This window comes from Sphingomonas sp. MJ1 (PH-R8) (genome assembly GCF_048058635.1).
Lineage (GTDB): Bacteria > Pseudomonadota > Alphaproteobacteria > Sphingomonadales > Sphingomonadaceae > Sphingomonas.
Genome location: NZ_JBBEFX010000006.1, coordinates 54,897 through 108,245, shown reverse-complemented (window position 1 = coordinate 108,245; position 53,349 = coordinate 54,897). Strand labels below are relative to the sequence as shown.

Sequence of the window (53,349 nt, the reverse complement as noted above, 5' to 3'; positions counted from 1 at the left end):
CACGGCCACCGTCGATGGAGGCCCCGGCTCGGCCACGGCGGGCGTTACCGATGCGGGTGCCTGGCCGCGCGGACGGTAGGGCGATGCGAAGGGGTCGATCTCGATGCCGTCGATCGGCCCCGGACGTTCCCAACGATAGACGGCGCGCTCCACCACATTGCGCAGCTCGCGCACGTTGCCGGGCCAGGGATGGCTGGTGAGCGCATCAAGCGCGGCGGGGCCGAAACCCGGCCATACCTCGCGCCCGATCTCCGCCGCCATGCGGCGCCCGAAGAACTCGGCGAGCACCGGGATGTCGCCGGCGCGCGCGCGCAGCGGCGGCAGCGTCACCACCTCGAACGACAGCCGGTCGAGCAGATCAGCGCGGAAGGTTCCCGCCGCCACCCGATCGGGCAGATGTTCGTTGGTCGCCGCCACGATGCGGACGTCGACATGAACCGGCCGCGACGACCCGATCCGCGTCACCTCGCCATACTCCACGGCGCGCAGCAGCCGGTCCTGCGCCGCCATCGACAGCGTGCCGAGCTCGTCCAGGAACAAGGTACCGCGATCGGCTTCCTCGAAGCGGCCCGCCCGCGCCTTGGTGGCGCCGGTGAAGGCGCCCGCCTCGTGCCCGAACAGCTCGGCCTCGATCAGCGTTTCCGGGAGGGCGGCGCAGTTCATCACCACCAGCGGCTGGTCCCAGCGGGGCGACAGGCGGTGCAGGCGCTCGGCCACCAGCTCCTTGCCGGTCCCGCGCTCGCCGATCACCAGCACCGGGCGATCCAGCGCCGCCGCGCGGCTGGCCCGTTCCAGCGTGTCGAGAAAGGCCGTCGACTGGCCGATGACTTGGGTCGTGCGCTCCATGCCGGAAGCTTGGCGCAGTTTCCCAACTGTTAGCAACGGCTTTGTTGCGGGACGACGACGACACTCCCGAGAACGGCGGATTTCTGCCATTTCTGAAAACTGGCACGGCTCCTGCAATGCAAGGGACAAGCCCAGCAATCGGGCAGCACAACAGGTTCAGGGAGCACCACGATGACGACCTACAACGCAACGAGCCTCAGCCGGACCCTCGCCAGCCTGATCGGCGCCTTGGTCCTCAGCACGGTGACGCTGGCGGCAACGACCAGCACCGGCCCGACCCCGGCCTTCGCAGTATCCGCCGGCCACGCGATCGCGTGACCGACGGCGGGCCGGGGCGGGATGTTGCCCCCTCGCCCCGGCCCAACCGGAACACACACAGGAGTTTGAATCGATGGGTATCTTTTCCCGCACCCGAGACATCATCGCCGCCAACGTCACCGATCTGCTCGACAAGGCGGAAGATCCCTCCAAGATGATCCGCATGATCATCCTTGAGATGGAGGAGACGCTGGTCGAGGTTCGGGCTTCCGCGGCGCGCACCATCGCCGATCAGAAGGAGATGCGTCGCCACATCACCAAGCTGCAGGGTCTGCAGGAAAGCTGGACCGAAAAGGCCGAGCTCGCCCTGTCCAAGAACCGCGAGGATTTGGCCAAGGCTGCGCTGGTCGAGCGCAAGAAGGCGGCCGACATGGTCGAGCAGCTCTCCGGCGAGATCCGCGTCCTCGACGACTCGCTGCGCAGCTCGGAAGAAGACATCGCCAAGCTGCAGAACAAGCTGCGCGAGGCGCGTACCCGCCAGAACGCGATCATGACCCGGCTGGAAAGCGCCAACAACCGCAGCCGCCTGCGCGAGATGTATGCCGGCTCCAAGACCAACGAGGCATTCAGCCGCTTCGAGGTGCTGGAACGCCGCGCCGATCTGGCCGAGGGTCGCGCCGACGCGCTGGGCATGGGCCAGGTGAAGACGCTCGAGGAAGAGATCGCCGAGCTCCAGTCGGCCGAAAAGATCGACGCCGAGCTCGCCGCCCTCAAGGCGCGCATGAACAAGGAGGGCTGAGATGGACGACTTCATCTCCATCGCGGTGCCGATCGTCACGCTGTTCATCGGACTACCGTGGCTGATCCTGCACTACATCACGCGGTGGAAGCAGGCGCCGACCCTGACCGGCGAGGACGAGAAGCTGCTCGACGAGATGCACTTCACGGCCCGCCGGCTGGAGGAACGCCTTCAGACGATCGAACGCATCGTCGCTGCCGACAACCCGGATTTCCGCCCTTCCGCGCCGGACGCTGCGGACCGTGAAATCGACTTTTCCCGGAGGAACTGAGATGACCGCGCAACGCACCAAATTCTATCTCGACAAGCAGAATGCGAAGTGGTCGGGCGTGTGCTCCGGCATCGCGGATTATACCGGCGTCGAGACGATGTGGATCCGCATCGGCGCCGTCCTGCTGACGCTGGCCGGCGGCTTCCCCTGGACCCTTATCGCCTATGCGATGATCGCCTGGATGGCGCCCAAGAAGCCGGTCGGCCTCTACGACAGCGAGGAGGATGCGAAGTTCTGGCAGGGCGTGCGCTCCAACCCGAAGCGCTCGACCGCGGAGATCCGCTCCACGTTCCGCGACATCGACCGGCGGCTGGCCGACATCGAGATGTTCTACACCAGCCGCAACACGCGCCTGGCCGACGAGATCGACAGCCTGCGCTGAGCCGATCCCCGGGGGGCAAACAGGGAGGAAGTATCATGAGCTGGAGTGGACCGGGTTTCGTCATCGCCCTGATCGCGATTTCGACCTTCGGATTGGTGCTCAACAACTGGATCCGTGCCCGCCACGGCTATCCGGTGGAGAACGAGTGGTCGGGCGTCAGCCGCAAGGAGGACCCCGAAGCCGAGCGCAAGATCGCGCTGCTCTCCAGCGAGAACGAGCGCCTGACCGGCAAGATCGGCCGGCTGGAAGAGCGGATCGCCGTGCTCGAGCGCATCGCCACCGATCCCGCCGCCCGCACGGCGCGCGAAATCGACGCGCTGCGCTGAGCCCGACGAGAGGAGATCTGAGATGAGCCCAGAAAAATACGCGCTGCTCCAAGGCCTCTTCCCCCTGATCGTGACCATCGTCGCGGTCGCGGTCACCGGATGGGTCATCACCACCTGGATGCGGATCAAGCATGGCTATCCGCTCGATGGCGCCTGGGGGCAGGCCGTCTATCCGCAGAAGAACGAGGAAACGATCGAGCGGGTTCGCCTGCTGAGCCAGGAAAACGCCCAGCTCCGTGCCGAACTCGGATCGGTCAAGGACCGGCTCGCGACGGTGGAGCGCATCGTCACCGACAGCGGCGCCCTGCTCTCCCGCGAAATCGACCAGCTGCGCGACCGCGCGAACTGAAGGACCGACCATGAGCCCTATTCTGATCCCGATCCTTGCGCTGATGATCCCGATCGTCGCGATCATCGGCAAGACCTTCGTGAAGCCCTGGCTCGATCATCGTGAGCGGGCGCTGGAGCTCGAAGCCAACAAGCTCGCGGAAAAAGCGGCGCAATATGCGGCGCAGACGGAGCGGCTGGAGCAGCGGGTGCGCGTGCTGGAACGCATCGTCACCGACCGCGGCCTGGATCTTTCCGACGAGATCGAGCGGCTGCGCGACCAGCCGCCGCTCAACTGACCACCCACGTCCACGCCCCATCGGAGCAGCGACATGACGGACCCGAATCTCACCCTCGTCCTCGCCACCAGCGGCCTCGCCGCCGTGGCTATGGTCACCGCCGCAATGCTTGCGGGCTGGCGCGGCTGGCTGGCGCTCAAGCGGCAGGAACTCGCCCGGGTCGAAAGCGGCGAAGCGCCCGGCTTCGGCCACGCCGGCACCCGCATCGAACTCGCCGACCTCAAGGAGCGCATCCGCAAGCTGGAAGCCATTGCCGCCGGGGTCGACCTCTGATGCCGGCGCGGCGGCCTTTTGCCGGCCGCCGCCAGCTGCTACCGGGCTGCGCATGCAGTCCCTCGACGACATCCTCGATGAATATGGCTTCCTCGATCCGGACGACCGCTATCGCCTGCTGATCGATCTGGGCCGCGCGCTGGAGCCCATGCCCGACGCGCTGAAGACCGATGCTACGCTGGTGCGGGGCTGCTCTGCTTCGGTGTGGGTCTACCCCACCCGGCGCGAGGACGGGACGCTCCACTTCCTGGCCGACAGCAACGCCGCCATCACCAAGGGGATCATCGCGCTGGTCCTGTCGGCGGTGCAGGACCAGAGCCCGGCGGCAATCCTCGCGACCGACGTTCCCGCGGCCCTCGCCCCCTTCGACTTGTCGAAGCAGCTGAGCTCCAACCGGACCCAGGGCATCCCCAACATGATCGCCCTGATCCGCCACGAGGCCGAACGCTACGCCGCCGGCTGAGGCGGCCGCCTCAGCCGGCTCTCTTTCCCTCCGGCTTCACCGGCAGCGCCGACCACGGCAGCACCGCCCAGTCGGGGCCGTCGCAGGCGCGCATCACGCGGGCAAAGCTCGCGCCAAGCCACAGCCCCTCCGGCGTCAGCCGCCAGGCCGGGAAGTTCCACACGTCCGGATCCGTATAGTCGCATTCCTCCCCATCCGGGTCGACGGGCTGCATCTCCTGTGGATGGTAGCGCTGGAGAAGCTTCACCACCGCGGGGGCAAAGGTCTGCGCGCGATAGCCATACCAGCGGTCGCTATCCTCGGGCGGGATCGGCGCCGAACCGAACCGCAGCACCTCGTCCAACTTCAGCTCCCGGCCGGTGCGCGCGTCGAAGCTGTGCCCGGCAGTGCCAAAGTCCGGATGGGCGGCACCCGCGCACGACCAGCTCGTCTGCCACCCGTAGCTGACATAGTCGCGTCCCAGCCACGGCTTGCCCTCAACGCCGCCGTCTACCCCCGGCTCACCTCCGATGTCGGTGCAGCTCAGCCAGCGGCTGACCTCGCGCCACTGGTCTTGCGCCAACAGCGCGTTCATCGCCGCCATCGGCTGCGCCGCATAGCCGCTCTGCAGGCGGAAAAGGCGGACGCCGCTCTTGGGCTCGCGGAACCATCGAATGGACTTGCCATCCACCTGCTCGACGGCCTCAGGCTGCAGCGTCAGTCCGGACAGTTGCAGTCGCTCGTGCAGCGACAGCCCGGGCGGCAGATCGGCAGGAAGGTCCCGCGCAGTGGTGACGCGCGCCAGCCGCACCGGAAAGCGGCGCTTGGCCGCGGTGGTCAGCGTACCAACGAGGCCTCCCCCCTCCTTGCGCAGCTCCAAACGATCCTGCGTCGCCCGCGCCTCCAGCGTCAGCACGTTGCCGCGGCGCTCTCCCTGCAGGGTCAAGTCCAGCCGGCTCGACAGGTAGAAATAGCTGCCCCAGGCGTCCTCCCCCTTGCCGTCCTCCTCCAGGGTGAGAACGACCCTGCTGCGCCCCACCGTCCCCTCGAAACTCCGCGCAGGTTCGCTTTGCGCCCCAGCCGGAGAGACGGCCACGACCAGTGCCGTGAGGGTCAGAAAGATACGCAAGGGCAGATCCGCAAGAGAGGGCACGACCAAGCCGCCGATACTGCCCAGGCGGATTGCACCGTCAAGCGAGCAAGCGGCCGCTAATCGCCGTCCGCGATATGGGTCTTCTGCTCCGACAGCCCCAGTTCCTGCGCAAGCCCGTCGAGGTCGGCGCCCGGGCTCACCAGCAACCACTCGCCCGGCCTCGCCCCATCGACCACCGTCACGGCACGCTTGGGACAGACGCCCAGGCAACGCGTCTCGACGATACCTGCCCGCGCCTTCGGCCCCTTCTTCAGCCCGAGGCGCTTGCGCAGGGCCTTGGTCAGCGGCTGGTCGCCGTCCGGCCCGAATCCGCCCTCGAGCTTGCGCGAGCATTTGCCGCACACCAGCACCGCCCGCGACCAGCGCGCGCGGACCGCGGGCTTCATGCGGGCTTCCACTGCCGCCGCTCCTCGGCGACCCGCAGCACCTCATAGGCCGCCTGGATTGCCTGGAAGCGAACCGCGGCTTCCTTGTCGCCGGGGCGCACGTCGGGGTGGCTGGACTTGGCGAGGCGGCGCCAGGCACTTCGCACGGCTTCGAAGTCGGCATCGACCTCCAGCCCGAGCACTTCCAGCGCGCGCATCTCGTCGCGGGAACGGGTGCCGTCCCCGGAGCCACCCCAGGCGTAGTGCGAGGCATTGGCATAGCCGTTGGCGGTGCGCTGCTCGCTCGCCTCCCGCCGCTTCGCCTCTTCCTCGTCCAGCCCTTCGAAGTAGTTCCAGTTGCGGTTGTACTCGGCCGCGTGCGTCTCGCAGAAGTACCAACGGTCGGGATTGTTGGGCGACTTGGGCGCAGGCCGGTCGCCGGGGGCCTCACAGCCGTGCCGGTCGCAAAGGCGCACGCGCGTGGCCTGGCGCTCGGCTTCGTAACCGCGCCAGCGGGGAAATCCCCAATCGTTGGATCGACTTGAGCGGACCATCGCCTTCCAGATAGCCCCCCTGCCGCGCGGCACAACCCAGCGCCATGGGAAACAAAACGTAATTATTTCCCGCTGCCTCCCCGGCCCGGTGGTGTTTTATATGCTGTGCCGCATGCGTCCCAGACGCTTTTACCCGATCAAGAGAAGGTACCGCGGTGTCCTTGGCCTCTAAATTTGCGACAAGCTGGCGGCAGGACGTGCCGGCCTCGATCGTGGTGGCGCTCGTCGCGCTGCCCCTCTGCCTGGGGGTCGCATTGGCGTCCGGCGCGCCCCTGTTCTCGGGCCTGATCTCGGGCATCGTGGGCGGCATCGTCATCGGCATGCTCAGCAAGTCGCCCCTGTCGGTCAGCGGTCCGGCAGCCGGCCTGACGGTGATCGTGCTCGACGCGATCCAGCGCCTGCCGAGCTACGAGGCGTTCCTGCTGGCGGTGGTGCTGGCAGGCTGCATCCAGCTGCTCTTCTCGGTCTCACGCGGCGGCATTCTCAGCGAGTTCGTCCCCTCGTCCGTCATCACCGGAATGCTCGCCGCGATCGGCCTGATCCTGATCCTCAAGCAGTTCCCGCACGCGATCGGCTATGACGCCGATCCGGAAGGCAGCTTCTCGTTCTGGCAAGGCGATGGCGAGAACACCTTCTCCGCGATCGGCCGCGTGCTGCGCGAGCAGATCGTGTGGGGCGCTGCGATCATCGCCGCGATCTCGCTGGCGTTCCTGTTCTGGTGGGATCATGCCAAGCCCAAGGAAGGCCCGCTGCGCTTCCTTCCCGGTCCGCTGGTCGTCGTCGTCGGCGCGGTGCTGATCAACGCCCTGTTCGGGATGGTCGCACCCAACCTCCAGGTCCAGGCGTCGCACCTGGTGAGCGTCCCCGTGGCCGCAGGCCTCGGCGAGTTCATCGGCCTGTTCACGACCCCGGACTTCGGCCAGATCAGCAACGCGGCCGTGTGGAGCACCGCCGTCACGCTCGCGATCGTGGCCAGCCTCGAATCGCTGCTGTCGGTGAAGGCGATCGACGAGATCGACCCCAAGCGCCGCACCACCGACAAGAACCGCGAGCTGTTCGCGCAGGGCAGCGGCAACATCGTGGCCGGCCTGATCGGCGGCCTGCCGGTCACCTCGGTGATCGTCCGCAGCTCGGCCAACGTCGACGCCAACGCCAACAGCCAGCTCTCCACCATCCTGCACGGCTGCTGGCTGCTGCTGAGCGTGCTGCTGATCCCGGCGATCCTGAACCTGATCCCGCTATCGGCACTCGCCGCCGTGCTGATCGCCACCGGCTACAAGCTCACCAAGCCGTCGCTGTTCACCAAGCGCTTCAAGCAGGGCTGGACCCAGTTCGTGCCGTTCGTCGTGACGGTCGGCGCGATCCTGTTCACCGATCTGCTGGAAGGCATCGTGATCGGCCTGGTCGTGGGCTTCATATTCGTGATCGGCCGCAACTTCCGTCCGGCGATCATCTTCGTCCAGGACGGCGACAGCTGCATGATCCGCGCCCGCCGCAACCTCTACTTCATCCACAAGTACGAGCTGCAGAAGGAGCTCGCGAAGGTTCCGGACAACACCCACGTCCTGATCGACCTGTCGGCCACCAGCTACGTCGATATCGACAACATCGACATCATCAACGCGTTCGTCCGCAACGCGCAGTTCCGCAACATCGGCGTGATCGTCCGTGGCGACGTCGGCGAGCAGACGGCGTCCAAGATCCAGGCGCCGCGCAAGGAGGTCGTCTTCGCATGAGAGAGTACAAGCACCTGCTCCTCGCCAACAAGGCATGGGCAGCCGAGCGGCTGGAAGAACGCCCCGACTATTTCGAGCGCCAGATCGCCGGCCAGCAGCCCGAGTTCCTGTGGATCGGCTGTTCCGACAGTCGCGTTGCGGCCGGGCAGCTGACCAACACGCCGCCGGGCGGCATGTTCATCCACCGCAACGTCGCCAATCTGGTGAACGAGGACGACATCAACCTGATGTCCGTGCTCGAATATGCGGTCACCGTGCTCAAGGTGCGGCACATCATCATCTGCGGCCATCACGGCTGCGGCGGCATCAACGCAGCATTGGAAGGCGGCGCCACCGGCTTCCTCGGCAAGTGGCTGCGTAACGCCGAACAGGTCTATCGCGACCATCAGGACGAAATCGATTCGCTGCCGGAAGGCCAGCGGTCGAACCGCCTTGTGGAGCTCAACGTCCGCGACCAGCTCGTGCGGCTCGCGCGCACCTCGATCGTGCAGGACGCGTTCGCCGCGGGGCAGACGCTCTACCTCCACGGCTGGGTCTATGACCTGCGCGACGGCCTCATCAAGCCGATGATGGAGATCGATTCGACGACGCCGCTCGGCGAAGTGCCGCGGCCCGAGCCGGTCCTCGTCTGACCCACTCCAACCCCCTCCCGGGTGCAACCCCTCCTGCACCCGGCGCGTCGGTCCGTCCTGCCTATCGTCCCTAGGTATCGTGGCGGACCGGCGCAACCCATCTCCACCGATCAGGTGCCGCCTTCGCGCACCGTCACGGCAAGGATCCAGCGCTGGGCGGGAACGCGTCAGAGGGTCTGTAAGCCGGGTTCTGTCCACCCGCGCGAGGCGGGATAGGCGACCATTCCTCTAGGACGACGCTCGCGCGCCGCCTCCAGCAACCAACCCGGACGACGGGCCGGAACGAGGCCCATGTGCCGTCCCTATTCGGTCTTGCTCCCGGTGGGGTTTGCCATGCCGTTCCTGTTACCAGGCCCGCGGTGCGCTTTTACCGCACCCTTTCACCGTGACGTGGCCGAAGCCGTCGCCGTCTGCTCTCTGTGGCACTTTCCCTGGGGTCGCCCCCGCCGGGCGTTACCCGGCACCGTCGTTTCCGTGGAGCCCGGACTTTCCTCGCCCCCGTTCTTGCAAACGGGGCCGCGGCCGCCCGACCCTCTGACCGGGCCCGCCTAGCGCAGCTTGGCCGCCGGGGAAAGCCGCTCAGTCGTTGCCCTGGGGCTTGGGCAGCAAGAGGGCCAGCAGCAGCGAGCGGCACTCGCCGTCGATGATCCCGTCCACCATCTCCGGCCGGAAGCGGCGCTGGAAAGCGGTCACCGCCGCGACCGGATCCTCGACGTCGTAGCCGAACCGTTCGAGCGCGAGCAGGAAGCCGGCGTCGCTCCAGTGCGGGTCCATCAGGTTCTGGGTGGGCCGTGGCAGGGCCAGCCGCAGCCGTGCGAGCTTGCCCCATGGAAAGAGCTCGCCGGGGTCCTGCTTGCGCGCCGGTGCGATGTCCGAATGGCCGACCACGTTCCCGCGGGTGATGGCGTAGCGCTGCTTGATGTCGGCGACCAACCGGATCACCGCGTCGATCTGCTCGTCGGGAAACGGGACATAGCCCCATTCATGGCCCGGATTGACGATCTCGATGCCGACGGAGGCGGAATTGATGTCGGTCAGCCCCCGCCAGTGCGAGCGGCCGGCGTGCCAGGCGCGCCTTGCCTCGTCGACCATGCGGACTACGGTACCGTCCTCCGCGACGAGATAGTGGCACGACACCTTCGCCTCGGGATCGGCCAGCCGGGCGATGGCGGAGGCAGCGTCCTGCATGCCGGTATAGTGCAGCACCACCATGGTGACCGGCAGTGAACGATCGTCGAAGTTCGGCGAAGGCCTGTCGATAAACTGCATGCACCCGTTCCCAAGCTACGCCGAAGCGATGCGTCGCCCGCCGGGCAAAGGCAAGCCGGAGGTCCGGCGGCGCTGCGCGCGGCCGCCGGAGCGTGGCGACCGGGCGATCAGGCGAGTCCGATGATCTGGAACTTGCTCTCCAGGGTCTCGCGGTCGAACGGCTTCATCACATATTCGTCGGCGCCTGCCTCGATCGCGGCGCGGATGTGCGCCATGTCGCCCTCGGTGGTGCAGAACACCACCTTGGGCCGCTGCGGCAGCCCGGCGTCCTTCAACGCGCGCAGGAAATCCATGCCGCTCATCACCGGCATGTTCCAATCGAGCAGGATGGCATCGGGAGGCGTCGCGATGCAGCTGGCGAGTGCCTCACGCCCATCGCCCGCTTCGCGGACTTCGAACCGGAGCGCTTCCAGGATGTGGCGTGCGACCTTGCGGATGACCTTCGAATCGTCAACGACCAGACAGCTTTTCATCATTTCCCCCTGAACCCTGATCGCATGCCCGGCTCGATCTTGCGAGGGTTCACGCAGGCTGAACAATTGAGTCCAGAAGTGCGTCGGGATCGAGCACCAGGATGCGCTCCCCGGCGCGCATGGCGGCTGCCCGCACCACCCGGCGCCAGGCCGCCGGCAGGTCTCCGCCCCCGTCGAGCATTTCGGGCCGGAGCGCGACCGCATCGTGCAGAGCATCGACCAGCAAGGCATAATCATGCCCCTCGACCGTCGCCATCACCGCCTGGTTCGAGGCCATGCTGCTGCGGGCGAGGCCGATCGCACGCGGCGTGTCGATTACCGTCACCACCCAGCTGCGCAGCGCCGCCAGGCCCAGCACCGCGCGGGGCGCCCGTGGGACCGGGGTAATCTCCTTGAGCTCGACGGCGTTGCCGGGCCGGTCGGAGGCGATGGCGACCGCCTGGTCGGCGATCCGCGCAACCAGGTAGAGCCCCTTCATTGCAGCGCGCCCGCAGTTCGGGTGCAGCTTGCGACCGCCGCGAGCAGCGCGTCCGAATCATAGCGGTAGATGCTGGTATCGCCGGGTCCTGCCGGATCGGGCAGGTTGCGCAGGCGGATGACCGGGGGGCCGCCCGGGCGCTCGGAAACCAGGGTCGCGCGCGCAGCCGCTTCGGTCATCAGCACGACGGCGGGCGGCTCCCACGATGCGCGACCGAGTGCGACGCGATAGCCGTGCTGTTCCAGCAGCGGCCCGATGAAAGCCACCAGCGGACCATAGGCCGGTGCGGCGAGCAGGCAGAGCGGCCCGCCGGCCAGCCCGGATGGCGTGGCGGGTTCCAGCTGCGCAAGCAACCAGTCGACGTCGATCAGCTCGATGCGCTGCTTGTCGAGCACCACCGTGCCCGCAATCCGCCCTGCCGTGCCTGCGGCTTCCACCACCTCGGGCAGGTACACGAGATCCGTGGCGTGCCGCGCGGCATAGGCGAGTTCCTGACGGCCGTTGCTGAGGCGCAGCACGGTCATCTCGGCACCATCGTCGACCGGGGCCACTGCCTCGGCCGCCAGCCACTTTCCGTCCAGCAAGAGCCGCAGGCGCCCGTCCGCGACGTGGGCGGCTTCGGATCGGGCCAGCTGGATCCGGTCCACCGCCGCGAGCGGCACCACCCGGCGAGCGCCGTCGAGATCGACGAACACCAGCCCTGGCGGACCATCCCCGTTCGCTGCCGCTTCCTCGGGAGGCTTGTCTTCCAGGCCTTGGCTCGGCGGCGGGGGAAACCGGACGCCGGCTGCGCTGGCGATCCCCGCGCAATCGAGCAACAGCATCGGCTTGCCGCTGTCCGGCAACGTCGTTCCGGCGTAGATGCCCGTGGCCATCACCGGCGGGGACGCCGGCTTCACGACCAGTTCCTGGTGATCGAGCACCGCGTCGACGGCAAGGGCAAAGCAGCCATTCGGCGCGTTGACCACGATCAGCGTCTGCGGCTCCGGACGCGGGGCGGCCAGCTCCAGCAGCGTGGCCAGGTCCACCACCGGTATCCGGCGCGTTCGCACCTCCACAAGCTCGGTCCCGTCCTCCTCCCGGATACGCGCGCGCGGACCGGCAACGATCTCCTCCACGACTTGGCGCGGAAGGGCGAAGCGCTGCTCGCCGACCGCCACCAGGACGGCGGGAATGATCGACAGCATCAACGGCGCCTGGATCTGGATCCGCAGCCCCTCGCCCGGCCGGTTCTCAAGTTCGATCCGGCCGCCGATCTGCTCGACTGCCGACCGTACCACGTCCATGCCGACGCCCCGCCCGGAGATCGGCGTCGCCGCGTCGCGCACCGACAGGCCGGGCTCGAAGATCAGTTCGGCACCTGCGGCCGGATCGAGCGCCCGCAGCTCCGCTTCGCGGCGGCTGCCGGAGGCGACGAGCTTTTCTACCAGGCGGTCGACGTCGATCCCGCGTCCGTCGTCGATGACCTCCAGCACGATCTGGTTGCCGGCTTGGCGTGCGGCGATGGTCAACTGCCCCGCCTCGGGCTTGCCGGCGGCCTGCCGCTCTGCTGCGCTTTCGATGCCGTGGTCGATCGCGTTGCGGACCATGTGCACCAGCGGATCGCGCATGACCTCGACCATGTCGCGATCGATCTCGATGTCGCTTCCCTCCAGCTTCAGCGACACCGTCTTGCCGAGCTCTGCCGCGGTATCGCGGACCAGGCGGGGAACCGCCGCGAACAGCGTCTCGATCTTCTGCATGCGGGTGCGCGTCACCGCATCCCGCATCTCGGCGATGGAAAGCGACAGCCGCGCCAGCGCCGCCTCGACGCCAGGATCGACGCTTCCCCGCCGCAGCAGGCGTGCCAGTTCGTTGCGGGCGAGCACCATGTCGGACATGCCGGCCATCATCCGGTCGAGCAGGCCCACGCCCAGCCGCACGCTGCGGCCGCCGGTGCGCGGCACGGCCGCAGGAAGCGGCACGACGTCGGGGGCACCTGGCCCCAGCGCGGCGATCAGCCCCGCTTCGTCGTCTTCCGGCACAGCAGCGCCCCCATCGAGCGCCTCGACGAGCGCCCCGATGCGGTCGACCACCGCCAGCACGGCGTTGACCAGTGCACGATCCGGCGTGCGCGTACCCGCCCGCACGTCCGCCAGCACGTCCTCGGCAGCGTGGCTCAGCCGCAGAAGCCGCGGCAGCCCCAGGAAGCCGCAGCTCCCCTTGACGGTGTGGACGAAGCGAAAAATGGCATCGAGCCGTGCGCGGTCGCCCGGCGATGCCTCCCAAGCCACGATTTCGCCGGACAACGCCTCCAGCGTCTCGCGCGTCTCTGCGATGAACTCCCGGAGAAGATCGTCCATAAGGTCCCTGTTTCCCCGGATAGACATGCCTGCCCCCGGGTTAAGAGGGGGTTAGCTCCGCGGGAAGGAGGCGCCGAACAGCAGCACGTCCGCCTCCGGAGGCGAGACCTGAAGTGTGCCGCCGCTCTGCTTCACCAGCGCGTGGGCCAGGAAAGCCGCCGCCGCGCGCGGCGCCAACAGGTCCCCCTCCCCCGACAGCGCGTCGCGCAGTTCGGGGTCCAGCACGATCCGCGGCCCGTCCGCACGCACGACGATCTCGACGCCACCCGCGTTCGTCTCGGCGCCGATGTCGAGCTGGCCGCCGCGGACCAGCGCGTCGCCGCCGATCAGCGCCAGGTTCAGCAGCGCCTTGATCGCGGGCTTGGGAAGGGTCGGCTCGGCGACCATCCACCCGAGCTTCACCCGGTGGTTCTCCGAAAACAGCCCCTCGATCGCGGCGCGCGCCTCACGCGTGTCGACCACGTCGCCGAAGCCGCCGGCAGCGCCAAAGGCCAGGCGGAAGAACTTCAGCTTGTTGGCGGAAGCGCGCGCACTCTCTGCCAGCAGTTCCAGGCAGCGCGCCCGCATCGCCGGGTCCTGCTCGTCGGCCAGCAGCTCCAACCCGTTGTTGAGCGCGCCGACCGGGCTGAGAAGATCGTGGCACAGCCGGGAGCACAAGAGGCTCGCAAAGTCGGTGGCGCTGATCTGCATGGCGGAAATCCGATCGAAATGGGTGTTCGGCGCACCTTCTGACGCTGCCGGACGGTCTCCGCAACCTCAGCCGACAAAGCGTAGCGAGACCGGGACGAACCGCCCGGCGACGGGTCCTTCCGCCACCGCGCGCCAGCAGCCGAGCGTCTCGGCATTGGCGATGATCCACAAGGCGCCGTCGGCGTGCGACGCGGCCGCATCGGCGCTGGAAGGACGCACCGGCCCCCTTGGATGCGAGTGATAGTGGCCCAGCACCGCAGGCCCGCCTCCGCGCGCGGCGCGGTGGGCCGTGAGCAGCGCGGACGGATCGATCTCGAAGGTGGTCGTCGGGTCCGCAGCGACATTGGCGGTGGGCATCAGGGCCGTGACCCGGCCGGGTTCGCCCAGGAGCAGTCCGCACACCTCCCGGTCGGGCGAAGCCGCCGCGGCATCGCGGATCGCCTGCGCGATCCCGGTTGCAATCTCCAGCGTCATTCCCATCTAGCTAGAACATGATCCGGGGGGATTCCATCATTGCGGCGCAGGTCGCCGAGGCAGCCGACGGGTGGCGTCTGGACCGTGCACTCGCGCACGCGCTGCCGGACCTGTCGCGTGAGCGGCTGAAGGCGCTGATGACGTCGGGCAAGGTGCTGGCGAGCGACGGCACCGCCGCTTCCGATCCCTCCCGCAAGGCGCGCGCCGGCGACCGGTTCGACATCCACGTCCCCGCCCCCGAGCCCGCGGACAACGAGGCGCAGGACATCGCGCTCACCGTCGTGTTCGAGGACGAGCATCTGATCGTGGTCGACAAGCCTGCGGGCCTGGTCGTCCATCCGGCGGCCGGCAATCCCGACGGGACGCTGGTCAACGCGCTGCTCCACCATTGCGCCGGGCAGCTGTCCGGCATCGGCGGCGTCGCGCGGCCCGGCATCGTCCACCGCATCGACAAGGATACCTCTGGGCTGCTCGTCGCGGCCAAGCACGACCAGGCGCACGAGGGGCTCGCACGCCAGTTCAAGGCGCACTCGATCGATCGTCGCTACCAGGCGATCGTGTCCGGGCGCCCGAAGACCGGCAGCGGCACCATCGACGCGCCGCTCGCGCGCTCGTCCACCAATCGCAAGAAGATCGCCATCGTCCAGGGCGGCAAGCGTGCGGTGACGCATTGGTCGCTGGTGCGTCCCCTGCGCGAGGCGGCGCTGGTGGAGTGCCGGCTGGAGACGGGGCGCACCCACCAGGTGCGCGTCCACATGGCCTCCATCGGCCACCCCCTGGTCGGCGATCCGGTGTACGGCCGGGCGCGTCCGCAGCACCGCGAAGCCCTGGAAACCCTGGGTTTCCGGCGTCAGGCACTGCACGCGGCACATCTAGGGTTCATCCACCCTGTACTAAGGCACGCTTTAGCGTTCCAAAGCGAAGTTCCGGCAGACATGCAGGAACTGTTGCACCATCTTCACGTATAAGCTGGCGCGCGCTTTTCGAGGAAAGCCTGCGCAAATAAGGGAGAAGCGATCATGGCTAGCGGCAGCAACGTCCCCGCGACGATTCCCGCATTGGGCGGCGAAGCGAGCCTCAACCGCTACCTGTCGGAGATCCGGAAGTTTCCGATCCTGGCGCCCGAGCAGGAATATATGCTTGCCAAGCGGTTCCAGGAGCATGGCGACACCGAGGCTGCGGCGCAGCTGGTGACCAGCCACCTGCGGCTCGTGGCCAAGATCGCGATGGGCTATCGCGGCTATGGCCTGCCCGTGTCCGAGCTGATCTCGGAGGGCAACATCGGCCTGATGCAGGGCGTGAAGAAGTTCGAGCCGGACCGGGGCTTCCGCCTCGCGACCTATGCGATGTGGTGGATTCGCGCCTCGATCCAGGAGTTCATCCTGCGCTCGTGGAGCCTTGTGAAGATGGGCACCACCGCGGCGCAGAAGAAGCTGTTCTTCAACCTGCGGCGCATGAAGTCCAAGCTCGACGCGTTCGAGGATGGCGACCTCAGCCCCGAGCATCTCGCCAAAATCGCGACCGATCTGGGCGTGACGGAGGAAGAGGTCACCTCCATGAACCGCCGCATGGCGATGGGCGGCGACACGTCGCTCAACGTCCCCATGCGCGAGGACGGCGAGAGCCAGTGGCAGGATTGGCTGGCCGATGAAGGCCCGCTGCAGGACGAGCGCGTCGCCGATGCGCAGGAAGCCGATGTCCGCCACGGCATGCTGGTCGAGGCGATGGACGACCTCAACGACCGCGAGAAGCACATCCTGACCGAGCGGCGCCTGACGGACGACCCCAAGACGCTGGAGGAACTCTCCCAGGTCTATGGCGTCAGCCGCGAGCGCGTCCGCCAGATCGAGGTGCGCGCGTTCGAGAAGCTGCAAAAGGCGATGATGCGCCTGGCCGGCGACAAGCGCCTGCTCGCCACCGCCTGAACTTTCGGGACGCGCCATCGGGTGCGTCCCGACCCGCCCCTAGGGTCGTACGGGCGGTTCCAATCCGTCACGCTTCGCTATAGCGGTCGGCCATGGTCGCCGCAGTCCGAACCCGATCGCCCGTCCGCCGCCTGCTCGGGTGGCTCGTCAAGCTCGCGCTGGGCTTCGTTGCCCTCTCCGTGGCCATGACGGTGGTCTACCGCTTCGTGCCCGTCCCCATCACCTGGACGATGCTGGGCGATGTCTTCACCGGGCATGGCGTCACCAAGTCCTGGCGCTCGCTTTCCCGCATCGATCCGGACATGCCGCGCGCGGTCATCGCCGGCGAGGATTCCGGCTTCTGCTCGCACAGCGGCTTCGACTTCGACGCCATTGCCGACGCGGCCAAGCGCAACGCGCGCGGCGGGCGCATCCGCGGCGGCTCCACGATCAGCCAGCAGACGGCGAAGAACGTCTTCCTGTGGCAGGGCGGCGGTTATGTCCGCAAGGCGATGGAAGCGTGGTTCACGCTGCTGATCGAGAACATCTGGGGCAAGCGGCGGATCATGGAGGTGTACCTCAACGTCGCCGAAACCGGCATCGGCACCTATGGTGTCGAGGCGGGTGCGCGCCGCTACTTCAAGCACGGCGCCGACACGCTTTCGCCGTCGGAGGCGGCACGGATCGCGGCGGTGCTGCCGCTGCCCAAGAAGCGGGCGGCGATTGCGCCGCACGGCTTCACGCGTCGGCACGGCAACACCATCGCCGCGCGCGTAGGCGTGGTGCGCCGCCAGGAACTGGACGCCTGCCTTCGCTGAGGTCAGGCGCCCGTCCGAACTTACTTGGCCTCGCCGTCCGCGGCGTCGCTCACCGCGCTGCCGGCCTTGTCGGCCGCATCGCCGACGCTCTTGGCCGCGCCCGCGACCGCCTCGGTCTGGATCGTGTCGTTGTTGCTGGCGCGCAACAGGAAATATCCGCCGATCAGCACCGCGATCAGCAGCACGATGGCGAGAAGCGCAGTGCCGCCGCCGCCGCTGCGGCGTTCCACGACCGTGGTGTGGGGCGCAGCGCCCGTGGTGGTCGTCGTCGTATCGATGCGATCGTCAGACATGGCATTCACTCCCTTCCGTTTCGAATGCGGATTAACTCCGCCTTCGAAACGAAAGTTCCCAAGCCGTCCCGCGGCGACCTGCCCGATCAGAACGGCAGCTTGAAGCCCGGGGGCAGCGGCATGCCGCTCGTGAGCTTGGCCATCTCGCCCTGGCTGGCGGCGTCCGCCTTGGCGCGTGCGTCGTTCAGGGCAGCGGCGATCAGGTCTTCCAGCATCTGCTTTTCACTGGGTTGCAGCAGCGAATCGTCGAGGTCCACGCCGATGATCCGGCCCTTTGCCGAGGCGCGGATCTTCACCAGCCCGCCGCCGGACTGGCCCTCGACCTCGATCGTGTCGAGGCTGGCCTGCGCCTTTTCCAGCTCGGCCTGCACATTCTGCGCCATGGCCATGATGTCGTTGAGGTCCTTCATCGAGCGATGCTCCCGTCCTTGCGTTTCCAGTGATCGAGTTCGGCGCCCGGAAAGGCTGCCATGGCCGCCACCACCAGGGGCGACGCCAGTATCTCCGCGCGCTCCGCCTCGGCCTTTGCCGCCAGCGTTTCGCGCAGCGTCGGGTTCCCCGCCCCCTCGCCGATCAGGATGCTCCACGTCTGGCCGGTGATCTCGCGAAGCGCCAGGCCCAGGTCGCGGGTAAAGTCCGTCGGCAACGGCCGTGCGCCGGACATTTCGAGCTCCGGCGGCTCCAGGCGGATCGGGCGGACATGGTTGCGGACCTGCACCTGCAGGGTGTGGCGGCCGTGCTTCTCCAGCAGATCGGCGATCGCCTCCACGCTGTCGGGCAGCGCCGGCGGTGCCGGCTCCGGCTCGGCGACTGCGACCGGGGCAGGCGCGGGTGCGCTGGTGCCTTGGAGCGGAACCCCGGCGGGGAGCGCTGGTCCGCGCCCTTCCGCGAGCGCACGGGCAAGCTCGCCCGGGTCGGGCAGGCTCGACGCATGGATCACGCGCAGCAGCGCCATCTCGCAGGCCTCGATCGGCAGCGCCGCGCGCGCGACCTCGTCATGCCCTTTCAGCAGCAGCTGCCACAGCCGATGGAGCATGGGGAAGGACAGCGACTCGGCCCAGTGGGCAAGCGCCTCGCGCTCCTCGGTCGATTGCCCGGCCGGCGGCGCCGCCCCGACCTTGGCCAGCGTCACGCCGTGTACCGTCTCCAGCAACGTGCGCAGCACCGCCTGCGGATCGACGCCCAGGTCGTACTGGCCCCGCAGCGCCGCGAGCGCGGGCGCCGCCCCCCCCGCCAGCAACAGCCGGAAGAGTTCGCGAATCGCCCCCCGATCGGACAGGCCCAGCATCGCCCGGACGGCATCGGCGCGCACGCCCTCGCCTTCCATGCCGGCATGGGCGATCGCCTGGTCGAGGATCGATAGGCCGTCGCGGGCCGATCCTTCGGCCGCACGCGCGATCAGCGCCAGCGCCTCGGGCTCGGCCTCGAAGCCTTCGGCCGCCACCACATGCGCGAAATGCTCGGCGAGCAGTTCTGCCGGGATGCGGCGCAGGTCGAACCGCTGGCAGCGCGACAGCACCGTCACCGGCACCTTGTTCACCTCGGTCGTGGCGAACAGGAACTTCACATGGCCCGGCGGCTCCTCCAGCGTCTTGAGCAGCCCGTTGAAGGCCGCCTTAGACAGCATGTGGACTTCATCGATGATGTAGATCTTGTAGCGCGCCGACACCGCCGCGTAGCGCGACGCCTCGATGATCTCGCGGATGTCGTCGATGCCGGTGTGGCTGGCGGCGTCCATCTCGATCACGTCGATGTGGCGCCCCTCGGCGATCGCCCGGCACGGCTCGCACACCCCACACGGGTCGATGGTGGGGCCGCCCTGCCCGTCCGGGCCGATGCAGTTGAGCGCCTTGGCGATCAGGCGCGCGGTGGAGGTCTTGCCGACGCCGCGCACCCCGGTGAGCAGAAAGGCATGCGCCAGCCGGTCGCGCTTGATCGCGTTCCCCAGCGTGGTGACCATCGCATCCTGGCCGATCAGCTGCGAAAAGGTCTGGGGCCGGTATTTGCGTGCCAGCACGCGATAGGCGTCCGCCTTGGCGGCGGGCTGCGGCGTCTCGCCCAGGTCTAGGAAGGAATCGGACATGTCGGCCGATCCTTAGCGGCTCGCGCAGCGGCTGTCGAAGCCGCGGGCTGCAAAGAGGCGGCTCGCAAGGCTTGCGAGCGAGGAACCAGCGATGGGTTGAGGTGGGAGCCGGAACGACCCGGTACGGAATCGTTGCGGCTGCTTCCTTCCGGACCTGACCGGGTTGGCGACGGCACCGTCCGCCCGACTCCCGCGCGCCATATGGACAAGGGGCGACCGCATGGCAAGCCCGGCGTCACTCCTGCGGGTGGCGGTGCTCAGACGCCCCGCGGCGGGTCCGTTCCGGCCACCGGCGCGGGAGGCGGCGGAAGCGACACCTCCTGCGCCATCGCAGCGACATCGGCGATGTGGCGCTGCAGCCGCTCCACCATCCGGACGGCCGCGGGGTGGTATTCCTCCCAGCGTTCCACGGCATCTTCCGCAATCCAATGCCGCTGGAATGCGCGGAAGCTCTCGGTCAGCTCGATGCAATCGATCTTCATCGCCCGGGCAAGCGCCGCGTCCCGGGCATTGCCGCACGCGATGACCGGATCGAAGATCTCGCGGTGGACGAACTGATGATAGGAGGTCAACAGCCGCCCCATCGCGTTCCGGCGCGTCGCCAGGAAGGCCGCGGACGGACGCAACTCCGGATCGTGGAGAGGCGGCTCGCCCTCTTTGAGCAGCGCCAGCATCCAGCCGTGATGATCCTGCAACCGCTGCAGCATGCTCGCTCCCCTCGTGCACAATGGCGACGAAGCTCCGAGGAACCCGTGCATTTTGTCTCACTTCCCGCTGATCTGCGCAACCAGCCTGGCTAAGGGCAGCGCGGCGCGTCAGGCGTGCCCGCTGGCTCGGCTGGCAATGTGGGGTTGCCGACGAAGCCAAAGCGGGCAAAGGCTCCCCGCCAAAGCAGGGGGACACCATGGCGATTCTTTCCGACCGCTGGATCCGGGAGCAGGCGGTCGAGCACCGCATGATCGAGCCGTTCGTCGAGGCCCAGCGCCGCGAGGGCTGCATCAGCTACGGCCTGTCCTCCTATGGCTATGACGCGCGTGTGGCGGACGAGTTCAAGATCTTCACCAACGTCGATTCGGCGACGGTGGACCCCAAGGATTTCGCGTCCAACAGCTTCGTCGACCGGCAGACCGACGTGTGCATCATCCCGCCCAACAGCTTCGCGCTGGCCCGCACCGTCGAATATTTCCGCGTGCCCCGCGACGTGCTGGTGATCTGCCTGGGCAAGTCCACCTATGCGCGCTGCGGCATCATCGTGAACGTGACCCCGCTCGAACCCGAGTGGGAGGGTCATGTCACGCTGGAATTCTCCAACACGACCCCCCTCCCGGCCAAGATCTACGCCAACGAGGGTGCCTGCCAGTTCCTGTTCCTGAAGGGCGACGAGCCCTGCGAGACCAGCTACGCCGATCGTGCGGGCAAATATATGGGTCAGCGCGGGGTCACGCTGCCCCGGCTGTAAGAACGCAGTCCCTCACGCTTCCCGCTTAGGCCGGTTAGCCGGCCCTGTTCCGGCACCGGACCGGCTTCGAGCGGAAGTTCCCGCTCCATGGACGGCCGACCGGCAGTGAAGCGCAGGACGGCCGAGCCAGCGAACCCCTCGCACCCCGTTGGATGCCCATGCTGTGCCGGACTGCGGCGTCATGGAAGTCACTTCTCTGCCCATCCCCGCGACCGCGTAGCCTGCTGACTGATGCTGGTCCCTGGTGGCCACCTCGACGCGCATGGGCGACGGCTCGGAGCTTGGCCGGGTCAGGTCCGGATCGTGAAAGAACGCTCGGTAGAGGGCCCCCCGTCGTGCCGGCGCCTCGCTGGCGGTCAGGCCACGCTCAGGACCGGCTGGCGCAGCAGAGAGGCCGTGGCCCGTCCCCAGGAAGGCCCGAGTTCCGTAGGGCGCCGCTGCGTCCTTCAGGCGCGGTTCCGCGCCCCGCGATCAACGCCGCCCGCCCCCTTTCCGAAACGGAACCGGCTCCGCCTTTCCAGCAGCGCCCAGACAGCAAAACGCCCGCGCGGAGGTCCGCGCGGGCGCTTTTCGATCGCTTGCTGGTCCGGCGAACCGGATCAGAAGTCGTTGCGATACTGCTCGTTGCCGACGAACCCAAGTTTGGTCACGTTCGACCGCTTGATGATCGACAAGATGCCGTCCACGACCTCGTAGCGGGCGTTCGCGTCGGGCTGGAAGTGGAGTTCCGGCTCCGGCGACATCGCCGCGGTCTGGTCGAGATACTGACGCAGCGTCACCTCGTCGACCGTCGCACCGTTCCAGGTGACGATACCGTCCGCCGAGATCGCGATCTTGTTCTTTTCCGAATCCACCACGTTCTGGTTGTTCGGATCCGGCTGGGGCAGATCCACCTTCACCGCATGCGTCTGGATCGGGATGGTGATGATGAACATGATGAGGAGCACGAGCAGGACGTCGATCAACGGCGTCGTGTTCATTTCCATCATCGGCTCGCCGTCATCGCGGCCGCCACTCATTGCCATGTGAGACTACTCCTCGAAAACGCCGGCATCAGAGACGGGGCGTGCCGCCCGGCTCGGGCTCCGAGATGAAGCCGACCTTGGCGAAGCCAGCCGACTGCATCGTGTAGATGGTGCCGCCGATGCAGCGGTACGGGGTGTTCACGTCGCCGCGGATGTGGACCTCGGGAAGCTCGACGCCCGGAGCGTTCGGGCCGCCCTGACGTGCGACCTCGTCCTCGAGCTTCTTGACCGCGCGCTCGCGAAGTTCGCCGCTGCTGACCGGCGTGAGGTTCCAATACACCTCACAGCTGTTGCCGGAGCCGCGTACGGAGAGCGACACGTTTTCAGGCTTGGTCGTCGTCGGCTCGAACTCCACCTTCGGAAGCTGCAGTTCCACCGACTGGACCACCACCGGCACTGCGATCAGGAAGATGATCAGAAGCACCAGCATCACGTCCACGAGCGGCGTGGTATTGATGTCCGAAAGCGGCTTTTCTTCGGAGCCGTCGCCGCCAACACTCATCGCCATAAGGCTATCCTATTCTCGTTTTCGTCACGTCGTCCGCCGGGCCGTGAAGCCCGGCGGCGAGGTAGGTATCCGCTTACGGACGGGTCGGCACGCCACCGGTCTGGCCGGCGGTCGTGGTGCCGGTCACCGGCTTCGCAGCGGTCGCGGCCGGCTTGGCAGCAACGGTCGACTTCGAAGCGAGCGTCGGGCGAACCGCGCCGTTCGAGGCCAGGAAGCCCAGCACGTCGTTCGAGAAGGCCGACAGGTCTTCCGCGATCGACTTGTTGCGGCGCTGCAGCCAGTTATAGGCGAGCACGGCGGGAACCGCGACGACCAGACCGATGGCGGTCATGATCAGCGCTTCACCGACCGGGCCGGCGACGTCGCCGATGGCGGCCTGGCCAGCGGCACCGATCTTCACCAGCGCGCGGTAGATGCCGACCACGGTACCGAACAGACCGACGAACGGCGAGGTCGCGCCGACGGTCGCGAGGAACGCGAGGCCCGCACCGAGCTTCGAGTTGATCGCGGCTTCCGAACGCGCCAGCGAGCCGTGCAGCCAGTCATGCGCTTCGACCGGATCGGTCAGCTTGGCGTGCTGCTCCTGAGCGGCGAGACCGTCGTCGACGATCTGGCGATAGGCCGAGTTCTTGTCGAGCTTGGCAGCGCCTTCGCGCAGCGAGTTCGACTGCCAGAAGGTCGCGCGGACGCGCTTCGCCTGGTTGATGATCTTCTGCTGCTCGAACAGCTTGGTGAACAGGATGTAGAACGAGCCGACCGACATGATCACCAGGATGGCGAGCACGGTCCAGGCGATCGCACCGCCCTGCTGCAGAGCTTCCCAGAAGCCGAAGTTCGGAGCGCCGGCGGGAGCCCCGGCAGCAAAGATGTTGGTGAGCATTGTGAGATGTATCCCTTACAGAAGCATGCGCGAATGGTTCTAAGGTGCCCGGCGCCGCGGCGCCGGGCCTTGTACGATTATTGGTCTTCGAGCTTCCAGGTCACGCTGAGCGGATAGGTCGAGGCGACCGGATTGCCCGCTGCGTCCTGTGCCGGCGTGAACCGCACGCGGCTCTTGGAGATCCGGCACGTCGTCTGGTCCAGCGCGGAGTTGCCGCTCGAGGACGTGACGACGCAATCGGTCACCCGACCATCGGTGCCCACGGTCAGCTTTGCGCTGACGCGACCTTCGGCCCCCTCGCGAACCGCCGACGGCGGATACGCATCACGGCCGAAGAACTGGCCCGGATTGCCCTTCAGACCCGCCTTCTTGCTGATCGCAGGCGGGGCCGGCGGAGCGGGCGGCGCAGGGGGTGCCGGCGGCGCGGCGACCGGAACCGGATTGTACGTCGGCGGCGGCGTCGTCACCGACTGGATGACCACCGGCGGCGGCGTCTGCACGCGCACGATCGGCGGCGGCGTCACCACCGGCGGCGGCGACTGCGGCGGCTGATCCGGCGGCGGCGGCGGCGGCGGCGGAACTTCCTCAGGCGGGGGCGGCGGCTCGACGATGTCGAACGTGTCCAGGTCCTCCACCTGCTTCTTCACGTACTTGTACGCGAGACCAGATATAAATGCGTACCCAATGAGCACGTGCAGCAACGCCACGACGGCGATTGCGACGATGCGCCCAGGACCCGCTTTTTGATCAGCATAGGCCATTCAGCAACAAAACTCCTTAAGCCTCACACCGAGTGGTACGGAGCGCGTTCGCAGCCCGCGACCTTGCATCCGCACCATCGCCGTAGCGCTGCTGGGAACACCGCCGATTCTCTATCGTGGCACTTTCCGCGACGCAAACGCTTTGTCAGACGCAACAAAAGTGCAATCGTCGGTACGAACGCCCGCATCTTGAATCGGCCTAGGTCGATGCTGCAAGATCGCGTAGATGCTGGCAACCATGTTTCGACTTTATCCTGCGTCCGCATCGGCGGCACTGCTGCTTTTCGCCCCCCTTTCGCCCGCGGCAGCGGCACAGCAAAGCGCGCCCGTCGAGCAGCCTGCCGTCGGCTATGCGGAGGTCGCCGATCTGGTGCTTGCGGCGCCGCTGGTCATCGACGCGACGATCACCAGCGCGACCCGCATCAAAGGTGCCGAGGCCGCCGGCGTCGCCGCCAATGCGGCCCGCTTCTATGTCGAGGCAGAGGTCGGCGCGCTGATCCGCGGCTCGGGCGCGATGCCGGCGCGAATCGGCTATCTCGTTGATGTTCCGCTGGATTTCCGAGGACGTGCGCCCAGTCTGAAGAAGACGCGGGTGCTGATCTTCGCCCGCCCGGTCGCCGGCCGGCCCGACCAGGTACAGCTCGTGCAGCTTGATGCGCAGCGGAGCTGGAGCCCGGCGCTCGACGCGCGCGCACGCGGTGTCGTCCGGGAGATCCTGGATCGCAACGCGCCCCCGGCGATCACCGGCATCGGCAACGCCTTCCACGTCGTGGGCACGCTGCCGGGCGAGGGAGAGACGCAGATCTTCCTGAAGACGGAGACCGGCGACCCGGTGTCGCTGCTGGTGCTGCGCCGCCCGAATCAGCCGCCCCGCTGGGCCGTGTCGTTCGGGGACATCGTCAATGAGGGCGCTGGTCCGCCGCAGCGGGACACGCTGGGTTGGTACCGACTCGCCTGCGGGCTCCCGCGCAGCCTGCCCGCCTCCGCCCTGGAGACGCAGGACGAACAGGGCGCGCGAATCGCCGCCGAGGACTATCAGTTCGTGCTGCGCTCGCTCGGCCCCTGCCACGCCGAGTCCGGCGCCGGCGCCTGATCTTGCGCAACGGCGAGGGCCTCAGTCGCCCTCGCCGTCGCGGGCGAGATGGACGAAGTCCCGCTCGAACCGGCGTAGATTGGCGCCTCCGTCCACGAACAGCACCTGCCCGGTCGTCGCCCGCGCACCGGCTAGGAACAGCACCGCATCGGCGATGTCGTCCGGTTCCGGCAAGCGCGCGAGCGGCATGAGGCCGGCGAGTCGCGCCACCTGCTCGGGCGTATAATCCGCGGTCGGCATCGTCAGTCCCGGCGCCACGCCGTTCACGCGGACACCCGGCTTCAGCGCATAGGCAAGCGTGCGGGTGACCTCCGCCAGCGCCTGCTTGGAAATCGTGTAGGCGAGCTGGTCCGCAGGCGGCTGGACGATGCGCTCGTCCAGCATGTTGATGACGCAGGTCCCTTCCGCGGGCGCCTGCGCCGCAACCGCGGCTGCGAGCGCGAACGGTGCCGCGGCGTTCACCGCGAAATGCCGCACCAGCGCATCCATGCCGGGCACCGCTGCGTCCTCGGCCCGGAAGCAGGAGGCGTTGTTGACCAGAAGCGTCACCGGCTGCCCGAAATGCGCCGCCACGCGCGGCACCAGGCCCGCTACCGCCTCCGGATCGGAAAGCTCCGCTGCGAAGCATTGATAGGGCGCGCCCGCAGCCTCGAGGCGGGCAAGAAGATCCGCGTCCGGCTCGCCTTCGCTGCTCGCGTGCAACGCCAGCGCATAGCCCGCCTCCCCCAGCCGGGCCGCGATATGCGCGCCGAGCCGCCGGTAGCTTCCGGTGACCAGTGCCAGCGGGCGGGCAGCGGCAGGCGATGTCACGGGCGGTGACGGACCAGCCGGATCCCGATCGATTCGCCCGCCTCGGCGATGGCGAGCTTCACGATCGATACCTCCACCCGCTGCACGCGCGGATCGGAGATGAACAAGGTGCGTGCGATATGGTCCGCAACCCCTTCGATCAGCGTGAAATGTACGCCCTGCGGCAACGCCTCGCTCGCCGCGTGCTTCAGGTCGAGATAGCTCTTCGACGCCGACAGCGGCGTGTCGGGCGCGAAATGTTCGGGGCAGTCGAGGTCGACCGTCATCGAGATGCGCAGCGGCTGCGGCAGGTGCGTCTCTTCGGAATAGACGCCGGTCAGAACCTGCACTTCGAAGTCGTGTACCTGGAGTTGGAGAAGATCGCGCACCGGTTGCTGTCCCTTATGGTTCGAGTCGTCCCCTAGCAGATGGGGAGGCCTCGGGAAGCTGCCCTTCCGGAGAGCACGACCGCCGCCCGCGATTCAGCTTTGCGTCCGCCCGCACGGGGGCTAAACGCGCGCGCCCTCGGCAGTCCCGCCGGGGAGGAGTCGTCTGCTTCCGTGATCCACCTCGTCCCGCTTGCCCAGATCGCCCCGCACCAGGTCGAAGCGTTGCTCGACCGCGCATTCGGGCCGGGTCGCCATGAGCGCACCGCCTATCGCGTGCGTGCCGGGACTCGCGCGATCCCGGAGCTCAGCTTTGCAGCGGTGGCAGAAGACGGCCCGCTGCTCGGCACCATCCAGTGCTGGCCGGTCGCCCTCGCCTGCGACGACGGCGAGCGCGTGGCGATGGTGATGGTGGGGCCGGTGGCGGTGGAGCCGGCGGCGCAGCAGGGCGGCATCGGGCGCATGCTGATGGGCCACATGCTCGACGCCGCCGACGCGATGCGCAATCCGCTGCCGCTGATGCTGATCGGCGATCCGGAATATTACGGCCGCTTCTTCGGCTTCGACGCGGCGCACACGAGCCGCTGGCGCCTTCCCGGGCCGTTCGAAGCGCGCCGCCTGCTGGCGCGCGGTACGGGAGTTCCGGAGTGCGCCGGCGAGCTTCAGCCACGCCGGGTCGTGCCGGACTGAGGGTTGTGCGGGGTTGCGCCCGCGCGCCCGGGTCGCCATCGAAGGTCGGGTCATGCCCATGCGTCCCCTTCCCGATCTCGCCTCGCTCTCCCTCGCAGAGATTGCCCAGCTGATGGAGGAAGACCGGCTGCCGCCGGTCGAGCGCTGGAATCCGACGCATTGCGGGGACAGCGGCATGACGATCCTGCGCGACGGCCGCTGGCTTCACGAAGGGGCGCCGATCACCCGCGAATCGATGGTGCGGCTTTTCTCCACCATCCTGCGGCGCGAGCCCGACGGCAGCTACGTGCTGGTCACCCCGGTGGAAAAGCTCTCCATCGCGGTGGAGGATGCGCCGTTCGTGGCAAGCGAGCTTCGCGCCGAGGGCGAGGGCACCGAAAGCCGGCTGATCTTTCGCCTGAACACGGGCGACCTGGTGCTGGCGGACGCGGGCCATCCCCTGCGCTTCGAACAGGGCGCGGACGGCCCCCTGCCCTATCTGCAGGTTCGCGGCGGGATGGACGCGCGCATCGCGCGGCCGGTCTATTACGAGCTCGTCGAGCGCGCGCTGGCGCGTGAGGGACAGGATCCCGTCCCCGGCCTGTGGAGCGCGGGCAGCTTCTTCCCGCTCGACGCGGCATGACGCTTGCCGAACGGCTGCGTGCCGGCCTCGCGCAGCCGGCGCAGATGCCGCTGCTGACCGGGGATTTCGACGAGGATGAAGTGGCGGCCGTCCGCTGGCGCGAGGCGGCGGTGCTGGTTGCGGTCACGGACCGGGAGGAGCCGGGCATCCTGCTGACCCAGCGGACGGCGACGCTGCGCAACCATGCCAGCCAGATCGCCTTTCCCGGCGGCCGCATCGATCCGGAAGACCCCGATCCCGTCGCCGCCGCGCTGCGCGAGGCCGAGGAAGAAGTGGCGCTGCCGCGCGAGGCCGTCGACGTGGTGGCGAGCCTCGACCGCTATCGCACAGCCACCGGCTTCACCGTCACGCCCGTGGTCGGCGTGGTGGCGCCCGACCTGCCGCTCGCCCCCAACCCGCACGAGGTGGCCGCGGTGTTCGAGGTGCCGCTGGCCTTTCTCCTCGACGCGGCCAACCACGCCAAGGGTCACGCCACCTGGCGCGGCCGGGAACGCCATTATTACGAGATCTGGTTCGAAGGCTGGAGAATATGGGGTGCTACGGCAGCGATGCTGGTGAACTTGTCGCGGAGGCTCGCGTGGACGGCCTGACGCTGCCTGCCGCCGATTGGCAGGACCGGCCGGGGCTCGCCGCCCTTGCGGACGCGTTGGGCGGCGATCGTGGTGAAGCCCGCTTCGTGGGCGGCGTCGTTCGGGACACGCTGCTCGGGATCACCGCCGCAGACCTGGATGTCGCCACCGCCCATGATCCGCAGACGGTCCTGGCGCGCCTGAAGGCTGCCGGGATACGTGCCGTCCCGACCGGCCTTCAGCACGGCACCATCACCGCGGTGCTGGAAAGCGGCCCGGTGGAGGTCACCACCCTTCGCCGCGATGTGGCGACCGACGGACGCCACGCCACCGTCGCCTTCACCGACGACTGGCGCGAGGACGCGGCGCGGCGGGATTTCACCATGAACGCGCTCTATGCCGACATGCTCACCGGCCGGATCACCGACTACTTCGGCGGCGTTGCCGATCTGCGCGCCGGCCGCGTGCGCTTCATCGGCGATCCGCTGCGCCGCATCGCCGAGGATCACCTGCGGATCCTGCGCTTCTTCCGCTTCCTCGCGCGCTTCGGCGACACACCCGACCCGGAGGGTCTCGCCGCCTGTGTCGCGCGCGCGAACGACCTGATGGCGCTGTCCCGCGAGCGGGTCGCCGACGAGCTGCTCAAGCTGCTGGTGGCGCGCTCGGCCGTGGAGGTCGTCGGGTTGATGCAGGCGCAGGGCATCTTCGTGCCCGTCCTGCCGGAGATCGACTCGGCCGGCGTCGCCTGGCTCGCCCGCCTGGCGGCCCGGGAGCAGGCCTGTGGAGTCCCGCCCGACGCGATCCGCCGGCTGGTCGCGCTGATCCCTGCGGACGCGCTCGAGTCCGTCGGCGCCCGGCTCAAGCTCTCCAACGTGCAGCGCAAGCGGCTGGCGCTGGCGGCAACCGCCGAGGGCATCAGCTCGCCGCGCGCGCTCGCCTATCGCATTGGAACCGAAGGGGCGATCGACCGCCTGCTGCTATCGGACGACCCTGAAGCGGCAGGCGCCGTCGCCGACCTCCTCGACTGGGTCCGCCCGCAGTTTCCGCTGACCGGCGGCGCGCTGGTCGCGCGCGGCATCGGCAAGGGCCCGGACGTCGCCCGCGCCCTGCGGCGCATCGAGGATCAGTGGATCGCGGAAGGCTTCCCGGACGCGGCGCGCGTCGAGGCGCTAACCGTGGCGGAACTCGATCAGCGGTTGCGCTCCAGCAGCAGTTGATAGGCACGCTCGGCATCGACCGGGCGGGCATAGAGATAGCCCTGCCCATAGTCGCAGCCGAGCGCGCCCAGCGTCTGCTCCAGCGCCTCGGTCTCGATCCCCTCGGCGGTGGTGCGCATGCCCAGCGTCTGCGCAAGGCTGAGCACCGCGCGTACGATCGCCACCTTGTCCCGGTTCGCGAGCATCCCCGACACGAAACTGCGATCGATCTTGAGAAGGTCGATCGGCAGGCTCTGGAGATATCCCAGGTTCGAATATCCGGTGCCAAAATCGTCCATGGCGATCGTGGTGCCGAGCGCCTTGAGCGCCCGCAGCGTCTCGGCGGTGGGATCCCGGTCACTGACGATCGCGCTTTCGGTCAGCTCGATCGTCAGCCGCCGCGGCGCCAAATTGTGCGCCGCAAGCGTGCGCTCGACCAGGGCGACGAGATTGTCCCGTCGCAACTGGACGGCGGAGAGGTTGACGGCGACCGTCAGTCCACAGCTCGCTCCGCTCACCCGGTCCCAGCCGGCCAGGGTGCGCATGGCCTCGTCCAGCGCCCACCGCCCCATGGGCACGATTAGTCCGGCTTCCTCGGCCACGGGAATGAAGCGCGCGGGCGGGATGTCTTCCCCCGCCTCGGTCCGCCAGCGCGCCAGTGCCTCGAACGAGACGATGCGGCCCGTCGCAAGGTCACAGATCGGCTGGTAGTGCAGGTGGAGATTGCCGGAGTCGATCGCCCGGCGCAGCTCGGTCTCGATCGAGAATTCCGCACGCATCACGTCCAGCGCCTCGGACCGGTACACCTCCGGAAGGCCGGTGCGCTTGGCACGCTTCGCTGCGAACTGCGCGTGGCGCACCATGTCCTCGTGATCCGCGGCCAGGCTCGCGCCGAGGGCGATCCCGATCGAGCAGCCGATGCGAACCTCGAAATCCGAAAGAGTGAACGGGATCGCCAGGGCGCCCCGAATCCGCTCCGCCACCTCGGTGGCGTCATCGCTGCGACTGACGCCCGACAGGAGGATCGCGAACTCGTCCCCGCCGGTCCGCGCCAGCACGTCCGGCTGGCGCAGCGCCCCTTTCAGACGGCGGGCGACCGAGATGAGCAGTTCGTCTCCGACGATGCCGCCCAGGCAGGCGTTGATGCGGCTGAACCGGTCGAGGTTGAGTGCGAGGACCGCGTATTGTTCGCGCCCGCCCTTCGCCAGCACCTCCTCCAGCCGGTCCTCGAAGCCCGCGCGGTTGGGAAGTCCGGTAAGCGCGTCGATCGCCATCTCGCGCCGCAGGCTGTGCTCCGTCCGCTCCTCGGGCGTGCGGTCGATCAGCGACAGCAGGCAACGACGGGCACGCGCCCCGCTGCGCCGGGTGAGCACTACCCGATAGTAGCGCGCATCAACCGCTTGCCCGAGCGTCCATTCGAACACGTCCCGAAGCGCATCTCCCTCCAGGAACCGGTGGATGCGCGCCCGCATGTCGCTGCAGTCGAGCGCGCCCTTCGGCCCCGCCTCGGCATCGATCTGTCGGAAGCCGCTGTTGATCCGGGACAGGGTGACCTTGCCATCACGGAGCGTCGCCACTGCCGCGGGCATCGGCAGGACGTCCAGGAACGGCTCGGTCGCCAGGGATCGGCTCATGTCCTCTCCGGAAGGACCCGGGTTTCCGGCATCCTCGTGTGCGCTAGATCGCCGTTGCGAAAGCAGTACCATCCACTCCGGCTTAGGTCCGGTGCGTTAATGCTGCGTTTCGAACGTTCGTCTCAGTCGAAGCGGTTGTCACGCGGGAAGCCGGTCGGCGGCATGCGCCCCGCAGCACCGCGCGCCGCGCGCCACGGGCTCAGGTCCGCCTCGGTGCGGACCCGGCCGGTTTCGCCGCCCATCGTCCAGCTGAGCCCGTCCGCAAAGCGCAAGGTGCGCACGTCGGACAGGCCTCCGTCGCGGAAGCGCTGGAGCTGCACGCCCTGCCCGCGCGCGAGTTCAGCCACTTCCGCAAGCGGGAACACCACCAGCTTCCGATTGTCGCCGATCGCCGCGACATAATCGTCCTCGGGCGCGATCGGTCGGATGACGCGCAAGCGCGCACCTGGACGCGGCGTCATCACCTGCTTCCCCTTGCGGGTTTCGGCGATCACGTCGGCAATCCGGACGATGAAACCGCGCCCGTCGCTCGCCGCCAGCAGCAACCGGTCCGACTGCGCCGCGCGCAGGAAGCCCGCGATCTCGGCATCGCCGTCCATGTCCACCATCGCGCGCACCGGCTCGCCGAACCCGCGCCCGCCCGGCAGCTTGTCGGCGCCCAGCGTGTAGAAGCGGCCCGCATCGGTCGCGAGCAGCAGCTTGTCCGTGGTGTGCGCGTGGAACGCGAACAGCGGGCCGTCGCCTTCCTTGAACTTCAGCGTCTCGGCCGCCGCCAGATCGTTGTGCCCCTTCAGCGCGCGGATCCAGCCACGCCGCGACAGCACGACGGTGATCGGCTCGCGCTCGATCATCGCTTCCAGCGGGATTTCGCGTGCGGGCGCGGCCTCTTCCACGCTGGTGCGGCGCTTGCCGAGCGCGGTCTCGGGGCCATAGCGATCGCGCAGCTTCGCCATGTCGCGCTTCAGCCGCGTGCGCTGGCGCGCCTCGGAGCCGAGCAGCAGCGTCAGCTCCGCCTTTTCCTTCTCCAGCTCGCCGCGTTCGCGCCGCAGCTCCATCTCCTCGAGCCGGCGCAGCGACCGCAGCCGCATGTTCAGGATCGCCTCGGCCTGGCGGTCGGTGAGCTGGAACTCGGCCATCATCACCGCCTTCGGCTCGTCCTCGGTGCGGATGATCTCGATCACCCGGTCGAGGTTGAGGAAGGCGATGATATAGCCGTCGAGCAGTTCCAGCCGGTCGGCGATCTTGGCCAGGCGATGTTCGGAGCGGCGGCGCAGCACCACGAACTGGTGGTCGACCCAGGCGCGGAGCACCTCGCGCAGGCTCATCACCCGCGGCGTGCGCGTCGCGTCGAGCACGTTGAGGTTCAGCGGCACGCGCGTTTCCAGGTCGGTCAGGCGGAACAGACCGTCCATCAGCGTCGCGGGGTCCACCGTGCGGCTGCGCGGCTCCAGCACGATGCGGATCTCGGCGTCCGACTCGTCGCGGATGTCGCTGAGGATCGGCAGCTTCTTGTCGTTGATGAGGGTCGCGACCTGCTCGATCAGCTTGCCTTTGGCGACGCCGTACGGGACCTCGGTCACGACGATGCGGAAGCCGCCGCCCTTCTCGCGCTCCACCTCCCAGCGCGCGCGCACGCGAAAGCCGCCGCGGCCGGTGGCATAGGCCTCGGCGATGGCGGCGGGCGGATCGACGACGATGCCGCCGGTCGGGAAGTCCGGACCCTTCACATGCGCCAGCACCGCCGCGTCGTCCGCCTCCGGCTGGTCGATCAGCATCGCGGCCGCGTCGAACAGCTCGGCGGCATTGTGGGGCGGGATGGAGGTAGCCATGCCGACCGCAATGCCGGCGGCACCATTGGCGAGCAGGTTCGGGAACAGCCCGGGGAACAGCTCCGGCTCCTGCTCCTCGCCATTATAGGTTGGGCGGAAATCGACCGCGTCCTCGTCCAGGCCCGCCATGAGGTCGATCGCGACCTGGGTCAGCCGCGCCTCGGTATAGCGATAGGCAGCGGCATTATCGCCGTCGATGTTGCCGAAGTTCCCCTGTCCGTCGACCAGCGGATAACGCAGCGCAAAGTCCTGGGCGAGGCGGACCATCGCGTCGTAGACCGACTGGTCGCCGTGCGGGTGGTACTTACCGATGACGTCGCCGACGACGCGTGCGCACTTCTTGTACCCCGCCGCCGGGTCCAGCCGCAGCAGCCGCATCGCCCAAAGCAGCCGGCGGTGCACCGGCTTCAGCCCGTCGCGAAGATCGGGCAGCGAGCGCGCGGTGATGGTGGAGAGCGCATAGACGAGGTAGCGCTCGGACAGGGCACTGTCGAACGGTGCATCGACGATCGCGTCGAACGGGTCCTTGAAGTCGGTCGCCATCGCCACCGCGGATAGCAGGCGCGCACCTTGTTCCACAACCGTTCCGTGTGCCCGCCCCCCGGCTTTCGGCAGACCGCGCTCGTCCGCGTCGCGACGCACGCCTGATTGCGACGCCCGGCCCTCTTCGCTATAGGCGCCGCCATCCCGCCCCGGCAGCACGCAAGCGCGCGCGCTTCCGGGGCCGATCGTTTTGGAAGGGTTCCGCACATGGCTCGCCGCCGCCAGATCTACGAGGGCAAGGCCAAGATCCTGTACGAGGGCCCCGAGCCCGGCACGTTGATCCAGTATTTCAAGGACGACGCGACCGCGTTCAACGCCCAGAAGAAGGGCACGATCAACGGCAAGGGCGTGCTCAACAACCGCATCTCCGAGCACATCTTCACGCTGCTCGGCCAAATCGGCGTGCCGACCCACTTCATCCGCCGCCTCAACATGCGCGAGCAACTGATCCGCCAGGTCGAGATCGTTCCGATCGAGGTCGTGGTGCGCAACGTCGTCGCCGGCTCGTTGTCGAAGCGCCTGGGCATCGAGGAGGGGCAGCAGCTGCCCCGCACGATCGTCGAATATTACTACAAGGACGATGCGCTCGGCGACCCGATGGTCACCGACGAGCATATCCTGGCATTCGGCTGGGCCGCGCAGGACGAGCTGCACGACATGGCCGACATGGCGATTCGCGTGAACGACTTCCTGGCCGGCCTGTTCGCTGGGATCGGCATCCGCCTGGTCGACTTCAAGCTCGAGTTCGGCCGAATCTGGGAAAACGACTTCAGCCGCATCATCCTGGCCGACGAGATCAGCCCCGATGGCTGCCGCCTGTGGGACATGGCCACCAACGAGAAGCTCGACAAGGATCGCTTCCGCCGCGACCTGGGCGGTGAGGTCGAGGCCTATCAGGAAGTGGCCCGCCGGCTGGGCCTGCTGCCCGAGGGCGGCGACACCGCCGTGCTCGACATGGAAACCCATCGCAAGAAGCGCGGCCGCTAAGCCGTTCCGGCTCCGGCGGCGCTTGCCTGGCGAGCGCACCGGGGCCATAGCCGCCGCCATCACCCACCCACGCACTGCCTTCGAGGTCCCATGAAACTCCGCATCGTCGTGACGCTCAAGAACGGGGTGCTCGACCCGCAGGGCAAGGCCATCCAGCACGCGCTGGGATCGCTCGGCTTCGACGGCGTCGCCGATGCCCGCGTCGGCAAGCTGATCGAGCTCGACGTCGCCGACGACACCAGCGACGAGGCGATCGACCAGATGTGCCGCAAGCTGCTCGCCAACACGGTGATCGAGAACTATCGCGTCGAGCGCCAGGACAGCGTCGCGTGAAGACCGCGGTCGTCGTCTTCCCCGGCTCGAACTGCGATCGCGACATCGCGGTCGCGCTCGAACAGGTGACCGGCCAGGCGCCGGCGATGGTGTGGCACGGCGACACCGATCTGCCGGACGGCATCGGTCTGGTCGCGGTTCCCGGCGGCTTCTCTTACGGCGACTATCTGCGCTCCGGCGCGATCGCCGCGCGATCGCCCGTGATGCGCGCCGTGGTCGAGGCCGCGGGTCGCGGCCTCCCGGTGCTGGGCATCTGCAACGGTTTCCAGATCCTCACCGAAACCGGCCTGCTGCCGGGCGCGCTGATGCGCAACGCACGGCTGAACTTCGTCTGCCGCGACGCGCCGCTGACGGTCGCCAATGCGACCTCGCGCTTCACCCGCGGCTATGCCGAGGGCGAAACGGTGACGATCCCGGTCGCCCACCACGACGGCAACTATTTCGCCGACGACGCAACGCTCGACCGCCTGGAGGGCGAAGGCCAAGTCGCGTTCCGCTACGCCGGCGTCGTCAACGGTTCGGCGCGCGACATTGCCGGCGTGCTCAACGCGCAGGGCAACGTGCTCGGCATGATGCCGCACCCCGAGCGCCGCATCGAAGCCGCGCACGGCGGCACCGATGGCCGTCGCCTGTTCGAGGGACTGGTCGAAGCGCTCGCCTGAGCGGGCGCTTCTCCCCTCACGCCTTCAGCCGGAACGGCGAGAAGTCCGTGCCCCGGTCGAACACGTCCACGCCCTCTGCGCGCTTGAGCCGGTTCACCACCGCATAGGTGACCGGCGTCAGCACCACTTCCCAGCCGACCTTGAGCGCCCAGTTGGTCGCCATCACCGTCAGAACCTGCGACGTCGGCCACACGCCCAGGAACGCGGCCGGATAGAAGATCAGGCTGTCCGCCCCTTCCCCCACGATCGTCGATCCGATGGTGCGCGCCCACAGCATCCGCCCCTCGGTCAGCAGCTTCATCTTCGCCATCACATAGGCGTTGACCAGTTCGCCGACCCAGAAGGCCGCGACCGAGGCGAAGACGATCCGCGGCACCTGCCCGAACACCGCCTCATAGGCGCGCTGCCCCTCCCAGCCGGGCGCCGGCGGCAGCGCCACCACCACCGCCGACATCAGCGCCATGAACAGCACCGCGGCAAAGCCCGCCCACACGCACCGGCGTGCCCGCGCAAAGCCGTAGACCTCTGTCAGCACGTCGCCGAGCACATAGGAAATCGGGAAGAACAGGATACCGGCCCCGAACACGAAGCCGCCGAGCGGCCCCTCCGCGCCGATCGTCGCGACCTTGCCCGCCCCCAGTACGTTCGAGAGCAACAGGATGGCGACAAAGGCGGCCATGGCGAAGTCGTAGAAGCGGAAACCGGACACGCTGCGCGCGTCCGCGGGTGCCGGCGTCATGCTGCCCCTCTCTCCAGAAACGGGATGGCGCGGTTATGAGGATGGTTCCGCTTCGGCGCAATGCGCGCTAACGGAACGCGTGCGTGCGCCCGTAGCTCAGTTGGATAGAGCACGAGCCTTCTAAGCTTGGGGCCGCTGGTTCGAATCCAGCCGGGCGCACCAACGACTCCCCCTCAGCGCAGCGCGACCGCCTGGCCGGCGAAATCCTCGGCCAGCACCTGTTCGATCGGGCGCGCGATCCCGCGAGTCAGCGCCTGCGGCACGGTCACGCGAAAGCCGCGCTCCACCAGTCCGTCGATCGCCCAGCGCACGCAATAGTCGGCAGCCACCCCGATCACCACCGCGTCCTCCACGCCGTGCGCCCGCAGGTCCCGGAAGAACGCGTCCCGGTCCGCGGACACGCCCTCGCGCATCGGCTCCACGCGAAGACCCGGCTCCTCCCACATGGCGAACACGCCCTTTTCCAGCCGGTAGGTCGGGATCGCCGGATCCACCACCTCGGGATCGAGCACATTCTGCCAGCCCGGCGTCTCGCGCACGCAGTGGATCGGGAACTGCTGCGCCTCGGGCAGGCTCGGGTAGGTATCGGCGAAGTGGGTGTCGAAGGTGAAGAGCACCGCAGCGGTCTCCTCCGGCGCAAGCGAGGCCAGCCACTCGGCCATCGGTGCGGCCAAGGCATCGGCGCCCGCAACGGCCAGGGCGCCGTCCGGGTCCATGAAATCCGCCTGGGTGTCGACCACCACCACGACTTTCTTCACGGCCTTCTCCTCACGCCTGGGTGTCGCCCACGCCCTCGTCCCGCAGCGCCGGCCGGTCAATCCCCGCGCGCCGCGGCTTCGCGGTCGAGCAGCGCGCGCTTGCGGTCCGTGCCCCAGCGATAGCCCGACAGAGCGCCGTCGCTGCGAAGCACACGGTGGCACGGGATCGCCAGCGCATGCGCGTTGGCGGCACAGGCACTCGCGACCGCGCGCACCGCCTGGGGTGCGCCGATCCGCTTCGCGATCTCCGCGTAGCTCGCGGTCGCGCCCGCCGGGATCGCGCGCAGTTCCTCCCACACCCGCCGTCGAAAAGCGGTGCCGCGGATGTCGAGCGGCAGGTCGAGCGTGGCGGCAGGGGCCTCCACGAACGCCACCACCTGCGACACCATCGTCGCAAAGTCGTCGCCGCCCGCCTCCAGCTGCGCGTTGGCGAAGCGACGGCGAAGGTCCGCCACCAGCGCATCGGCATCGTCGCCCAGCAGCAGCGCCGCGATTCCTGCGGCGCTCGCGGCGACCAGCAGAGTGCCCAGGCTCGTCGGCGTGACGGCGAAGCGCAGGGTCTCGGCCGCGCCACCCTGGCGATAGGCGCCGGGCTTCATGCCCAGCACCGCCTCCGCCTCGGCATAGAAGCGGCCGCTCGAGCCATAGCCGGCGGCGTGGATCGCCTCGGTCACGGCCGCGCCCGCTTCCAACGCCGCCCGTACCCGCCCGGCGCGGTGCTCCGCGGCATAGGCGCGGGGCGTGACGCCCGTCACCGCCTTGAAGCGGCGCTGGAAGTGGCTCGGGCTCATGCCCGCTTCAGCGGCGAGCGCCTCCAGCGTCGGCGGGATCTCGGCCATCTCGATCCTGCGGCACGCCGCTGCGATCTGATCGAGGCCGGCCGTGCGCATGCCGTCCGCATCCGGCCGGCACCGCAGGCAGGCCCGAGCACCCGTCCGGCGGGCGTCCGCGAGCGTCGCGTGGATCGTCACATTCTCAGGGTTGGCGGTGCGCGAGGGGCAGGACGGCCGGCAGTACACGCCCGTCGTCGCCACCGAGTACCAGAACTGCCCATCCGCCGCCGCGTCGCGGGCAACGATCCGGGCCCAACGCGGGTCTTGTGCAACATGCTGCTGTGTCATCGCGACCTCCTGCCCCACGCCTGCCTCAAGCCGCAGCGCGACACACTCCGTTCCTTGCGCTTCAATCCAAGATAGTGGCACCGACCGGGAGCACCATCACGCATCGCCCAGAAAGGAACATCCACCATGCTGAACGTCGGGCTGATCGGTTTCGGGCTTGCCGGGCGCGCGTTTCATGCGCCGCTGATCGCCGCCACCCCCGCCCTCCGCCTCGCCGCAGTCGTCACGTCGCGCGCGCAGGAAGTGGCCGCGCTGTATCCGGAGGCTCGTGTCGTGGCTTCCGCCGACGCCCTGCTCGCGGACCCTGCGATCGATCTGGTGGTGGTGGCGGCCCCCAACGACACCCATGCACCACTCGCCCGCGCCGCGCTGGAGGCCGGCAAGCATGTCGTCGTGGACAAGCCCTTTGCCCTCAGCGTCGAGGATGCGCGCGAACTTGCCGCGCTCGCCGTGACGCACGCGCGGATGCTCACCGTCTTCCACAACCGGCGCTGGGACACGGACTTCCGCACGGTCGAGCAGCTGCTGCGCGAGGACACCCTCGGCGAGGTGCACCTCGCAGAACTGCGCTGGGACCGTTTCCGTCCCGCCATCAAGCAGGGCTGGCGCGAGACCCCGCACGCCGGCGCAGGATTGTTGGCCGACCTCGGCCCGCACCTCATCGATCAGGCGATCCGCCTGTTCGGCGTGCCGGAGGCGGTATCGGCGGACATCGCGATCCAGCGGGAGGCGGCGCAGGTGGACGACTATTTCGAGCTGACGCTCCACTATGGAAGCCGCCGGGTGATCCTGGGCGCCGCCTCTCTGGTCGCGGCCCCCCGCCCCCGCTTCGCGCTGCACGGAACGCTCGGCAGCTTCGTGAAACACGGGATCGATCCGCAGGAGCCGGTGCTGCGCGCGGGCGGAAGCCCGTCCGACCCCGGCTATGGAGTCGAGCCGGAATCCGCCTGGGGGACGCTTGTCGACGGCGAGGCCGGGGAGCGTCGCCTGCCCAGTGCTGCCGGGACATGGCCTCGCTTCTATGAACAGGCCGCGGCCGCCATCGTCGGGCGCAGCGCGCCGCCCGTCGAGCCGGAGGATGCCATCGCGGGTCTCGAATTGCTCGAACTCGCCCGGCAATCCGCACGCGAAGGACGTCATCTTCCCTTCACCAGGGGCTGATCCCAATATTTTTATCGCCGCATCCGCAACGTCCCCGATATCTTGCCACCATTGCAGTTGCTAGCAATCGGCCAAGCAGCAGCCTTACTCCCGAGGCTCAAGGCGACTTTATCGGCCATGCACGTCTGCTCGGATGCTTGGCCGCCCTCTATTACCCAATACGGTAACTTACGTTTCGCGGAGAGGATGCGACTCGCCACTGTTAATCACGAATAAATCCTTGCTTTGTATGACTGTTGAGGCGCTTCGCCGGAGTCGGCACACACGCGATGCTGATCCGGTACTTTGGCTCCGAAGCCGCAAGGTGTGGCTGGCAACACCCTGGAAAGTTGACGCGCTGCACGGAAAGTCCCAAGTGCGCGCCGATGAACGGAGGAATGAAGATGGCCGAAGACGTGTCCGAATTGAACGCGGTGGAACTCGCAACCGAGCTCACCATCGCCTGGCTCAATAATGCGAACAACCGCGTGTCGGCCGAAGATGTACCGACCTTCCTGCAGACGATGCACGCAACCGTGGTTGGGCTGAGCGGCGGCGCATCTTCGGAACCGGTCGAGACGGCACCGACGGAAGATTACACGCCCGCCGTCTCGGTGCGGAAGTCGCTCGCGTCGAAGGACCACATCATCTCGATGATCGACGGCAAGCCGTACAAGACCCTGCGCCGCCATCTGGCAGGCCACGGACTGACCCCGGAACAATATCGCGAGCGCTACAATCTGAAGTCCGACTATCCGATGGTCGCGGAGAATTATTCGCAGAGCCGCCGCGACATGGCCAAGCGCATCGGGCTCGGCCGCAAGCCGCGCGCCGGTGGCGACGATGCGACCGCCGCAGAGGCGCCTGCCGCCCCGAAGCGCCGTGGCCGCAAGCCCAAGGACGCAACCGCGGAGTGATCCTTCAGCCCTGGGCCAGCGCCGCCGCGCGCCGGCCCAGGGCCGACAGGCTGCGGAAGGTCACCGACCAGCGCGTGCGCTCCATCGCCGCGATGCCGTGCTCCCACGCGTGCCGCGCCTCGCCGGAAAGATGGTAGATCGATCGCGGCGCAAGCGTCAGGCTGCGGCGCTCGAAGCCGGTGTCGGTGCGCCGCCGCAGGCGCAGGACGGCCGGTTCTCCCAGCGAAATCCCCACGACATGCTCGAACATCGGCCGGTCGCGGTGCCAGCCGATCCCCGCCCCCGGATCATAGCGGATGAGCAGCGCCTGCTCGAGCTCGGCCGGCGGTATCCCCGCGAACGCCGCCGCGCGCTCCCGCAAAGGCCCCAGGAACGCCGGGATCTCCACCCCCGGCGCGATCCGCCCCCGATCGAAGTCATAGCTCCAGCCGAACGACGCTGTCAGCCGCTTGCCCGTCCATCCCTGGAAGCGGAACGGCGTCAGCTCGCACGCGTCGATCGCCGCGACGAGCGCCGCTTCCTCGGGCGCATCGAGCACCTCTTCGCCATAGGAGAGGCCCGGCAGCAGCGGGGTTCCGAACAGGTCTAGCTGGGCGGCCATGTCGCTCCAGATAGGAAGCCGGCACCTCTCCCAAAAGACGCGCGTGGCGGGGAGACGGGCCGGAAAGCCCGCGTTATAGAAGCCCGCGATGCCCAATCGTGCCCCCGATCCGCTGCTGCTGTTTCGCGCCGGTGACCACCGGCTCGCGCTCCCGGCGCGGGACGTGCGCGAGGTGCTGCCGCTGCTTCCGATCGCGCGGCCGCCGACCCTACCCCGCCCCCTCGCCGGCTTCGTCGACGTCCGGGGCGAGACGTTGCCCGTCCTGGCACCCGCGCTTCTGTTCGACGGTGGCACTGCTCTCGGCACCCTGGACCTGTTCTCCCATCTGATCCGGCCGCACGGGCCTGCTGCCACCATGCCGTGCCTGCTGGTCGATCGCGTCGAGGACATGGTCACCCCCGACGCCGACGCCATCCGTCCGGTGGAGGCGGAAGCGAGCCACAATGGCGCGATCCTGGCCGAGGTGACGCTGCCCGACGGCCCCGCACACCTGCTGTCGCTCGCCCGGCTGCTCAGCGAAGCGGAACGCGAGCGGCTGGCGGCCCTGGCGGCGCAGGCGGAGGCGCGCGCTGCCGACTGGACGATCGGGTGAGCCTGGCCGCGCAGCGCCACGCGCTGCCGTCTGCGCCGGTCGACGATCCCGCCTTTGCCGGCCTCAAGGCGCGGATCGTCGAGCGCACCGGCCACCATTATTACGTCGACAAGGACGACCAGCTGTTCGAGCATGTGGCGCGCCGCATGGCCGCGAACGGCATCGACGCGCTGGCGGACTATGCCGCCCGGCTGGCGGACCCGATCGCGGCGGCCGCGGAATGGCGCGCGCTTGAAAGCGCGATCACAATCAACGAGACCTTCTTCTTCCGCTTCGCCGAACAGTTCGACGTGCTTCGCCGCTGCGTCTTGCCGAAGCTGCTGCGGGAGCGGCGGGCGAAGCGCCAGCTGCGCGTCTGGAGCGTCGGCTGCTCGACCGGGGCAGAGGCCCACTCGGTATCGATCCTGCTGCGCGACCTGCTTGGAGACGCAGTCTCCGAGTGGAAGATCGGCATCACCGGCACCGACATCGACGATGCCGCGATCGCCGCCGCGCGCGAGGCGCGCTACACGTCCTGGGCGCTGCGCACCCTGGGAGAGGCGGAACGCGAGCGGCTGTTCGACCGCGAGGGTGACCGCTGGCGGCTGAAAGCCCGCTATCGCGGTCTCGCTCGCTTCGAACACGCCAACATGATGGCGCTGCTGGACGATGACGCGCCGCTGCAGTTCAGCGAGTTCGACATCATCCTGTGCCGCAACGTCCTGATCTATTTCCGCAGCGACGTCGCCAAGCAGCTGGTCGGCGCGCTGGTGCGCCGACTCGCGCCCACCGGGCTGCTGTTCATCGGCCATGCCGAGCCGAACCCGGAGTTCGCGGACATCGCACGCCCGGTGCTGGTCGACGGTGTCCTTGCGTACGCACGGCCCGACGCGCCTGCGGAACTCCCCGTCGCCGCGCCGGCGCCGCCGCCCTCTCCGCCGGCATCCCCTACCCCGCCGCGCGTTGCACCGCCGACGCCAACCGCCCCGGCCAAGGCTACGCCCGCCGCAACCCCGGCTCCACCGCCTGCCGCGCCCCCGCCCACACCGCCAGCGCCAAAGCCCGCCGCCGCCGGAGAAGTGCGCACCGCGCTGTCCCGCGGCGACGCGAGCCAGGCACTCGAACTGGCGGAGCAGGAGGCGCTCGCCACGCCGCGCGACCCGGTCGCCCATTACCTCGCGGCGCTCGGCGCCCTCGCGCTTGGAGACGGGGTTCGTGCAGAGCGGGGATTTCGCAGCGCGCTATATCTCGATAACGGGTTCGCGATGGCGCACTATCTGCTTGGCCGACATCTCCTGGCGAATGGGCGCGATGCCGAGGGCAACCGCGCGCTCCGCAATGCCGCGCGCGCAGCCGCCGGGATGGCGAACGACGCCGAGTTGCCGGAGGGCGACGGCATGACCGCAGGCAGCCTGGTCGCCGCCGTCCGCGCCACTCTCGGGGGCGCCGCATGAGCATGCCGGGAGACCTCCGGGTCGCAGCGCCCTTCCTTGATGCCGAGGCCGTTGCAGCCGTGCTCGCGGAGCGCCAGCGCGCGCTCGCCCCGCCTGAGGCAGCCGACCAGCGCAGCCGCATCCGCGTCCTCACCTGGACCCTGGGCGAGGAAACCTACGCGACCCCGCTCGCGGACCTCTTCGAGGTGGCGGCGATCCCGCGCGTCACCGCGGTTCCGGGCGCGCCTGCCGCCCTGGTGGGGCTGATCGCGTGGCGAGGCGCCGTCCTCAACCTCTTCGATCCGGCCGTGGCGTTGCGCCTGACCACCCCCGAGGAGCCCGGCCGCGCGATGCTGGTGCTGCGCCATGCCGCGCCGCGCATCGCCCTCCAGGTCTCCGCCATCACCGCCGCCGCCGCCGTCGTCGATCCCGGCGCCACGGGCGGCGAAGCATTGACGCGCTTCGTCGAAGCGGACGGTGGCCAGCGTCTGGCCGTCGTGAACACTGCGCTGCTGATCCAGCGGCTCCTCGCCCGTCCCCTGCAGGAAGGATAAAGCCTTGTCGGTTTCCACTCGGATCGTTGCCGGGTTCGGCATCATCACGGCCATTCTGGTCGCGCTGGGCCTCTACTCGCTCCAGCAGGTGGGCGTGGTCCGCTCGAACGTCGACCGGATCGTCCAGCGCGACTATGCCGCGATTCTCGATGTCGACTCCATCGCCCGTGCCGAGGCACGGATGCGCGAGGCGCGGCTGATGGCGGTGATGCACGCGATGCGCAGCGGCCGCGGCATCCCGGGCGACGTCGCCGACTGGCAGTCGCGCGCCAACGAAACGGCAGCCGCGCTCGCGAAGCTGACCGCAACCGCGGAGAAGAACCGCGAGACCGCGGTCAATCAGGGCCGCATCGAACAATGGCGCCAGCTGTCCGAGGGCGCGCAGGCGGTGCAGGCATCGTTCGATCGCCTGCGCCCCGCGAGCGCACGCCAGCTGGAGATGCTGGAGAACGGCAATATCGAGGGTGCGATCGAGGCGGGCGAAGAGATTGATCGCCACCATGCCGCGCTCGCGCAGAGCCTCGGCCAGGTCCGCACGATCGTCAGCAACACGATCGAGGTCGGGCGGCGCGCGACCCAGGACGTCTATGAAAGCACGCGCACGTCGATCCTGATCGGGCTGCTGATCGCGATCGCGGTCAGCGTCGTGGTCGCTTTCACGATCCGCCGCTCGATCACCGGGCCGCTGAGCGACTTCATGAGCTTCGCCGGCCGCATCGGCGAAGGCGACCTGTCGGGCGAGACGCGCATCATCGGCAGCGACGAACTCGGCCAGCTGGGCGCCACCCTCAACACGATGGTGGTGGGCCTGCGCGAGATCGCCCGCCAGAGCCGCGCCGCGACCGAGGACCTGAACGCCGCCGCCACCGAGATCCGCGCCTCCACCCAGGAGCAGGCCGCCTCGGTCGAGGAACAGCTCGCCGCCGTGCAGGAGACCGCGGCCACGGTCGACGAGATCACCCACTCGGGTGCGCAGATCACGTTGCGAGCACAGGAAGTGATCGCCGCAGCGCAGGCCACCGCCCAGACGAGCGACACCGGCCGCACCGCGGTCCACGACACCGCCCGCGCGATGGACGCGATCCGCGAACAGGCGGAGGCGGTCGCCGGCAACATCGTCGCCCTGTCGGAAAAGACGCAGACCATCGGCGATATCATCGCGACGGTGAACGACGTATCGGAACGCTCGCACCTCCTTGCCCTCAACGCCTCGATCGAGGCGGCGGCGGCCGGCGAGCAGGGTCGCAGCTTCGCGATCGTCGCGTCGGAGATGAAGACGCTGGCCGACCAGGCGAAGTCCGCCACCCGCAACGTTCGCTCGATCCTGGGCGACATTCAGCGCGGCATCAACGCCTCGGTCATGCTGACGGAAGAGGCGGTGAAGCGCGTCGCCTCCGGCAAGGAGCGCACCGACGCCAGCCAGTCGGCGATCAACGAACTGGCGACGCGGGTGCAGGAGAACGTCCACACCTTCCAGCAGATCGTCGCCTCCACCAACCAGCAGCAGATCGGCATCGAGCAGGTGACCATCGCCCTGCAGAACATCCGCCAGGCGAGCCAGCAGACCGCGGCCAGCACCCGCCAGCTGGACCAGGCGGCGGGCGACCTCACCCAGCTGTCGCGGACGCTGGTGAGCCTGACCGAACGCTATCGCGTCTGAGGACGGGCGGGTGGACGAACTCCGCGCAGAACTGCTCGCGGCCTTCGCCGCCGAGCTTGCCGAGCACATGGCCGGCATCCGCGAGGCGCTTGCGGATGCCGCCGCCGGTCGCCCCGTCGATCTGCGCGAGTTCAGCCGCCGCACCCACAGCCTGAAGGGGGCGGCGCGTGCGGTCGACCTGCCGGCGACCGAAGCGGCTGCCCATGCGGCCGAGACCATCCTACTCGCCGCCGAACGCGGGGAACGCGCGCTCGATGCCGCGACGATCGCCGAGCTGCGCACCCTCGCCGACGCGATCGAGGACGGCGCCCGCAGCGACACCACGCAAGACGACGCGCCGGAGGCGACCGCCGCGGCATCCTCGACGCAGACGGGCCGCGTCCATGTCGCCGGCCGCCATGTCGAGCGGCTCGCCCGTTCGGTCCACGATCTCGCCAACCACATCTCCGAGCAGGATCGCATCGTGGAGATGGTCGAGGTGCTCGGGGCCGAGCTGGCCGACATGCCTGCCACGCAGGACGGCGAGCTTGCCCGCCGCATCGCGCGCCTGGTCGGCAGCACGGAACGGCTGCGCCGCGAAGTCGGCCGCCAGCGCTGGGCACTCGAACGCGCCGCGGCGAACATCGAGCGCGACGCCGAACGCATCCTGCTGCTGCCCGTCGCTACCCTCTTCGAGGGCCATGAGCGCATGGTCCGCGACCTCGCGGCCAGCCAGGGCAAGTTCGCCGAGCTCACCATGGAGCCGATCGAGGCGGAGGCGGATCGCCGCGTGCTCCAGGCGCTGCGCGAGCCGTTGCTCCACCTGCTGCGCAACGCCGTCAGCCATGGGATCGAACCGCCGGCGGTGCGCGCCCGGGCGGGCAAGCCGGAGGGTGGCACGATCAGCGTGCTCCCCACCACCGACCGCGGCCGCCTCAACATCGTCATCCGCGACGACGGTGCCGGCCTCGATCCCAAGGCGATTGAGGCGCGCGCGCGGGAGGCGGGACTGATCGCCGCCGGGGCGCCGACACCCTCCCGACGCGGCCTCTACGCGCTGCTGTTCGAGCAGGGCTTCTCGACCAGCCGGACCGTGGACGAGGTTTCGGGCCGCGGCATCGGCTTGTCCGTGGTGGCGGAGACGGTGCGCCGGCTGCACGGCCGCGTCCGCATCCTGCCCGGCCGTCCGACAGGCACCGAGATCCGCCTGTCGGTGCCGCTCGCCCTCGCCCGCCAGGCGCTGTTGCTGGTGGAGGCCGGCGGCGCCCGCCACGCCCTGCCCGCGGCGAGCGTCGATCGCGTGCTCCGCCTCACCCCGGATGCGTTCGACCGTACCGAGGGCGGTGCGGTGCTGATGCTGGAGGACGAGGCGGTGCCGGTGGCCGAACTGGCCGACCTGCTCGGCCTGCCGCCTTCCGAAGCGCCCGACGGTGCCCGGCCTGCGGTGGTGATCGAGGGCTCGGACCAGCGGCGCGTGCTGCTGGTGGACGCGCTTGATGACGTCCGCTCGCTGGTGGTCGGCGATCCGACGGCTGTTGCCGCCGACGTGCCGTTGATCTGGGGAACGGTGCTGCTGGAGGACGGCATCGCGCTCGTGCTGGAGCCGGAGGCACTGCTCGCCGCCGACGCATCCGGCCCCCGCCGCCGTCCGCGCATCGCGCCTGCGACCCGGCCGGTGCAGCGCACGGTGCTCGTCGTCGACGACTCGATCACCACCCGCACCCTCGAAAAGAGCATCCTGGAGGCGCAGGGCTATCGCGTCCTCATCGCGGTCGACGGCCTCGCCGGGCTGGAGCAGCTGCGCGCCGGGCTCGAGCCGATCGACCTGGTGGTGGCAGACGTCGAAATGCCGCGCATGGATGGCTTCGGATTGCTCACGGCAATACGGAACGATCCGGCCCTGCAAGCGCTTCCCGTCGTCATGATGACATCGCGAAACAGCCCGGACGATATCGAGCGTGGACTCCAGCTGGGTGCGAATGCCTATGTGACGAAGCAGGAGTTCGACCAGGGGACGCTGATCTCCGTCGTACAGCAGCTGCTCTGAGCCATGGCAACGCGCCCGATCCGCGTCATGATCGTCGAGGACTCGCTCGTCGTTCGCACCCTGCTCACGCACATCATCGCGGGCGACCCCCGGCTTGAGGTGGTGGCCGCCGTCGCAAGCGCGGAAGAGGCGCTGGCGCAACTGGCGGCGATCCGACCCGACGTAATCTCGATGGACATTCGCCTCCCCGGCATGGACGGGCTCGAGGCGACGCGCCAGATTATGGCCGATCAGCCGACGCCGATCGTCGTCATCTCCGCCAGCTTCGATCGCACCCAGCTCAATCCCACCATGGACGCGCTGCGTGCCGGCGCGCTTGCCGCCGTGGAAAAGCCGGTCGGCATCGCCGATCCCGAATACCGCACCATCGCCGCCGAGATCCGCACCCAGCTCGTCATCATGAGCCAGGTGGCCGTGGTCCGCCGACGCATGCGCACGCCGCTTGCCGGCACGCCGACCGCCGGGCGGCCGCGCATCGCGCCGCGAATGCTGTTGTGCGCCGCCTCCACCGGCGGCCCTCAGGCGCTGGCCAAGCTGTTCAACAGCCTTCCCGCCGACCTGTCGCTGCCGGTGCTGCTCGTCCAGCACATGGGCGGCGCCTTCATGGACGGGTTCGCCAGCTGGCTGGACAGCGTCGTGCCGCAGCGGGTCGAACTCGCCCGCGCCGCCGTCCTGCCCCAGCCGGGCACCATCTATGTGGCGCCGGGCGACCGGCACCTGACCCTGATGCCTTCGGGCAAACTGGGGCTGTCGGAGGCGCCGCCCGTCGGCGGCCAGCGGCCGGCCGCAACCGTGTTGTTCACCAGCGCCGCGGCCGCGCTCGACGGTGCCGCGCTCGCCGTCGTCCTGACCGGCATGGGAGAGGACGGGGCTGCGGGCGTCCGCCAGCTGGTCGACGCCGGAGGTGCCGCGATCGCGGAGCATGAGAGCACGGCGGTCGTGAACGGCATGCCGGCCGCCGCGGTGCGCCAGGGCGCGCTGGCGTTGCCGCTCGATCTGATCGGCCCCCATGTGAAGCGGATCCTGGCGCGCGAGGTCGTGCAGTGAGCGAAGACGCGTCGCCGCACCTGTTGCTGGTCGAGGATTCGGACACCCAGGCGCTGGTCTTCCGACGGACGCTGGAGGGCTTCGGCTTCACCGTGGACCGGACCCGCACGGCCGAGGACGCACTGGTCAGCCTCAACGAGGCGCTGCCCGATCTGCTGGTGGTCGATTATCGGCTGCCTGGCATGAACGGTGACGAGCTGGTGCGCATCCTGCGCCAGACCGGCCACACCCGCACGCTGCCGATCATCATGCTCACCAGCGACGAGGCGAGCGAGGTGGAGCGCCAGGGGCTCGACAGCGGCGCCAACGCCTATGTGCCCAAGGCGAGCGGCCCGCAGCTGCTGGTCTCGCGCATGCGCTCGCTGTTGCGCCAGCGGCGCTCCGTGCCGGGCAACGGCACGGCCGGCGGCTTCCGCCAGGCACGGCTGCTGGTCGCGGTGGCGGATCCGATCTACCGCGATTGGCTGCGCGGGCTGCTGACGGGCGACGGCCATGCGGTCAGCGTCGCCGGAGACGAGCAGGCGATGCTCTCCGCGGTCGCGCAGGAGGCGTTCGACGGCGTTCTCGTCGGCCCGGCCCCCGAAGGCGAGGACCCGTTCGCCTGGGTTCGTGCGCTGGATCGCCAGCGGCAGGCGGACAGCGCCGGGTTCGAGATCGCCGCCCTGTCCGAGGTCGCCGATCCCGCACAGACGCTTGCCGGCCTCGGCGCCGGTGCCGACGACGTGCTGCCAAGCCGGGACGAGCGCGACATGCTCCTCGTGCGGGTGCGTTCGATCCTCCGCCGCAAGCTCGCCCGCGACGACGAGGCGGCGGGCGCCGCCCGCGAGCGGGAGCGCGAGCTGGCGCTCGCCCATGCGCGCGCCCAGGCGGAGGCGAGCGACGCCCTCGCCGCCGCCAACCGCGAGCTGGAGGCGGCAAACGCGCAGCTTCGCGAGACTCAGGCACAGCTGGTCCAGTCCGCCAAGATGGCGTCACTGGGCGAACTCGTCGCGGGCATCGCGCACGAGATCAACAACCCGCTCGCCTTCATCCTCGCCCACCACGCCACCGTGGAGCGGGCGGTGCAGGACGCAACGACCGCCGAGGACGACACCCGCACCAAGCGCCTCGCCAAGGCCGCGGAGCGCCTGGGCTCGATCCGCACCGGGCTGGTGCGCATCCAGGATCTGGTGGTGAAACTGCGCCGCTTCTCGCGCCTCGATGATGGCGAATGGTCGCTCGTCGACATTCCGGAGGCGATCGACTCGGTGCTGACGCTGCTCCAGCCGAAGATCCCCGCGACCGTCACGATCGAGCGGCGCTACGGCCCCGTCCGCACGCTCGAAAGCTCGCCGGCGCTGGTCAACCAGGTGGTGATGAACATCATCTCGAACGCGGTCGACGCGGTCGATCCCGCCACCGGCCGCATCGTCATCGAAACCTCGACCCGCTACGACCGGTTCTTCATCGCGATCACCGACAACGGCCCCGGCATCCCGCCGGACGTCCGCGAGCGGGTGTTCGAACCCTTCTTCACCACCAAGGACGTGGGCTCCGGCACGGGCCTGGGCCTGGCCATCGCCTATGGCGTCGTCCGGTCGCACGGTGGCGAGATCACGATCGAATCGGGCAACGAAGGTGGCGCCCGCTTCCTCTTGGCGGTACCCCTGCATCGACAATGACCGATTTCAACGATTCCGAATTGCCCAAGGTTCTGGTCGTCGACGACGAGCAGGAGATCCTCGTCGCGCTGGAGGACCTGCTGGAGGACCGCTACCGGCTGCTCTCCTCCACCTCTCCCGTGGCGGCGCTCGAGATCGTCAAAGCGAACCCGGACCTGGCGGTGATCATCTCCGACCAGCGGATGCCGGAGATGCCGGGCAACGTGTTCCTCGCCCGCGCACGCCCCTATAGCGACGCCGACGCGATCCTGCTGACCGGCTATGCGGACCTTTCGGCGGTCGTCTCGGCCGTCAACGAAGGTGCCATCAGCGGCTATGCCGCCAAGCCGTGGGAGCCGGAGGCGCTGCGGGCGATGGTCGCCGCCGCCGCCGAGCGGCAGAAGCTGCGCGCGGCGCTTCGCTTCGAACAATCCGCCTTCCTGGGCCTGATGCAGGCGTCAGCCGACCAGATTTCGGTGCTCGATCGCCACCATCGCCTGATCCGCGGCAACCACGACCGCGTCGAAAACGCGACCGCGGGCGACGTGCGCGACAAGGATGAGGCGGCGCTCGCCAGCGGCAGCTATTCCGAAGAGGATCTGCAAAGCGGGGGCGAGGATGAGGACGAGCGCTGGACGCGCGTCCGCCGGATCCCCTTCGGCGCCAGCGACAGCGACCGCCACCTGCTCAAGATCGAGTCGGACGAGACCGACCGGCGCCTCGCCGCCCGCCGGCTCCACCAAGCCGAAAAGCTCCAGGCGCTCGGGACGCTCGCAGGCGGCATCGCGCATGATTTCAACAATCTGCTCGCCGCCATTCTCGGCAACCTCGAACTCGCCGAACGCTCGCTGGACAAGCCGGATCGGCTCACCCGCTTCCTCGCCAACGCCCGCTCGGCAGCCGGCCGCGGCTCGGCGATCACCCGGCGCCTGCTGAGCTTCAGCCGCCAGCGCGATCTCGCCGCCGAGACCTTCCGCCCGGACGAGGCGATCCGAGATCTGGAGGAACTCGTCGCCCGCACCATGGCGGGTCGCGTCTCCCTGACGCTCGACCTCCAGGCGGACGGCGCGATCCACGCCGATCCCGGCCAGTTCGAGCTCGCCATCGTCAACCTGTGCATCAACGCGCGCGATGCCATGGCCAATGGCGGGGAGATCGTCATCTCCAGCGCCCGCGCCCCCGCGCCGCCGGAGCTGGCGCATGCGGGCAACTGCATCTGCATCGCGGTGCGCGACAATGGTGCCGGTATCCCCGAGCATCTGCGCGACCGCGTCTTCGAGCCCTTCTTCACCACCAAGCCGCATGGCGAGGGCACGGGCCTCGGCCTGCCGATGGTCCGCGCCATGGCGGAAGCGTCCGGCGGCACGGTGACGATCGACAGCCGCGTCGGCGAGGGCACTACGGTGACCCTGTGGTTCCCCCGCCTGGAGCCGGTCGAGGCTGCTGCGGCCGTTGCCGCTCAGGCGGCGGAGACGCCCTCGCTGCGGGTGCTGGCGGTGGAGGACGACGCCGAAGTCCGCGCCGTGCTCGTCGCGCATCTGACGGGTGCCGGGCACCAGGTGATCGAGGCGGACGGCGCCCAGGCAGCGCTGCACGCGCTCGAGAGCGACACTGCGATCGATCTGCTCGTCACCGACTATGCCATGCCGGACATCTCGGGCCTCGATCTCTACCGGGTGGCGAGCGAGCGGCGACCTGGCCTGCCCGCGATCCTCGTGACGGGATTCGCCGATGTGGAGGACGGCAGCGTTCCGCTCCCGGTCCTCACCAAGCCCTTCACCGGCGACCAGTTGAAGGCGACGATCGCGCGCGTCCTGACTCCGGCCGACTGAGCGACAAGGCTTTGGAACGCGACGGCCCGGGCAATCCCCGGGGCGGTTGAACTTGCATAAAATGGCACCAAATTAGATACTTGAGAGCGCACGACGGCCTTGAGGGGCCGCTGTCCTCACCATCTTCTCTTGGAGGCAGGATGCAGTTTGACGACACCGTTCGCTCGCGCCGCGCAATGCTGGGTTCGATCGCCGCGCTGGGCGCCTTTGCCGTGACGCGCAGCACGCTGAGTAGCACCGATCGCCCCGCACCCCGCGCCGTGCCGACCCCAGTCCGCCAGCGCATCTTTGCCGAGCCGAAGGCGGCCAGCGTCTCTGCGCCCCGCGGCGTGCAGCCCGAACTGTTCGACCGCGCGATTGCGGCGCTCGACGCGCATGGCGACACCATCCGCCGTCGCGACCGCATCGCGATCGCCGATTTCGACGCGCCGTCCAGCGAGCATCGCTTCCAGTTCATCGATCTGGAGGGCGGGAAGGTCACGCGCCTGCTCGTCTCCCATGGCAGCGGCTCCGATCCGTCGCACTCGGGCAAGCTCCAGCGCTTCTCGAATCAGCCGAACTCGAACGCGACCTGCGAAGGCGCCTTCGTCACTGCCGACTATTATGTGGGCAAGCACGGCCGCTCGCAGCGCGTGATCGGCCTCGATCCGACCAACGACAACGCTCGCGACCGCGCGATCGTGATCCACGGCGCCTGGTACGCCAACCCGGACATGCTCAAGACCCATGGCATGCTCGGCCGCAGCCAGGGCTGCTTCGCGGTCGGCGAGCAGGACCTGCCGCAGGTGTTCGCAATGCTGGGCGAAGGGCGGATGATCTACGCCGGCAAGGCATAATCCGAGGCGAAGCCGCAACGCGCGAGAACCGGTGACGTAGCTTCTGGCGGTCTCGCGCGTTACGCTTCGCATGATGACGCAACACCGCTTCTTTTCGATCCACCGGCACGGCCTGATCCGCGTTGGTGCCTGCACCCCGCTCGCCACCGCCGGCGACCCGGCCGCCAATGCCGAGGCGACGATCGCGCTCGCCCGGCAAGGGCATGAGGCCGCCGCCGACCTGCTGGTCTTCCCGGAGCTCAACCTCTCCTCCTACGCCATCGACGACCTGCACCTGCAGGACGCGCTGTGCGATGCGGCCGAGGCGGCTCTCGCGCAGGTGGTGGAGGCGAGCACCGGTCTGCGCCCGGTGCTGCTGGTCGGCGCGGCGCTGCGCCGCAACGGCCGGCTCTACAATTGCGCGGTCGCGGTTTCTCGCGGCCGCATCCTGGGCGTCGTTCCCAAGAGCTTCCTTCCCAACTATCGTGAATACTACGAGAAGCGCTGGTTCGCCGAAGGCGCGGGCCTGACCGGGCTCGAGATCACCGTCGCCGGCCAGCGCGCGCCGTTCGGCACCGACCTGATCTTCACGGCCGAGGACCTGCCCGACTTCGTCTTCCACGCGGAGATCTGCGAGGATTTCTGGGCGCCCACCCCGCCCTCGACCGCGGGCGCGCTCGCGGGTGCGCTGATCCTGTGCAATCTTTCCGCCTCCAACATCGTCGTCGGCAAGGCGCGCGATCGCGAGATGCTGTGCGCCGCCCAGTCCGCGCGCGCGGTCGGCGCCTATGTCTATTCCGCCGCAGGTCCGGGCGAGAGCACGACGGACCTTTCGTGGGATGGCCAGGGTCTCGTCTATGAACTGGGCGAGCAGCTTGCCGCCTCGCACCGCTTCGCCAGTGCCGACGCGACCATCTACGCCGACGTCGACGCCGGCCGCATCCGGCTGGAGCGGATGCGCATGGGCACGTTCAACGACGCCGCCGCCGCCTCAGGCCACCCGGAGACGCGCTTCCGCCGCATCGGCTTCGCGCACCAGCCG

At 68.9% G+C, this 53,349-nt stretch carries 61 protein-coding genes, 1 tRNA gene and 2 other RNA genes (2 of these 64 running past the window's edge); 36 read left to right on the top strand and 28 right to left on the bottom strand.

Annotated elements, in window-relative coordinates; all coding sequences use genetic code 11:
• Nucleotides 1-846, bottom strand: the 5' portion of a protein-coding gene (pspF, locus tag VPH46_RS07695; RefSeq protein WP_416610220.1) for a phage shock protein operon transcriptional activator. It extends 192 nt beyond the left edge of the window; only the first 846 of its 1,038 coding nucleotides appear in the window; its start codon is at nt 844-846; its stop codon lies beyond the left edge, outside the window.
• Nucleotides 847-1,017: 171 nt separating this feature from the next.
• On the opposite strand from pspF, the gene VPH46_RS07690 reads away from it, so the two are divergent.
• The 9 genes from VPH46_RS07690 (at nt 1,018) to VPH46_RS07650 (ending at nt 4,244) form a co-directional block, all read left to right on the top strand.
• Complete coding sequence (locus tag VPH46_RS07690) at nt 1,018-1,164, top strand: hypothetical protein (protein ID WP_416610218.1); 147 nt, start codon at nt 1,018-1,020, stop codon at nt 1,162-1,164.
• A gap of 73 nt (nt 1,165-1,237) precedes the next feature.
• Complete coding sequence (gene pspA, locus VPH46_RS07685) at nt 1,238-1,903, top strand: phage shock protein PspA (RefSeq protein ID WP_229361816.1); 666 nt, start codon at nt 1,238-1,240, stop codon at nt 1,901-1,903.
• Between the two features lies 1 nt (nt 1,904).
• Nucleotides 1,905-2,174 carry an envelope stress response membrane protein PspB gene (gene pspB, locus VPH46_RS07680; protein WP_125959774.1) on the top strand — a complete coding sequence of 90 codons (270 nt, stop codon included), beginning with the start codon at nt 1,905-1,907 and terminating at the stop codon, nt 2,172-2,174.
• Nucleotide 2,175: 1 nt separating this feature from the next.
• Nucleotides 2,176-2,556 (top strand): envelope stress response membrane protein PspC, encoded by a 381-nt coding sequence (gene pspC, locus VPH46_RS07675; protein WP_132882108.1) that lies wholly within the window; start codon nt 2,176-2,178, stop codon nt 2,554-2,556.
• 35 nt (nt 2,557-2,591) lie between these two features.
• Nucleotides 2,592-2,882: a hypothetical protein gene (locus VPH46_RS07670; RefSeq protein ID WP_125959776.1), complete on the top strand. Its 291-nt coding sequence runs from the start codon at nt 2,592-2,594 to the stop codon at nt 2,880-2,882.
• Between the two features lie 22 nt (nt 2,883-2,904).
• A complete protein-coding gene (locus VPH46_RS07665) occupies nt 2,905-3,231 on the top strand; it encodes a hypothetical protein (protein ID WP_416610214.1) in 327 nt (108 codons plus the stop codon).
• Between the two features lie 10 nt (nt 3,232-3,241).
• Nucleotides 3,242-3,508, top strand: a complete 267-nt coding sequence (locus tag VPH46_RS07660) for a hypothetical protein (protein ID WP_132882105.1) — start codon at nt 3,242-3,244, stop codon at nt 3,506-3,508.
• Between the two features lie 33 nt (nt 3,509-3,541).
• Nucleotides 3,542-3,781, top strand: a complete 240-nt coding sequence (locus tag VPH46_RS07655; RefSeq protein WP_416610212.1) for a hypothetical protein — start codon at nt 3,542-3,544, stop codon at nt 3,779-3,781.
• Nucleotides 3,782-3,833: 52 nt separating this feature from the next.
• Nucleotides 3,834-4,244 (top strand): SufE family protein, encoded by a 411-nt coding sequence (locus VPH46_RS07650; RefSeq protein ID WP_132882104.1) that lies wholly within the window; start codon nt 3,834-3,836, stop codon nt 4,242-4,244.
• 10 nt (nt 4,245-4,254) lie between these two features.
• On the opposite strand, the gene VPH46_RS07645 is transcribed toward VPH46_RS07650, so the two are convergent.
• The 3 genes from VPH46_RS07645 to VPH46_RS07635 form a co-directional block, all read right to left on the bottom strand.
• On the bottom strand, nt 4,255-5,352 hold the full coding sequence (locus tag VPH46_RS07645) for a hypothetical protein (RefSeq protein ID WP_416610209.1): 1,098 nt from the start codon (nt 5,350-5,352) through the stop codon (nt 4,255-4,257).
• 80 nt (nt 5,353-5,432) lie between these two features.
• Nucleotides 5,433-5,762, bottom strand: a complete 330-nt coding sequence (locus VPH46_RS07640) for a (2Fe-2S) ferredoxin domain-containing protein (protein WP_416610207.1) — start codon at nt 5,760-5,762, stop codon at nt 5,433-5,435.
• Nucleotides 5,759-6,295, bottom strand: coding sequence for a J domain-containing protein (locus tag VPH46_RS07635; protein WP_129340341.1), 537 nt, complete (start codon nt 6,293-6,295; stop codon nt 5,759-5,761). The genes VPH46_RS07640 and VPH46_RS07635 overlap by 4 nt, the downstream gene beginning before the upstream one ends.
• A gap of 197 nt (nt 6,296-6,492) precedes the next feature.
• Here VPH46_RS07635 and VPH46_RS07630 point away from each other — a divergent pair, with 197 nt between their 5' ends.
• Both VPH46_RS07630 and VPH46_RS07625 read left to right on the top strand, forming a co-directional pair.
• Nucleotides 6,493-8,031 (top strand): SulP family inorganic anion transporter, encoded by a 1,539-nt coding sequence (locus tag VPH46_RS07630; RefSeq protein WP_416610205.1) that lies wholly within the window; start codon nt 6,493-6,495, stop codon nt 8,029-8,031.
• A complete protein-coding gene (locus VPH46_RS07625) occupies nt 8,028-8,663 on the top strand; it encodes a carbonic anhydrase (RefSeq protein WP_416610203.1) in 636 nt (211 codons plus the stop codon). Before VPH46_RS07630 ends, VPH46_RS07625 begins: the two co-directional genes overlap by 4 nt.
• Nucleotides 8,664-8,826: 163 nt before the next feature.
• Here VPH46_RS07625 and rnpB read toward each other — a convergent pair.
• The 7 genes from rnpB to VPH46_RS07590 form a co-directional block, all read right to left on the bottom strand.
• An RNA gene (rnpB, locus tag VPH46_RS07620) (RNase P RNA component class A) lies at nt 8,827-9,201 on the bottom strand.
• 41 nt (nt 9,202-9,242) lie between these two features.
• Nucleotides 9,243-9,932 (bottom strand): N-acetylmuramoyl-L-alanine amidase, encoded by a 690-nt coding sequence (locus VPH46_RS07615; RefSeq protein ID WP_416610200.1) that lies wholly within the window; start codon nt 9,930-9,932, stop codon nt 9,243-9,245.
• Nucleotides 9,933-10,039: 107 nt separating this feature from the next.
• Entirely contained in the window at nt 10,040-10,405 is a 366-nt protein-coding gene (locus VPH46_RS07610) for a response regulator (protein ID WP_125959933.1), read from the bottom strand.
• Between the two features lie 49 nt (nt 10,406-10,454).
• Complete coding sequence (locus tag VPH46_RS07605; protein WP_416610198.1) at nt 10,455-10,883, bottom strand: chemotaxis protein CheW; 429 nt, start codon at nt 10,881-10,883, stop codon at nt 10,455-10,457.
• Nucleotides 10,880-13,225, bottom strand: a complete 2,346-nt coding sequence (locus VPH46_RS07600; RefSeq protein WP_416610196.1) for a chemotaxis protein CheA — start codon at nt 13,223-13,225, stop codon at nt 10,880-10,882. The genes VPH46_RS07605 and VPH46_RS07600 overlap by 4 nt, the downstream gene beginning before the upstream one ends.
• Nucleotides 13,226-13,276: 51 nt before the next feature.
• Nucleotides 13,277-13,915: a histidine phosphotransferase family protein gene (locus VPH46_RS07595; protein WP_125959789.1), complete on the bottom strand. Its 639-nt coding sequence runs from the start codon at nt 13,913-13,915 to the stop codon at nt 13,277-13,279.
• 66 nt (nt 13,916-13,981) lie between these two features.
• The gene (locus tag VPH46_RS07590; protein WP_416610192.1) at nt 13,982-14,389 is read right to left on the bottom strand and encodes a Mov34/MPN/PAD-1 family protein; all 408 of its coding nucleotides are present in this window, start codon (nt 14,387-14,389) and stop codon (nt 13,982-13,984) included.
• A gap of 17 nt (nt 14,390-14,406) precedes the next feature.
• On the opposite strand from VPH46_RS07590, the gene VPH46_RS07585 reads away from it, so the two are divergent.
• The 3 genes from VPH46_RS07585 (at nt 14,407) to mtgA (ending at nt 17,111) form a co-directional block, all read left to right on the top strand.
• Complete coding sequence (locus VPH46_RS07585) at nt 14,407-15,357, top strand: RluA family pseudouridine synthase (RefSeq protein WP_416610190.1); 951 nt, start codon at nt 14,407-14,409, stop codon at nt 15,355-15,357.
• Nucleotides 15,358-15,408: 51 nt separating this feature from the next.
• Entirely contained in the window at nt 15,409-16,314 is a 906-nt protein-coding gene (gene rpoH / locus VPH46_RS07580; RefSeq protein WP_125959792.1) for an RNA polymerase sigma factor RpoH, read from the top strand.
• Nucleotides 16,315-16,406: 92 nt separating this feature from the next.
• Nucleotides 16,407-17,111: a monofunctional biosynthetic peptidoglycan transglycosylase gene (gene mtgA / locus VPH46_RS07575; RefSeq protein WP_416610188.1), complete on the top strand. Its 705-nt coding sequence runs from the start codon at nt 16,407-16,409 to the stop codon at nt 17,109-17,111.
• A 20-nt stretch (nt 17,112-17,131) separates the two neighbouring features.
• On the opposite strand, the gene VPH46_RS07570 is transcribed toward mtgA, so the two are convergent.
• The 5 genes from VPH46_RS07570 to VPH46_RS07550 all read right to left on the bottom strand — a co-directional run bounded on the left by VPH46_RS07570 (nt 17,132) and on the right by VPH46_RS07550 (nt 20,194).
• Entirely contained in the window at nt 17,132-17,404 is a 273-nt protein-coding gene (locus tag VPH46_RS07570) for a hypothetical protein (RefSeq protein ID WP_416610185.1), read from the bottom strand.
• An 86-nt stretch (nt 17,405-17,490) separates the two neighbouring features.
• Entirely contained in the window at nt 17,491-17,814 is a 324-nt protein-coding gene (locus VPH46_RS07565) for a YbaB/EbfC family nucleoid-associated protein (protein ID WP_416610183.1), read from the bottom strand.
• The gene (locus tag VPH46_RS07560; RefSeq protein WP_416610180.1) at nt 17,811-19,487 is read right to left on the bottom strand and encodes a DNA polymerase III subunit gamma/tau; all 1,677 of its coding nucleotides are present in this window, start codon (nt 19,485-19,487) and stop codon (nt 17,811-17,813) included. Before VPH46_RS07560 ends, VPH46_RS07565 begins: the two co-directional genes overlap by 4 nt.
• Nucleotides 19,488-19,584: 97 nt before the next feature.
• An RNA gene (gene ffs, locus VPH46_RS07555) (signal recognition particle sRNA small type) lies at nt 19,585-19,682 on the bottom strand.
• Nucleotides 19,683-19,744: 62 nt separating this feature from the next.
• A complete protein-coding gene (locus tag VPH46_RS07550) occupies nt 19,745-20,194 on the bottom strand; it encodes a hypothetical protein (RefSeq protein ID WP_416610176.1) in 450 nt (149 codons plus the stop codon).
• A gap of 197 nt (nt 20,195-20,391) precedes the next feature.
• On the opposite strand from VPH46_RS07550, the gene dcd reads away from it, so the two are divergent.
• Nucleotides 20,392-20,946: a dCTP deaminase gene (dcd, locus tag VPH46_RS07545; protein WP_416610174.1), complete on the top strand. Its 555-nt coding sequence runs from the start codon at nt 20,392-20,394 to the stop codon at nt 20,944-20,946.
• Between the two features lie 599 nt (nt 20,947-21,545).
• Here dcd and VPH46_RS07540 read toward each other — a convergent pair.
• The 4 genes from VPH46_RS07540 to VPH46_RS07525 form a co-directional block, all read right to left on the bottom strand.
• Nucleotides 21,546-21,971, bottom strand: a complete 426-nt coding sequence (locus VPH46_RS07540) for an ExbD/TolR family protein (RefSeq protein ID WP_416610172.1) — start codon at nt 21,969-21,971, stop codon at nt 21,546-21,548.
• A gap of 28 nt (nt 21,972-21,999) precedes the next feature.
• Nucleotides 22,000-22,479: an ExbD/TolR family protein gene (locus VPH46_RS07535; RefSeq protein WP_125959800.1), complete on the bottom strand. Its 480-nt coding sequence runs from the start codon at nt 22,477-22,479 to the stop codon at nt 22,000-22,002.
• Nucleotides 22,480-22,552: 73 nt separating this feature from the next.
• Nucleotides 22,553-23,359: a MotA/TolQ/ExbB proton channel family protein gene (locus tag VPH46_RS07530; protein ID WP_125959801.1), complete on the bottom strand. Its 807-nt coding sequence runs from the start codon at nt 23,357-23,359 to the stop codon at nt 22,553-22,555.
• A 77-nt stretch (nt 23,360-23,436) separates the two neighbouring features.
• Entirely contained in the window at nt 23,437-24,120 is a 684-nt protein-coding gene (locus VPH46_RS07525) for an energy transducer TonB (RefSeq protein WP_125959802.1), read from the bottom strand.
• Nucleotides 24,121-24,346: 226 nt separating this feature from the next.
• Here VPH46_RS07525 and VPH46_RS07520 point away from each other — a divergent pair, with 226 nt between their 5' ends.
• On the top strand, nt 24,347-25,213 hold the full coding sequence (locus tag VPH46_RS07520) for a hypothetical protein (RefSeq protein ID WP_416610169.1): 867 nt from the start codon (nt 24,347-24,349) through the stop codon (nt 25,211-25,213).
• Between the two features lie 21 nt (nt 25,214-25,234).
• Here the strand turns inward: VPH46_RS07520 and VPH46_RS07515 are convergent, their stop codons facing one another.
• Nucleotides 25,235-26,023 carry an SDR family oxidoreductase gene (locus VPH46_RS07515; RefSeq protein WP_241211766.1) on the bottom strand — a complete coding sequence of 263 codons (789 nt, stop codon included), beginning with the start codon at nt 26,021-26,023 and terminating at the stop codon, nt 25,235-25,237.
• Nucleotides 26,020-26,391 (bottom strand): dihydroneopterin aldolase, encoded by a 372-nt coding sequence (locus VPH46_RS07510; RefSeq protein ID WP_125959804.1) that lies wholly within the window; start codon nt 26,389-26,391, stop codon nt 26,020-26,022. The genes VPH46_RS07515 and VPH46_RS07510 overlap by 4 nt, the downstream gene beginning before the upstream one ends.
• A 171-nt stretch (nt 26,392-26,562) precedes the next feature.
• On the opposite strand from VPH46_RS07510, the gene VPH46_RS07505 reads away from it, so the two are divergent.
• From VPH46_RS07505 to VPH46_RS07490, 4 genes are read left to right on the top strand one after another with little or no spacing between them, the layout of a single operon-like run.
• Entirely contained in the window at nt 26,563-27,078 is a 516-nt protein-coding gene (locus VPH46_RS07505) for a GNAT family N-acetyltransferase (protein ID WP_416610166.1), read from the top strand.
• A gap of 52 nt (nt 27,079-27,130) precedes the next feature.
• Entirely contained in the window at nt 27,131-27,700 is a 570-nt protein-coding gene (locus VPH46_RS07500; RefSeq protein ID WP_416610164.1) for a DUF1285 domain-containing protein, read from the top strand.
• Complete coding sequence (locus tag VPH46_RS07495) at nt 27,697-28,290, top strand: CoA pyrophosphatase (protein ID WP_416610162.1); 594 nt, start codon at nt 27,697-27,699, stop codon at nt 28,288-28,290. Before VPH46_RS07500 ends, VPH46_RS07495 begins: the two co-directional genes overlap by 4 nt.
• A complete protein-coding gene (locus VPH46_RS07490) occupies nt 28,278-29,486 on the top strand; it encodes a CCA tRNA nucleotidyltransferase (protein WP_416610160.1) in 1,209 nt (402 codons plus the stop codon). Before VPH46_RS07495 ends, VPH46_RS07490 begins: the two co-directional genes overlap by 13 nt.
• Here the strand turns inward: VPH46_RS07490 and VPH46_RS07485 are convergent.
• Together VPH46_RS07485 and parC are read right to left on the bottom strand one after the other, a co-directional pair.
• Nucleotides 29,459-31,099, bottom strand: coding sequence for a putative bifunctional diguanylate cyclase/phosphodiesterase (locus VPH46_RS07485; RefSeq protein ID WP_416610158.1), 1,641 nt, complete (start codon nt 31,097-31,099; stop codon nt 29,459-29,461). The genes VPH46_RS07490 and VPH46_RS07485 overlap by 28 nt on opposite strands.
• A gap of 122 nt (nt 31,100-31,221) precedes the next feature.
• Nucleotides 31,222-33,471 carry a DNA topoisomerase IV subunit A gene (gene parC, locus VPH46_RS07480; protein ID WP_416610156.1) on the bottom strand — a complete coding sequence of 750 codons (2,250 nt, stop codon included), beginning with the start codon at nt 33,469-33,471 and terminating at the stop codon, nt 31,222-31,224.
• 207 nt (nt 33,472-33,678) lie between these two features.
• Here parC and purC point away from each other — a divergent pair, with 207 nt between their 5' ends.
• The 3 genes from purC (at nt 33,679) to purQ (ending at nt 35,453) form a co-directional block, all read left to right on the top strand.
• Nucleotides 33,679-34,458 carry a phosphoribosylaminoimidazolesuccinocarboxamide synthase gene (gene purC / locus VPH46_RS07475; RefSeq protein WP_132882083.1) on the top strand — a complete coding sequence of 260 codons (780 nt, stop codon included), beginning with the start codon at nt 33,679-33,681 and terminating at the stop codon, nt 34,456-34,458.
• Nucleotides 34,459-34,548: 90 nt separating this feature from the next.
• Nucleotides 34,549-34,791, top strand: coding sequence for a phosphoribosylformylglycinamidine synthase subunit PurS (purS, locus tag VPH46_RS07470; protein WP_129340314.1), 243 nt, complete (start codon nt 34,549-34,551; stop codon nt 34,789-34,791).
• Complete coding sequence (gene purQ, locus VPH46_RS07465) at nt 34,788-35,453, top strand: phosphoribosylformylglycinamidine synthase subunit PurQ (RefSeq protein ID WP_416610153.1); 666 nt, start codon at nt 34,788-34,790, stop codon at nt 35,451-35,453. The genes purS and purQ overlap by 4 nt, the downstream gene beginning before the upstream one ends.
• A 16-nt stretch (nt 35,454-35,469) precedes the next feature.
• Here the strand turns inward: purQ and VPH46_RS07460 are convergent, their stop codons facing one another.
• Nucleotides 35,470-36,192, bottom strand: coding sequence for a queuosine precursor transporter (locus tag VPH46_RS07460; protein WP_416610151.1), 723 nt, complete (start codon nt 36,190-36,192; stop codon nt 35,470-35,472).
• A gap of 85 nt (nt 36,193-36,277) precedes the next feature.
• Between VPH46_RS07460 and VPH46_RS07455 the strand changes: the two genes are divergently transcribed.
• Nucleotides 36,278-36,354, top strand: a tRNA-Arg gene (locus VPH46_RS07455).
• 11 nt (nt 36,355-36,365) lie between these two features.
• Here VPH46_RS07455 and VPH46_RS07450 read toward each other — a convergent pair.
• Both VPH46_RS07450 and ada read right to left on the bottom strand, forming a co-directional pair.
• A complete protein-coding gene (locus tag VPH46_RS07450; protein ID WP_416610149.1) occupies nt 36,366-36,950 on the bottom strand; it encodes a cysteine hydrolase family protein in 585 nt (194 codons plus the stop codon).
• A gap of 56 nt (nt 36,951-37,006) precedes the next feature.
• Entirely contained in the window at nt 37,007-38,071 is a 1,065-nt protein-coding gene (gene ada, locus VPH46_RS07445; protein WP_416610147.1) for a bifunctional DNA-binding transcriptional regulator/O6-methylguanine-DNA methyltransferase Ada, read from the bottom strand.
• A 126-nt stretch (nt 38,072-38,197) separates the two neighbouring features.
• Between ada and VPH46_RS07440 the strand changes: the two genes are divergently transcribed.
• Together VPH46_RS07440 and VPH46_RS07435 are read left to right on the top strand one after the other, a co-directional pair.
• The gene (locus tag VPH46_RS07440; RefSeq protein WP_416610145.1) at nt 38,198-39,232 is read left to right on the top strand and encodes an oxidoreductase; all 1,035 of its coding nucleotides are present in this window, start codon (nt 38,198-38,200) and stop codon (nt 39,230-39,232) included.
• A 383-nt stretch (nt 39,233-39,615) separates the two neighbouring features.
• Nucleotides 39,616-40,128 (top strand): MucR family transcriptional regulator, encoded by a 513-nt coding sequence (locus VPH46_RS07435; RefSeq protein ID WP_416610143.1) that lies wholly within the window; start codon nt 39,616-39,618, stop codon nt 40,126-40,128.
• A gap of 4 nt (nt 40,129-40,132) precedes the next feature.
• On the opposite strand, the gene VPH46_RS07430 is transcribed toward VPH46_RS07435, so the two are convergent.
• On the bottom strand, nt 40,133-40,729 hold the full coding sequence (locus VPH46_RS07430; RefSeq protein ID WP_416610141.1) for an alpha-ketoglutarate-dependent dioxygenase AlkB: 597 nt from the start codon (nt 40,727-40,729) through the stop codon (nt 40,133-40,135).
• An 88-nt stretch (nt 40,730-40,817) separates the two neighbouring features.
• Here VPH46_RS07430 and VPH46_RS07425 point away from each other — a divergent pair, with 88 nt between their 5' ends.
• The 10 genes from VPH46_RS07425 to VPH46_RS07380 all read left to right on the top strand — a co-directional run.
• Nucleotides 40,818-41,321 carry a chemotaxis protein CheW gene (locus tag VPH46_RS07425; protein WP_416610139.1) on the top strand — a complete coding sequence of 168 codons (504 nt, stop codon included), beginning with the start codon at nt 40,818-40,820 and terminating at the stop codon, nt 41,319-41,321.
• A complete protein-coding gene (locus VPH46_RS07420) occupies nt 41,318-42,754 on the top strand; it encodes a CheR family methyltransferase (RefSeq protein WP_416610136.1) in 1,437 nt (478 codons plus the stop codon). The genes VPH46_RS07425 and VPH46_RS07420 overlap by 4 nt, the downstream gene beginning before the upstream one ends.
• Nucleotides 42,751-43,287, top strand: a complete 537-nt coding sequence (locus tag VPH46_RS07415) for a chemotaxis protein CheW (RefSeq protein ID WP_416610134.1) — start codon at nt 42,751-42,753, stop codon at nt 43,285-43,287. Before VPH46_RS07420 ends, VPH46_RS07415 begins: the two co-directional genes overlap by 4 nt.
• A 4-nt stretch (nt 43,288-43,291) precedes the next feature.
• Entirely contained in the window at nt 43,292-44,947 is a 1,656-nt protein-coding gene (locus tag VPH46_RS07410) for a methyl-accepting chemotaxis protein (protein ID WP_416610132.1), read from the top strand.
• A gap of 10 nt (nt 44,948-44,957) precedes the next feature.
• On the top strand, nt 44,958-46,973 hold the full coding sequence (locus VPH46_RS07405; RefSeq protein ID WP_416610130.1) for a hybrid sensor histidine kinase/response regulator: 2,016 nt from the start codon (nt 44,958-44,960) through the stop codon (nt 46,971-46,973).
• A 3-nt stretch (nt 46,974-46,976) separates the two neighbouring features.
• Entirely contained in the window at nt 46,977-48,020 is a 1,044-nt protein-coding gene (locus VPH46_RS07400) for a chemotaxis protein CheB (protein ID WP_206432152.1), read from the top strand.
• The gene (locus tag VPH46_RS07395) at nt 48,017-49,681 is read left to right on the top strand and encodes an ATP-binding protein (RefSeq protein WP_416610127.1); all 1,665 of its coding nucleotides are present in this window, start codon (nt 48,017-48,019) and stop codon (nt 49,679-49,681) included. The genes VPH46_RS07400 and VPH46_RS07395 overlap by 4 nt, the downstream gene beginning before the upstream one ends.
• Entirely contained in the window at nt 49,678-51,492 is a 1,815-nt protein-coding gene (locus VPH46_RS07390; RefSeq protein WP_416610125.1) for a response regulator, read from the top strand. Before VPH46_RS07395 ends, VPH46_RS07390 begins: the two co-directional genes overlap by 4 nt.
• 140 nt (nt 51,493-51,632) lie before the next feature.
• Nucleotides 51,633-52,328, top strand: a complete 696-nt coding sequence (locus tag VPH46_RS07385; RefSeq protein ID WP_416610123.1) for a murein L,D-transpeptidase catalytic domain family protein — start codon at nt 51,633-51,635, stop codon at nt 52,326-52,328.
• Between the two features lie 70 nt (nt 52,329-52,398).
• Nucleotides 52,399-53,349: the 5' end (the start) of an NAD(+) synthase gene (locus tag VPH46_RS07380; protein ID WP_416610121.1), read on the top strand. 1,101 nt of this gene lie beyond the right edge of the window; the window shows 951 of its 2,052 coding nt (coding positions 1-951); it begins with the start codon at nt 52,399-52,401; its stop codon lies beyond the right edge, outside the window.

Excerpts from the sequence above, each read along its gene's own strand:
- VPH46_RS07570 (WP_416610185.1), bottom strand. The coding sequence starts at position 17,404 with ATGTCTGACGATCGCATCGATACGACGACGACCACCACGGGCGCTGCG.
- rpoH (WP_125959792.1), top strand. The coding sequence starts at position 15,409 with ATGGCTAGCGGCAGCAACGTCCCCGCGACGATTCCCGCATTGGGCGGC.
- VPH46_RS07615 (WP_416610200.1), bottom strand. The coding sequence starts at position 9,932 with ATGCAGTTTATCGACAGGCCTTCGCCGAACTTCGACGATCGTTCACTG.
- VPH46_RS07460 (WP_416610151.1), bottom strand. The coding sequence starts at position 36,192 with ATGACGCCGGCACCCGCGGACGCGCGCAGCGTGTCCGGTTTCCGCTTC.
- pspB (WP_125959774.1), top strand. The coding sequence starts at position 1,905 with ATGGACGACTTCATCTCCATCGCGGTGCCGATCGTCACGCTGTTCATC.
- VPH46_RS07530 (WP_125959801.1), bottom strand. The coding sequence starts at position 23,359 with ATGCTCACCAACATCTTTGCTGCCGGGGCTCCCGCCGGCGCTCCGAAC.
- VPH46_RS07690 (WP_416610218.1), top strand. The coding sequence starts at position 1,018 with ATGACGACCTACAACGCAACGAGCCTCAGCCGGACCCTCGCCAGCCTG.
- VPH46_RS07660 (WP_132882105.1), top strand. The coding sequence starts at position 3,242 with ATGAGCCCTATTCTGATCCCGATCCTTGCGCTGATGATCCCGATCGTC.
- VPH46_RS07605 (WP_416610198.1), bottom strand. The coding sequence starts at position 10,883 with ATGAAGGGGCTCTACCTGGTTGCGCGGATCGCCGACCAGGCGGTCGCC.
- VPH46_RS07540 (WP_416610172.1), bottom strand. The coding sequence starts at position 21,971 with ATGGCAATGAGTGGCGGCCGCGATGACGGCGAGCCGATGATGGAAATG.
- VPH46_RS07485 (WP_416610158.1), bottom strand. The coding sequence starts at position 31,099 with ATGAGCCGATCCCTGGCGACCGAGCCGTTCCTGGACGTCCTGCCGATG.
- VPH46_RS07425 (WP_416610139.1), top strand. The coding sequence starts at position 40,818 with ATGCCCAATCGTGCCCCCGATCCGCTGCTGCTGTTTCGCGCCGGTGAC.
- VPH46_RS07440 (WP_416610145.1), top strand. The coding sequence starts at position 38,198 with ATGCTGAACGTCGGGCTGATCGGTTTCGGGCTTGCCGGGCGCGCGTTT.
- VPH46_RS07670 (WP_125959776.1), top strand. The coding sequence starts at position 2,592 with ATGAGCTGGAGTGGACCGGGTTTCGTCATCGCCCTGATCGCGATTTCG.
- VPH46_RS07400 (WP_206432152.1), top strand. The coding sequence starts at position 46,977 with ATGGCAACGCGCCCGATCCGCGTCATGATCGTCGAGGACTCGCTCGTC.
- VPH46_RS07525 (WP_125959802.1), bottom strand. The coding sequence starts at position 24,120 with ATGGCCTATGCTGATCAAAAAGCGGGTCCTGGGCGCATCGTCGCAATC.
- VPH46_RS07585 (WP_416610190.1), top strand. The coding sequence starts at position 14,407 with ATGATCCGGGGGGATTCCATCATTGCGGCGCAGGTCGCCGAGGCAGCC.
- parC (WP_416610156.1), bottom strand. The coding sequence starts at position 33,471 with ATGGCGACCGACTTCAAGGACCCGTTCGACGCGATCGTCGATGCACCG.
- VPH46_RS07590 (WP_416610192.1), bottom strand. The coding sequence starts at position 14,389 with ATGACGCTGGAGATTGCAACCGGGATCGCGCAGGCGATCCGCGATGCC.
- VPH46_RS07495 (WP_416610162.1), top strand. The coding sequence starts at position 27,697 with ATGACGCTTGCCGAACGGCTGCGTGCCGGCCTCGCGCAGCCGGCGCAG.
- purC (WP_132882083.1), top strand. The coding sequence starts at position 33,679 with ATGGCTCGCCGCCGCCAGATCTACGAGGGCAAGGCCAAGATCCTGTAC.
- VPH46_RS07560 (WP_416610180.1), bottom strand. The coding sequence starts at position 19,487 with ATGTCCGATTCCTTCCTAGACCTGGGCGAGACGCCGCAGCCCGCCGCC.
- ada (WP_416610147.1), bottom strand. The coding sequence starts at position 38,071 with ATGACACAGCAGCATGTTGCACAAGACCCGCGTTGGGCCCGGATCGTT.
- VPH46_RS07655 (WP_416610212.1), top strand. The coding sequence starts at position 3,542 with ATGACGGACCCGAATCTCACCCTCGTCCTCGCCACCAGCGGCCTCGCC.
- VPH46_RS07635 (WP_129340341.1), bottom strand. The coding sequence starts at position 6,295 with ATGGTCCGCTCAAGTCGATCCAACGATTGGGGATTTCCCCGCTGGCGC.
- VPH46_RS07390 (WP_416610125.1), top strand. The coding sequence starts at position 49,678 with ATGACCGATTTCAACGATTCCGAATTGCCCAAGGTTCTGGTCGTCGAC.
- VPH46_RS07665 (WP_416610214.1), top strand. The coding sequence starts at position 2,905 with ATGAGCCCAGAAAAATACGCGCTGCTCCAAGGCCTCTTCCCCCTGATC.
- VPH46_RS07435 (WP_416610143.1), top strand. The coding sequence starts at position 39,616 with ATGGCCGAAGACGTGTCCGAATTGAACGCGGTGGAACTCGCAACCGAG.
- pspC (WP_132882108.1), top strand. The coding sequence starts at position 2,176 with ATGACCGCGCAACGCACCAAATTCTATCTCGACAAGCAGAATGCGAAG.
- VPH46_RS07385 (WP_416610123.1), top strand. The coding sequence starts at position 51,633 with ATGCAGTTTGACGACACCGTTCGCTCGCGCCGCGCAATGCTGGGTTCG.
- pspA (WP_229361816.1), top strand. The coding sequence starts at position 1,238 with ATGGGTATCTTTTCCCGCACCCGAGACATCATCGCCGCCAACGTCACC.
- VPH46_RS07550 (WP_416610176.1), bottom strand. The coding sequence starts at position 20,194 with ATGCTGCAGCGGTTGCAGGATCATCACGGCTGGATGCTGGCGCTGCTC.
- VPH46_RS07520 (WP_416610169.1), top strand. The coding sequence starts at position 24,347 with ATGCTGGCAACCATGTTTCGACTTTATCCTGCGTCCGCATCGGCGGCA.
- VPH46_RS07500 (WP_416610164.1), top strand. The coding sequence starts at position 27,131 with ATGCCCATGCGTCCCCTTCCCGATCTCGCCTCGCTCTCCCTCGCAGAG.
- VPH46_RS07610 (WP_125959933.1), bottom strand. The coding sequence starts at position 10,405 with ATGAAAAGCTGTCTGGTCGTTGACGATTCGAAGGTCATCCGCAAGGTC.
- VPH46_RS07430 (WP_416610141.1), bottom strand. The coding sequence starts at position 40,729 with ATGGCCGCCCAGCTAGACCTGTTCGGAACCCCGCTGCTGCCGGGCCTC.
- VPH46_RS07625 (WP_416610203.1), top strand. The coding sequence starts at position 8,028 with ATGAGAGAGTACAAGCACCTGCTCCTCGCCAACAAGGCATGGGCAGCC.
- VPH46_RS07415 (WP_416610134.1), top strand. The coding sequence starts at position 42,751 with ATGAGCATGCCGGGAGACCTCCGGGTCGCAGCGCCCTTCCTTGATGCC.
- dcd (WP_416610174.1), top strand. The coding sequence starts at position 20,392 with ATGGCGATTCTTTCCGACCGCTGGATCCGGGAGCAGGCGGTCGAGCAC.
- VPH46_RS07565 (WP_416610183.1), bottom strand. The coding sequence starts at position 17,814 with ATGAAGGACCTCAACGACATCATGGCCATGGCGCAGAATGTGCAGGCC.
- VPH46_RS07595 (WP_125959789.1), bottom strand. The coding sequence starts at position 13,915 with ATGCAGATCAGCGCCACCGACTTTGCGAGCCTCTTGTGCTCCCGGCTG.
- purS (WP_129340314.1), top strand. The coding sequence starts at position 34,549 with ATGAAACTCCGCATCGTCGTGACGCTCAAGAACGGGGTGCTCGACCCG.
- VPH46_RS07600 (WP_416610196.1), bottom strand. The coding sequence starts at position 13,225 with ATGGACGATCTTCTCCGGGAGTTCATCGCAGAGACGCGCGAGACGCTG.
- VPH46_RS07640 (WP_416610207.1), bottom strand. The coding sequence starts at position 5,762 with ATGAAGCCCGCGGTCCGCGCGCGCTGGTCGCGGGCGGTGCTGGTGTGC.
- VPH46_RS07650 (WP_132882104.1), top strand. The coding sequence starts at position 3,834 with ATGCAGTCCCTCGACGACATCCTCGATGAATATGGCTTCCTCGATCCG.
- VPH46_RS07535 (WP_125959800.1), bottom strand. The coding sequence starts at position 22,479 with ATGGCGATGAGTGTTGGCGGCGACGGCTCCGAAGAAAAGCCGCTTTCG.
- mtgA (WP_416610188.1), top strand. The coding sequence starts at position 16,407 with ATGGTCGCCGCAGTCCGAACCCGATCGCCCGTCCGCCGCCTGCTCGGG.